Below are 46100 nucleotides of genomic sequence, written 5' to 3'. Positions count from 1 at the left end.
TCCATCCCCAACCGAAAAAACTTTCCACCACCATCGGATGCCCGAAGTAGTCATATCCGGTATTAGACCCAGTTTCCCAGGCTTATCCCAGAGTCAGGGGCAGGTTACTCACGTGTTACTCACCCGTTCGCCGCTCGAGTACCCCGAAGGGCCTTTCCGCTCGACTTGCATGTGTTAAGCACGCCGCCAGCGTTCGTCCTGAGCCAGGATCAAACTCTCCAAACAATGTCTTCGAGTTTTTCCTGGCCAACATTCAACATGAATGTCAACCAAAGGAATCCATCCCCCCACACCCAAAGATGCAGGTAAGGACGGGGTTGTGCATCATGCACTGGCTTTTAGCACACTGTTGAGTTCTCAAGAAACGGACGCGACCACCATCACCTCAGACTCGAAACCGAGCCATCCGCTCTGGGGCGTTATTCGCTTCGTTCTTTCTGTTTACTATTCTTCCGTGTCGCCCGGTCCGTGTCAAACCGCCCCATTTCGGAGCACTTGACCCGAACCGCGCAATCCCAGAGGAATCGCAGCCGCCCCGTTTCCGGGGCAACCCCTCTAACTTACCAGGCCCGAGATGTTCTCGCAAACACTTTTTCAGGACCAGCGTGTTTTAAGGGGTTGTCGGCGTGTCCTGCACGCGCCCATGCCTGACCACCGAAGTGATCGGAAGGGGTTGTGCCGGGCGTTGCCGACAGCAAAAGATTAGCAGTCCTCCGGAGTGACCGAGTACGGATCACCGACGCCCGCGGCTCCGGCGAGGCCCATGCCGGACGAATCGGAGGGCCTCGACAGCGCGGGGGCCGACCATAGACTCGGCCCGTGAGCAGCGATATGCCGCCTGTGGCGAAGAAGGTCCCCACCACCCGCACGCATCACGGAGACACCGTGATCGACGAGTACGCGTGGCTGTTCAAGAAGGACGACGCGGACACGATCTCCTACCTGGAGGCGGAGAACGCCTATACGCAGGAGGCGACCGGCCACCTGAAGGATCTGCAGGAGAAGGTCTTCCAGGAGATCAAGGCCCGCACTCAGGAGACCGATCTGTCGGTCCCGACCCGCAAGGGCGCCTGGTGGTACTACTCGCGCACCGAAGAGGGCAAGCAGTACGGCATCCAGTGCCGGGTCGCCGCGGACGGGGACGTTCCGCCCGCGGTGACGGCCGGCGAGCCTCTCCCCGGGGAGCAGGTCCTCCTGGACGGGAACGAGCTGGCCGGTGACAGCCCGTTCTTCGCGCTCGGCACCAGCGCCATCAGCCCGGACGGCACGATGCTCGCATACTCCACCGACTTCTCCGGGGACGAGCGCTTCACGCTGCGGTTCAAGGACCTGCGCACCGGCGAGCTCCTCCCCGACGAGATCCCCGGCATCTTCTACGGCGGAGCCTGGTCGGCGGACGGTTCGACGTTCTTCTACACGACCATCGACGAGGCGTGGCGTCCGTACCGCGTCCACCGGCACACGCTGGGGTCGGATGAGGACGTCCTCGTCTACCAGGAGGACGACGAGCGGTTCTGGATCGGCATCGGGCTGACCCGCAGCCGGCGGTACCTCGTCCTCAGCGCGGGCAGCAAGATCACCAGTGAGGTCCGCGTGCTGGACGCGGCCGACCCGACCGGCGAGTTCACCGTCGTGCGGCCCCGCCGCACCGGCGTCGAGTACGACCTCGACCACGCGGGTGACCGCTTCCTGGTCCTGCACAACGACGGCGCCCGGAACTTCGAACTGGCCACCGCGCCGCTCGACGACCCGGGCACGTGGACGCCGCTCATCGAGCACCGCGAGGACACCCGGCTGCTCGACGTGGACGCCTTCAAGAGCCACATCGTCGTGCACTTCCGGCGGGAGGGGCTGACCGGCATCAGGATCCTGCCGGGCGACGGGGGCGAGCCGTACGAGATCGCGTTCCCTGAGCCGCTCTACGACGTCGCGCCGTCGGGGAACCCCGAGTTCGAGACCTCCCGGCTGCGGCTCGGCTACACCTCGATGATCACGCCGCCCTCGGTCTACGACTACGACCTCGCCTCGCGCGAGCTGATCCTCCTGAAGAGGAGGCCCGTGCTCGGCGGGTACGAGCCCGGGGACTACGAGCAGTTCCGCGAGTGGGCGACGGCCGAGGACGGCACGCGCGTGCCCATCTCGATCGTGATGAGGAAGGGCGCCGAGCGGCCCGCCCCCACCCTCCTGTACGGCTACGGCAGCTACGAGACCTCGATCGACCCGTACTTCTCGGTGGCCCGGCTCTCGCTGCTCGACCGGGGGTTCGTCTTCGCCGTGGCCCACGTCAGGGGCGGCGGCGAGATGGGCCGCGGCTGGTATGAGGACGGCAAGCTGACCAGGAAGAAGAATACGTTCACCGACTTCGTGGCCTGCGCCGGGCACCTCAAGGCCGCGGGCTGGTCCAGCCGGATCATCGCGCGGGGCGGTTCCGCGGGCGGGCTGCTCATGGGCGCGGTCGCCAACGTCGCGCCGGAGGAGTTCGCCGGGATCGTCGCCGAGGTGCCGTTCGTGGACGCGCTGAACACGATTCTGGACCCGTCGCTGCCGCTGACCGTCATCGAATGGGACGAGTGGGGCGATCCACTGCACAATCCGGACGTGTACGCCTATATGAAGTCGTACTCCCCGTACGAGAACATCGACGGCAGGCCGTACCCGCCGATCCTGGCGATCACCAGTCTGAACGACACCCGCGTGCTCTATCACGAGCCGGCCAAGTGGATCGCCAGGCTGCGTGCCACCGCACAGGGCGGGCCGTTCCTGCTCAAGACCGAGATGGGCGCGGGCCACGGCGGCAGGAGCGGCCGGTACGACGCCTGGCGTGAAGAGGCCTTCGCGCTGTCCTGGATCCTCGACCGAGCTGGAGTGACCGAATGACGTACACCGCGGCCGCCGACCGCTATGGCCCCATGCCGTACAACCGGACCGGACGGAGCGGGCTGAAGCTGCCCGCGATCTCGCTGGGGTTGTGGCACAACTTCGGCGACGACAAGCCGATCGACACCCAGCGCGCCATCCTGCGCCGGGCGTTCGACCGCGGCGTCACCCACTTCGACCTGGCCAACAACTACGGCCCGCCGTACGGTTCCGCCGAGATCAACTTCGGCCGCCTCTTTCACGACGATTTCGCGAAATATCGCGACGAGCTGGTGATCTCGACGAAGGCGGGCTACGACATGTGGCCCGGGCCGTACGGCGAGTGGGGGTCGCGCAAGTACCTGCTGTCCAGCCTGGACCAGTCGCTCTCGCGGATGGGCCTGGACTACGTGGACATCTTCTACAGCCACAGGTTCGACCCGGAGACGCCCCTTGAGGAGACGATGGGGGCGCTCGACCACGCGGTGCGTTCGGGCAAGGCCCTCTACGCCGGAATCTCGTCGTACTCGCCGGAGCGGACGAAGGAGGCGGCGGAGATCCTGCGCTCGATGGGGACGCCGCTGCTCATCCACCAGCCGTCGTACTCCATGCTCAACCGGTGGGTCGAGGGCGGCCTCCTCGACACCCTGGAGCAGGAGGGCGTGGGCTGCATCGCGTTCTCTCCGCTGGCGCAGGGCATGCTGACCGACCGCTACCTGAACGGCATCCCGCGGGACTCGCGCGCCGCGCAGGGCAAGTCGCTCGACCCGAGCCTGCTCACGGACGAGTCGCTGCGGCACATCCGCACGCTCAACGAGATCGCCAAGGAGCGCGGCCAGACGCTCGCCCAGATGGCCCTCGCCTGGGCGCTGCGGGACCGCCGGATGACCTCCGTGCTGATCGGCGCGAGCAGCGTCGCCCAGCTCGACGACAGTCTCGACGCGGTGCGGCGGCTCGGCTTCTCGTCGGACGAGCTGGACGCCATCGACAAGAACGCCGTCGAGGCCGGCATCAACCTCTGGGCCGCCTCCAGCGCCAGCTGATCGCGCCCGCCCCTGCCTGTACGGCCCGCGCTCCGGTACACCGGAGGCGGGCCGTACGCGCTACAGGGCGTTGTGCCGCTGGAGCCAGGCGAAGGACGCCCAGCCGGGCAGCACGGGCAGCCAGAACGTCATCAGCCGGTACAGCAGCACGGCCGACAGGGACACCGATCCGGGCAGGCCCGCGACGGTGAGGCCGAAGGAGAGCGCGCCCTCGACGGCTCCCAAGCCGCCCGGCGTGGGCGCGGCCGAACCGATCGCGTTGGCGGTGAGGAAGACCACGGCGATCGCGGCGAAGCTCAGATCGCCGCCGAACGCCCGCACGCACGCGTCGAGGCAGAGCACGAAGGCGATCGTCAGCAGCAGCGTCCCGCCGAGCGCCTCGACGATCTTGGACGGCGACTGCAGCACGTCGAGGAGCCGGGGCACCACGCCGGAGAACATCGCCCGCAGCCGTACGGTCACGAACCGGCGCAGCGGCCGTACGGCCAGCACGATCAGGCTGAGCACGGCGACCGCGAGCAGCGCGATCAGCAGGCCCCGGGACGGGGTGAGGGACGGCGCGGCCTGGGTGCCGGTGATATATCCGAAGAACAGCAGCAGAAGGATGTGGCACATCAGGCCGACGAGCTGGGACGCGCCCACGCTCGCCACCGCCGGCCCGGGCGGGATGCCGCGTTTCTGCAGGTATCGGGTGTTAATCGCGACGCCGCCGACCGCGGCGGGCGCGACCAGCTTGACGAACGACGCGGCGAACTGCACCAGCATGGTCCGCCCGAGCGGCAGCTGCTCCGGAACGAACCCACGCAACATGATCGCGGCGGCCAGGTAGCTGAGCGCGGCGCCGACGAGCGCCACGCCGCCCCAGGCCCAGTTCGCGGTGAGCACCACCGACACCAGGTTGACCTTGCTGAGCTGGGACAGCAGGAAGTACGCGGCGAGCGCGCTCGCGATGATCGTCACCAGCGTCCGGGGCTGGAAGCGTTCGAGCCGGACCTCGTCCACCGCCACCTGGGGCTTCAACGCCGCGATCTGCTCGCGCAGCGCGGGCAGCAGGTTCTTCTCCTTGCGGGAGGCGGCGCGGGTGCCGCGGGTGAGCGCGATCCGCTGCAGCAGCGGCAGCGCCCCGGCCAGCGTGTCCGCGCCGAACACGGCGGCGGCCGAGGCGACCGAGCGCTCGGGCCCCACGCGCAGACCGAGATAGGCGAGGAGCTGGGCCAGGTCGAGGCGGAGCAGCAGGTCGCCGGCCGCGATCTCGCCGCTTCTGGCGTCGACGAGCAGCACCCGGCCGTCCTTGTCCACGTGGATGCTCTCGCCGGTGAGGTGGCGGTGGGCGAGCCGGTGCGCCTGGAGCAGCCGCACCTGTTCCCAGATCTGGGCGAGCAGCGCGTCGTCGATCTCGTCGTCGCGGAGCTCCTCCAGCGGGCGGCTGCCGACATGCTCGTACGCGAGGAGCGCCGCCTCGGTGCCCACCTCGCTGGTGCCGAGGAGGCGCGGCAGGTTCGCCCCCGCCGCCTGCGCGGCGTACGCCATCAGGGCCTCGCGCTCCAGCTCCGCGCGCAGCGAGCGGATCGCCCGCCGCCGCGTGTCCGGGTGCAGCCACACCCGACGCCACAGCCGGTACGCGATGCCGGCCACCTGCCGGTCCCGGTCGAGGACCGTCACGTCGAGCTGGGCGCCGCCGGCGAGGCCGACGAGGTAGCGGCGACTGCCGGCGCCGTCGTCCTCGACGCGCCGCCCGCTCACGGGGGCGAAGCCGAGCCGTCTGAGCGCGTGGATCACCGCGCTGCCCGGGGGCCGGGTGTTCGCACTGCCGATGCCGTACAGCGTGCCGTAGCCGACGGCGAGGCCGACGACATAGGTGACGATCACGCCGAGGGCGGTCACCTTGGTCGCGGTGAACAGGGCGAACACGTCGAGCACGATCGCCCCGGCCATCAGCGTGCGCCAGCGTGGCCGGCGCGTCATCCGCACCGCCGTGGCGTACGCGATGGCGGGGGTGAGCACGGTGTTGAGCGGCTCGACCTCCCTGCCCCCGGTGAGGAGCTGTTTGAGGTCCGCAGCTCCGGAGCCGATCAGCCACTCGTCCAGCGTGTACGAGATCAGCAGGGCGAGGATGGCGGCGATGAGCCCCTGGGTGACGCGCATGCCGTCACGGTGGAAGACCCGTTCGACGGCGAAGGCCATCGGGACGATCAGCACGGAGATGCCGCCGAGCAGCCCGGCGGCGGACGACAGCACGTCGGGCGCGCGGCCGGTCCCCGCCTGGACGTCGGTCTCCAGGCCGTTGAGGGTGCGCTGCAGAGCGAGGGCGAGCAGCACCACGGCGGCGAGCGTGACCAGGCTGAGCAGGAAGCGCAGGGCGTCGGATGGGCGGCGGATGCGCTGGGGAAGTAGAGGCTCGACGACGAGGACGGCTCCGGAATCAGGAGTCTCCGCCGTCGTGTTCTTCTCCTTTATGCCCCTCACCACCAGCGATTCTGTGCGATCTTCGCACTCCGTGTCCACAATCGATGCATGCGACTTTCACTCGCCTCGGACAGCCTTGACGGCATAGCGTCACAGATCGTGACCGAAGCGGAGCGGCGCGGTCATTCAGTCACACTCTATGGAGCATTGGCCCCCGGTGGCCGGACAGATTGGGCCTGGTGCTGCGCGCAGGCGGCCCGCGACGTCGCGGCCGGCCGATCCGACCAGGCCATCGTGTGCTGCTGGACCGGAACCGGCGCCTCGATCGCCGCGAACAAGGTACCGGGCGTACGCGCCGCCTTGTGCGTGGACGCCGCGACCGCCGCGGGTGCCCGTACCTGGAACGACGCGAACGCGCTCGCCCTGAGCCTCCGCCTGACCTCGCGGCAGCTGCTGACCGAGATCCTCGACGCCTGGTTCTCCACCGGGCCGAGCACCGCCGAGGACGACCGGGCGAACATCGGCCTGCTGAAAGAGCTGGAAGGCGCCTCGTAAAGTTACCACCATGGACTTGCGCGTTCTCGGTGCCTGCCCGCTCGACTGCCCCGACACCTGCTCGTGGGAGGTGACGGTCAGGGACGGCCAGGCGGTCGCCCTGCGCGGCAACCGCGACCACCCCTTCACCCGCGGTGCGCTCTGCGTGAAGGTCAACCGCTACCTGGAGCACACCCGGGCCACCGACCGGATCCTCCACCCGCTGAAGCGGGTCGGGCCGAAGGGTTCCGGGCGGTTCGAGCGGATCAGCTGGGACGAGGCGCTCACCACGATCGCCGACCGGCTGACCGCCATCGTCGCGGAGCACGGCGGGGAGGCCATCTGGCCGTACCAGGGCACCGGGACGCTGGGGTTCATCCAGGGCGAGGGCGGCCTGGCCGGGCGGCGCTTCTGGAACGTGCTCGGCGCGTCCTACCACGATCTCAACATCTGCTCGCGCGCGGGCAACCTCGGCACGTCCTACGTCAACGGCACCGCCGGAGGCATGGACCCCGAGACGTTCGCGCTGTCCCGCCTGATCCTGCTGTGGGGGACGAACACCCTGACCAGCGGTCACCACATGTGGAAGTTCGTGCAGGACGCCCGCGCGAACGGCGCCCACGTCGTGGCGATCGACCCGATCAGGACCCGTACCGCGGAGCAGGCCGACGAGCACCTGCCGATCCGGCCGGGCACGGACGGCGCGCTCGCGCTCGGCCTGCTCAACGTGGTGCTGGAGGAGGGCGCGGAGGACCGCGACTACCTGGAGAACCACACGGTCGGCTGGGACGAGTTCCGCGCCGAGATCCTGAAATATCCCCCGAGCAGGGTGGCCGAGATCACCGGGCTGCCCGAGGCCGACATCCGCGCCCTCGGCCTACGGCTCGCGCGCACCCGGCCCACCGCCATCCGCGCGACCATGGGCGTCCAGCGGCACGAGGGCGGCGGCGCGGCGATGCGGGTGATCTCCTGCATCCCGGGTGTGACCGGCGACTGGCGGCACCCGGGCGGCGGCGTCTCCTACTCGACGTCCGCGCACTTCCCGCTGCACGTGGACCCGCGCGACGACCTGCTGGAGAAGCCGGTTCGCACCCTGACGATGACCCGGCTGGCCGACAGCCTGGACGAGTCGGTCAAGTGCTTGTGGGTCTACGCCGCCAACCCGCTCGGCTCGACCTCCGACCAGAACCGCATCCGCGAGGCGATGCGGCGCGAGGACCTGTTCACGGTCGTGATGGAGCAGTTCCCGACCGACACCGTCGACTACGCCGACATCGTGCTGCCCGCGACCATGCAGACCGAGCATGTCGACCTGCACGCCGGCTACGGCCACATGTACGTGGTGTGGAACGAGCCCGCCGTCGAGCCCCAGGGCGAATGCGTGTCCACGACGGAGACATTCCGCCGGCTCGCCCGGCACATGGGGCTGACCGAGCCCTCGCTGTACGTCTCCGATCTCGAACTGGCCGAGCAGCTCCTCGGCGGGACGCCCGGCATCACGCTGGAGCGGCTGCGCAAGGAGGGGTGGGCGCGGCTGCCGGTCCCCGACCCGTTCGTCCCCTTCTCCGACGGCTTCCCGACGCCGTCCGGGAAGCTGGAGTTCGTCTCGGAGCGGGCCGAGGCCGCCGGCCTGCCCCGGGTGGCGGGCTACGTGCCCTCACGCACCGCCCGTACGGCCGCGCCGGGGAAGCTGACGCTGATCACCCCGGCGCAGCACACCTTCCTCAACACGATCTTCAGCAACAACCCCGAGCTGCTCAGGCGGTCCAAGGGGCCGCGGGTCATGGTCAACCCCGTGGACGCCGAGGCGCGCGGGCTCACGGACGGGCAGCTCGCCAGGGTGTTCAACGACAACGGCGAGTTCTCGGCGTACGTGGAGATCAGCGAGCGGGTCCGGCCGGGCGTGGTGGCGGCGCCGAAGGGACATTGGCCCAAGCTCAGCCCGGGAGGCGCCAACCCGAACGCCGTGGTGGACGAGCGCGACGCCGACATGGGCCGCGGCGCCGTCTATCACGACAACCTCGTGGACATCTCCCCCGCCCCGTGAAATCAAACACTTAGGGGGCAACAGCGGAACTGGCCGATCAGATCCGAGCGGCTGGAGCGTCACAGGGATGACTGACGCTTACCGAGAGTGACTGTCAGAGGCGGAGCTTGAAGCCCTCGTGGGTGGCGGTGAAGCCGAGCGAGGCGTAGAAGCGGTGGGCGTCGTGGCGCACCTTGTCCGTCGTGAGCTGGACGAGGCGACAGCCGCGTTCGCGGGCCCGTTCGACGGCCCACTCCATCATCCGGCGCCCGACCCCCCGGTTCCGGTGCGGCGTGGCCACCCGCACCGCCTCGATCTGGGCGCGCTCCGCCCCACGCCGGGACAGGCCGGGGATGAAGGTGAGCTGGAACGTCCCGACCACTTGGCCGTCTTCCTCGGCCACGATCAGCTCGTTTCGGGGGTCGGCGTCGATGGCCTCGAACGCGGCCATGACGTCGGTCCCCTCGACGGACTCGCGGGCCGCGGCGACAGGGTCGTCGTCGAGCATCGCCAGGATGGCCGGCACGTCCTCGCGCCGGGCGGTACGGAATGAAACAGACACGCGACGAGCCTAGCGGCGGGACGTACTGGGCAAAGGGGCGGCTCAGGGTGCGCTCAGGGGTCTCCCCGATGCCGTACGCGCGTGCTGAGTTGCAGCCTTGAGCTATGAACGAACTGACTCGACGTGACGAGATGTCCCTAGCCGGAGCGGCTCTGCGCGGCGCGCCGTGGAAGACCGCCGCCATCTCGGGCGGAGCGGTCGCCGGGGTCGGCTTCCTGATGGGCGTTATCCTCCCCGGCCCCGCCGACCTGGCCTGGGCGCTGTGCCTTGGCATCCGTGTCTTCACGCTGGTCGCGGCCATCGGCGCGATCGCGAAGCCGGATCACGGCGATCGAGTCACCCAGCAGGCGCGGCGCTGGTCGCTGCGCCACCCCTGGCGGTTCGCGCTCTATCCCGGGATCGGCTCCGCGGTGCTGATGTACCCGGTGCAGTTGGTCATCGGCCGGGAGGGCGTCTTCGGCGCGGCGTGGGACGCACTGTGGGGTGGCGCACTCGTCTACCTGATCACCGCCGTGCTCGCCCTGTCGATGCGCCGCCGGGCGCAGGACAGGGGCTGACGGCGCTCCTGGGCGTCGCCCGCGGGGGCGGCGACGCCCATCAGGAGCTGCGCTCGGCCTCGCTGCGGCAGACGCAGAACTCGTTGCCCTCGGGGTCGAGCAGCGTGACCCATCCGGTGCCGTCCGCGTTGCGGTGGTCCTCGTACTGTGTGGCGCCCAGGCCGACGAGACGCTCGACCTCCTGGTCCCGGGTGGCCCCGGCTACGCCGTTGACGTCGAGATGGAGCCGGTTCTTGGTCGCCTTCCCCTCGGGGACCCTGATGAAGAGCAGGTGGGGCGGCCCGTCGGGCCGGTCGAGCATGACCTCGTCATCGCCGGGCTCGGAGTCGACCAGCGGCCAGCCGAGGGCGGTGCTCCACCACTCGGCCAGCTCGTACGGACGGGCGCAGTCGACGGTCATCGTGTGAATCTCAATCATGCACCCACCCAAGCGACACACCACCAAAGCTGTCAAGCCGGTTATCAACCAATGGTGCGGGTATCGACAGCCTCAATCGACTTCGGGCACCCGGGACGAGCGTCTGCCGTGTGTATCCACGAAGGCGGGACCACCAAAGGTGCGAAGAGGTGCCCGGCCGCCTGCCGCGGGTCGACCCCATCGGGGCCGCGCCCGCGTACAGGCGACAGCGGCTCAGTGGGCGGCGCCGCCGGCGAGGTTGAGGCCGATCACGCCCAGGATGATGAACACGATCGAGATGATCTTCAGTAGGGACGCGTTGTCCCCCAGCAGGGCGATGCCGAGAAGTGCGGTGCCGACCGCGCCGATGCCGGTCCACACGGCGTATGCCGTACCGACCTCAAGGCTCTTGAGCGCGAGCGACAGCAGGCCGAAGCTGAGCACCGAGAAGACGAAGAAACCGACCGACCACCACAGGTGCGAAAAACCGGCGCTCATCTTGAGCGAGTAGGCCATCGCGACCTCGAACAGACCGGCGACGACGAGCAGGCCCCAGGCCATGGCTCCCCCTTGGTACGAGACTGAACTTCCTGGTCACAGGGAGTGCGTCGTCTTCGCTTACCGGGTACGGCGCGTCTCGTCCGGGATGGCCGTACGGTCGATCGCCGCAGGGCCCATCAGTGGAGAAAGTAACACACCTCCACTTATTTGCTGCTATCCCACCAAATTGTGACGAAATGCCGTGGCGGGAGCGGCCACACCCCCAGCTCCTCGGCGGCCCGCGCCACCTCCGGGGCCCGCCCCGGGTCGAGGCAGAGCCGCAGGCACGCGGCGGACGCCATCTCCTCGATCGACTCGAAGGGCGCGTCGAGCGCGGTGTGCGCCTCACTCTCCGCCGCGAACCCCATCTCCCGGGCGACCGCCAGCACGTCCTCGGAGGTCGGGCGATCCGGCCTGGTCAGGCCGTGGAAGCGGACCCAGAGCGGGTTCAACCAGGTCATCGGGTGGACCCGCGGGAGTTCGAGCACCACCCTGCGCCGCGCATGCGCGTCGAGCCCGGCCAGGAACGGCACGAGGTCAGGCACGTTGAAGACGACGTGCGCGCAGACGGCCACGTCGGCGACGGGCGTACGCTCGGCCACGTCCGGCCAGCGCCCCTCGACCAACCGGATGGTGCCGCACCCGCTCTCGCGTCCGCGCGCGGCCAGCGCCTCCAGCATGGCGCGGTTCTCGTCCACGGCGACCAGCGCCGCCGGGCGCAGCGGGAGGCTCGCCGCGCCGGTGCCCGCCCCGACGTCCAGCACCGACCCCTCGTCGGGCAGCGCCTCCCGCGCCCGCTCGTACGTCGGCCCCTGCGGCGCCGCGAGAAGAGTGTCGGTCCTCCTCGCGAAGCGGGCGACCCGATGTGTCCACGGACTGACCGGCGCCTTCGCCAGGATCTCCCCGGGGATGGCCCAGGACTCAAGGTCCGCCTGCCAGCGCGCTGCTCGCTCATCAAGGCTCACAGTCGCACAGTATCTATTTGCGCTCGCTCCGCTCGCGCGGGCTCGGAGCGCCCTCAGGCGATGTCTTCCCTCGTCACTGCGTCTATTTGCGCTCGCTCCGCTCGCGCGGGCTCGGGTCGCCCTCAGGCGATGTCTTCCCTCGTCACTCGGGGCCTCGTCCCTCAGCCCACTCGTTCCTCAGTCCAGACACCGCCGCGCCCCTCGCGGGGCGGTTCGGCAGCGTGATGGTTGCCGGCGCTCGCGCGGGCCCACTGGCTCCTCAGTCCCGACACCGCCGCGCCCCTCGCGGGGTCGCTCGCCCCTCGCTCCCCACTGGCTCCTCGGCTGCATTCCCGCCACGCCCCTCCCGGGTTGTGGGACATACCACCACATTGCTTGCATATTGCCGGTTACCGACGGGTAGCATTCCTTTAGAGTTACTGACTAGTACGTAACCCCCGACTGTCGTGGTTTCGAGGAGCGCACGAGATGGGCCACTACAAGAGCAACATCCGCGACCTGGAGTTCAACCTGTTCGAGGTGTTCGGGCGCGGGGAGATCCTCGGCGGCGGCCCGTTCCAGGACATCGACGAGGACACCGCCCGCAGCATCCTGGACGAGGTGAACCGGCTGGCCACCGGCCCGCTCGCCGAGTCCTTCGAGGACGCCGACCGGCACCCGCCGGTGTTCGACCCGGCCACGCACACCGTCACGATGCCCGAGAGCTTCAAGAAGTCGTACCAGGCGTGGGTCGACGCCGAGTGGTGGCGGATGGAGCTGCAGCCCGAGCTCGGCGGCACGCCCGCCCCGCGCAGCCTCGTGTGGTCAGTGGCCGAGCTGGTGCTCGGCGCCAACCCCGCCGTCTGGATGTTCGGCAGCGGCCCGGCGTTCGCCCGGCTGGTGTTCGAGCTGGGCACCGAGGACCAGAAGCGGTTCGCCGAGCTGGCCGTTGAGCGCAACTGGGGCTCGACGATGGTGCTGACCGAGCCGGACGCCGGCTCCGACGTGGGCGCCGGCCGGACCAAGGCCGTACGGCAGGAGGACGGCACCTGGCACATCGAGGGCGTCAAGCGCTTCATCACCAGCGCCGAGCACGACATGGCGGAGAACATCTTCCACCTCGTGCTGGCCCGCCCCGAGGGCCACGGCCCCGGCACCAAGGGCCTGTCGATGTTCCTCGTGCCGAAGTACCTGGTCGATCTCGAGACCGGCGAGCTGCGCGAGCGCAACGGCGCGTACGTCACCAACGTCGAGAAGAAGATGGGCCTCAAGGTGTCCACCACCTGCGAGCTCACCTTCGGCGAGAAGCACCCGGCCGTCGGCTACCTCGTCGGCGACGTCCACGACGGCATCCGCCAGATGTTCATGGTGATCGAGCACGCCCGGATGATGGTCGGCACCAAGGCCATCGCGACGCTGTCCACCGGCTACCTGAACGCGCTCGACTACGCGAAGAACCGCGTTCAGGGCTCCGACCTGAGCCGGTCCGCCGACAAGACCGCCCCGCGCGTCACCATCACCCACCACCCGGACGTCCGCCGCGAGCTGATGCTGCAGAAGTCGTACGCCGAGGCCATGCGGGCGCTGGTGATCTACACGGCGACCTTCCAGGACGCCGTCCAGATCGCCGAGGCCGAGGGGCGCAGGGACGAGGTCGCCGAGGCGATGAACGACCTGCTGCTGCCCATCGTCAAGGGCGTCGGCTCCGAGCGGTCGTACGAGCTGCTCGCCCGCTCGCTCCAGACGCTCGGCGGCTCCGGCTTCCTGCAGGACTACCCGATCGAGCAGTACATCCGCGACGCGAAGATCGACTCGCTGTACGAGGGCACGACGGCGATCCAGGGCCAGGACCTGTTCTTCCGGAAGGTGCTCAAGAACCAGGGTGTCGCCCTCGGCTCGCTGCTCGGCGAGGTCGTCACGTTCGTGGGATCCGAGGCGGGCAACGGCCGGCTGAAGGCCGAGCGGGCGCTGCTCGGCGAGGCCGCGGGCGAGGTCAAGGCCATGGCCGACACGATGGCGGGCTGGGCGATCGCGTCGCTCGAGTCGCCGAAGGAGGTCTACAAGGTCGGCCTCAACACCACCCGGTTCCTGATGTCGCTGGGCGACGTGGTCCTGGCCTGGCTGCTGCTGCGCCAGGCGGAGATCGCGCTCGCGGCCCTCGGCGCCGAGGCGCCGGACGCGGCCGACACCGCCTTCTACACCGGCAAGGTGGCCGCCGCGACGTTCTTCGCGCAGACCGTCCTGCCCCGGGTCGCCGCCGAGCGCCGGGTGCTCGACGCCACGCCCCAGGACGTCATGGAGCTGCCGGAGGAGGCCTTCTAGCCGTACCGGCTCCGAACCCGGCGATCGCGCGGCTCCCTTGAGAGGGGGGCGCGCGATCGCCGCGTTTCCGGGTCGCGCGGCTACCCACCGAGTCAGCTTCTCGGCCGTAATAACAGACCAGAGAGCCGTTCCCCGGCATACCGGGTGCGTTCAGTCCCGCCACCGCAACACGAACCGCAACAACGAAACCACGAAGAGTGAAGCCATTCCTCTCGGGCGTGAACGCCCGAGGTTCCTGGCTGGATGGCGCTGAAGCCGGGCCGCGCTCAAGAATTTTCGATCAGCCGAAGCCGGGTATGACCGTGACATACGCGTTGTTTACTGTCCGGAGGTTCGGCGATGGGTATCGGGGTCAGCCTCTTCTTTCTCACGATCGGGGCGATCCTCAAGTTCGCCATCGACCCCGATGTGCTCGGAAAAGCCGTGCACATCGATGTGATCGGCGTGATCTTCATGATCGTCGGGGGCGTGGGGCTGCTTCTCAGCGTCATCCTCGGCTCCCGCCGAGGCACCACCTCGGACAGCCACCTGATGGAACACGAGAATCACCCGCCCAGGCCCTGAGCCGGGCCCGCGCCGTCCAGGGTCAGACGGTGTACTGCACGGCGGCGCGGGACGCGAGGATCGGCTTGATGTGCTCGGCGATGATCGACAGGTGCGTCGGGTGGTCCCGGTAGGCCAGGTAGTCCTCGACGGTGTCGAAGTCCGCGACCACGGCGAACTCGTGGTTGCCCGGGTTGATGCCCGCGTCGGCGCCGACGGCGTAGCTCCTGATCTGCGGGATGATCCCCGGCAGGGTGTTCAGCCGCGCGGCCACCTCCGCCTTCTGCTCGGCGGTGGCGTCCTCGGTCCAGGTGAACAGCACGACGTGCCGGATCATGGTCGTTCCCTTCGCGGTGTGACTGCGAGAGGAAGCCTAGACCGCGGCCGCCGAATGGGTCTGTCCTCGGATGAGCCGGTGCCGCGCGACGGGGCCGACCAGGGGGCTGGGTGACAAGCGGCCCCGCCGCGCAGGTTCGCGATGGCGCCCGGGACGGCATCCGATCCGCGCCGATCCCGTCCTCCCGGGCGCCTGTGGCAAACGCTAGGCCGCCCTGCTTGGGGCCGACTGGTCTCGATCTTGGAGACGACTTGGGGGCGGCCCCGCCGACGCGGGACCGCCCCCTCACACGTTCCGTGACCCCTCACGGGATCGCGGCGATCACCCCCAGGCCAGCATGCGCAGCGGGTCCTCCAGCATGGCGCCCACGTCCCGGAGGACGTAGGAGCCCTGCTCACCGTCGATCACACGGTGGTCGAACGACAGCGCAAGCGTGGCGACCTTGCGGACCGCGAGCTGGCCGTCCACCACCCACGGCATGTCGCGGATCTGGCCGATCGCCAGGATCGCCACCTCGCCGGGGTTGATGATCGGCGTGCCCGCGTCCACCCCGAACACGCCCACGTTGGTGATCGTGATCGTTCCGCCGGTCAGCTCGGCGGGCGTGCACTTCCCGGCCCGCGCCCGCTCGGTCAGCTCGGTCAGCGCCCGGGCCAGCTCGGGCAGGGACATCGCGTGCGCGTCCTTGATCTTGGGCACGATCAGCCCGCGTTCGGTGGCCGCGGCGATGCCGAGGTTCACGTACCGCTTGACGATGATCTCCTCATCGGTCCACGCGGCGTTCGCGATCGGGTACCGCTTCACGGCCGTGAGCAGCGCCTTGGCCACCAGGAGCAGGGGCGAGACCTTCACCCCGGCGAAGTCCGGCAGCTCGCGCATCCGGCGGACGGCCTCCATCGTCCCGGTGACGTCCACCTGGAGCCACTCCGTGACGTGCGGCGCGGAGAACGCGCTGGCCACCATGGCCTGCGCGGTCGCCTTGCGCACACCCTTCACCGGGATGCGCTCCTCCCCGCCCGCCGGTACGGCTGCCGCCGGGTACGGCACCGCCACGGGCGCGGCGACGGCGGCCTGGACGTCGTCGCGGGTGATCGACCCCTGCGGGCCGGTGCCCACCACCGTGGACAGGTCGACCCCGAGGTCCTTGGCGAGCTTGCGCACCGGCGGCTTGGCCAGCACCGAGACCCGGCCACCCTGCCGGGGGACGGCAGGGGCCGGTGTCTGAGGCTGCGCCGGCACGGGGGCGGGCGCCGGCGCGGACACCGGCGGCGTCGGCGCGACGGGGGCGGCGGCCGGCTGCTTGCGGGGGCGGCGCGTCGTCGTGCTGGGCATGACGCCGTACCCGACCAGCACCGGCTCGCGCTCCGGCTTGGGCGTCGGTCCGCCGACCATCCCCGGCTCCACCGCGCCCTCAACCGGCGGGATCGACTCCCCCGGCTCCTCGGCGCCGTCCTCCACCGAGATGATCGGCGTGCCGACCTCGACGGTCTGCCCCTCGGACACCATCAGCGCGGACACGGTGCCCTCGTACGGGCACGGCAGCTCCACCACGGCCTTGGCCGTCTCGATCTCGACGATCGTCTGGTTGATCTTGACGGTGTCCCCGGCGGCCACGTGCCACTTGACGATCTCGGCCTCGGTCAGCCCCTCGCCCACGTCGGGAAGCTTGAACTCACGCAACATGAGGATCCTCCCTTTCCTAGTAGGCGAAGACGCGGTCCACCGCGTCGAGCACGCGGTCGAGGTCGGGCAGGTAGTGGTCCTCAAGGCGGGACGGCGGGTAGGGCGTGGAGAAGCCGCCGACACGCAGCACCGGGGCCTCCAGGTTGTAGAAGCAGTGCTCGGTGATCCGCGCCGCCAGCTCCGCGCCGAAGCCGCTGAAGACCGGCGCCTCGTGAACAACCACGCAACGGCCGGTCCGCGTCACGGACTCGACGAGCACGTCCAGGTCGAGCGGGTTGAGCGAGCGCAGGTCGATCACCTCGACGTTGCGGCCCTCCTCCTCCGCCGCGGCCGCGGCGGAGAGACAGGTCTTCACCATCGGCCCGTACGCGAGCAGCGTCACATCCGAGCCCTGCCGTACGGTCCTGGCCCGGTCGAGGGGCAGGCCGGGAGCGGCGAGGTCCACCTCGGCCTTGTCCCAGTAACGGCGCTTGGGCTCGAAGAAGATGATCGGGTCGTCGCAGCGGACCGCGTCCTGGATCATCGTGTAGGCGTCGGCCGGGTTGGAGCAGGCCATCACGCGCAGGCCGGCGGTGTGCGTGAAGTACGCCTCGGGCGACTCGGAGTGGTGCTCCACCGCGCCGATGCCGCCACCGCAGGGGATGCGGACGACGACGGGCAGCTTGATCGCGCCGAGCGAGCGGAGCGGCATCTTGGCGAGCTGCGTGATGATCTGGTCGGCGGCGGGGAACACGAAGCCGTCGAACTGGATCTCGCACACCGGGCGGTAGCCGCGCAGCGCCAGCCCGATGGCGGTGCCGATGATGCCCGACTCGGCGAGCGGGGTGTCGATGACACGGTCCTCGCCGAACTCCTTCTGCAGCCCGTCGGTGACGCGGAAGACGCCGCCGAGCTTGCCGACGTCCTCACCCATCACGAGGACCTTGGAGTCCTCCTCCATGGCGCGGCGCAGGCCCTCGTTGACCGCCTTGGCCAGGGTCAGTGTGGTCATCGGCCGGTCCCCGTCTCAGTGCCGTTCTCGAAGCTCGCCAGGTATGCCAGGTACTGCTCCCGCTCCTTGTCCACCATGGCGTGCGGGCCGCTGTACACGTGGTCGAACATCGCCTCGGGTCCGGGGTCGGGCAGTTCGAGGCAGCGCCGGCGCACGTCCTTGCCGAGCGCGTCGGCCTCGGCGTCGACCTTCTCGAAGAACTCCTGGTCGGCGAGCTGGTTCTTGAACAGGTACGCCTTGACCCGCTCGATCGGGTCCTTCAGCTTCCACGCCTCCAGCTCGCCCGCGACCCGGTAGCGGGTGGGGTCGTCGGAGGTGGTGTGCGCGCCCATCCGGTACGTGAACGCCTCGATCAGGGTCGGCCCCAGGCCGTTGCGGGCGTCCGCGAGCGCCTTGCGGGTCACCGCGAGGCAGGCGAACACGTCGTTGCCGTCCACGCGGATGCCGGGGAACCCGAAGCCGGAGGCGCGCTTGTACAACGGGATGCGCGTCTGCTTCTCCAACGGCTCGGAGATCGCCCACTGGTTGTTCTGACAGAAGAACACCACCGGGGCGTTGAACACCGACGCCCAGATGAACGACTCGTTCACGTCGCCCTGGGAGGTGGCGCCGTCGCCGAAGTAGACGATCGTGGCGGACTCGGCGCCGTCGCGCTGGGCGCCCATGGCGTATCCCACCCCGTGCAGCGTCTGGGAGCCGATGACGATCGTGTAGAGGTGGAAGTTGTGCTCGTACGGGTCCCAGCCGCCGTGGTTGACGCCGCGGAACATGCCGAGCAGCTTCACCGGGTCGACGTCGCGGCACCAGGCCACAGCGTGCTCGCGATAGGTGGGGAACGCCATGTCGGCGTCGGTCAGGGCCCGGCCGGAGCCGATCTGCGCGGCCTCCTGGCCGAGCAGCGAGGCCCAGAGTCCGAGCTCGCCCTGCCGCTGGAGGGCGACGGCCTCCAGGTCGATGCGCCGCACCAGGACCAGGTCCCGGTAGAGCGAGCGCACCTCCTCGGCGGTCAGCTCGATGTCGTAGTCGGGGTGCTCGACTCGTTCGCCTTCCGGCGTGAGCAGTTGGATGAGCTCCGGGGGTGCGTCGGCACCGCGAGGGGCTTCGGCTGTCACGTGCCACTCCTGTGCGTTCTAGGGCCGCGCGCGTGTGGGGTCGCCACCCGAGTACGGCCGGGTCCTCACGCGGTCGGCGTCCATGGTGTGAATACCGGCCGCGTATGCGGACATCGTGGCAGAGGCCACTGCCCGCCGCGCAAGCCCCTTCTCGACGCCCACCCTTCCACGTTCCCCGAACCCCTTGGGCGAACCATGGTCATCAGCTGGGCCCGAGAGGAACTCAGCCTCAGTCGGCGCGGTACACAACCAGGCCGTCGATCATAGTCAGCCAGGCTTCGGCCCCGGCCGGCTCGTCCGGCATGCGCGAGAGCGGCATGCGGATCGCGTCGCGGAGGCCCGCCGCGCGTCTCACCGGCACCTGCCGGAGCTGTGGCTCGCGCTTTCCCTGGAGGAGATGATCCCTCCGGGCCGCCGGGAACGATCCCCGCTCCTGCGGATACCCTTGACCGCGACATCGGACATCAGCCCAGGAGGACACCAGTGGCGCGCGTCATCGTCGACGTCATGCTCAAGCCGGAGATTCTCGACCCCCAGGGCCAGGCGATCGCCCGCGCGCTGCCCCGGCTGGGCTTCTCGGGCGTCCACGACGTACGGCAGGGCAAGCGGTTCGAGGTGGAGATCGAGGGCGAGGCCGACGAGGCCGCGCTCGCCGAGGTCCGGAAGATGGCCGAAACCCTTTTGGCCAACACGGTGATCGAGGATTTCACCGTGCGTGTGGAGCGGTAAAACCGCACATTCCACACCTCAAAAAGCCGACAAAGCACCTAAGACGTAACATTGGCGCGACCACTGAATAACAGGCGCGTCATTTTGCGGTTAGCCCGGATTCCTCGGGGAAGCCTCTCACGGTGACCTTCAACACCGGGAGGGGTCCGGTGGACATCGAGTTCTCACTGGCTTTACCACGGGATGCGATCGGCATTCCCCTGGTCCGCCGGGTGCTCGGCGACGCGCTGCGTTCGCTGGGTGTGACCGAGAGCTGCGTGTCCGACATTCTCCTGGCGACCTCGGAGGCCTGCGCCAACGCCGTACGGCACGGCGGTCCCGCCGATCGTTACCGGGTGACCGCGGCCATCGGCGCGGGCCGCTGCGAGGTGCGGATCATCGACTGCGGCCACGGGCTCAACGCCATCCCCCGGCAATACCCGCCGGGAGACGCCGAGCACGGCCGGGGCATCCTGATCATGCAGTCGGTCGTGGACGAGATCTCCTTCGACATCACGCCGGGCCGCGGCACCACGGTCCGGCTGACCAAGGAGCTCGCCTGGGACGAGGACGCCGTCTCCCGCTTCCTCACCCTGGACCGCCAGCTCGCCACCGTCTGACCCCCGCACACTCCTCCGCGTGGAGATCGACCGCCCTCAGATAGGGCGGTTTTGGGTTCACCCGATAACCTGAGGCGTACCGCCACAGACCGCCGCCCATGAATGAGGCGGTGGCGTGGCGCGCCCATGCCTTGGAGGGTAACCGTGGGGGACCTGTCATGAACGCTGCCCGAGTGGGCGTCGTCACCTTTCCCGGAACACTCGACGACCAGGACGCGGCCCGCGCCGTTCGGCTCACGGGAGCCGACCCGGTGCCGCTCTGGCACGCCGACCACGACCTCAAGGGGGTGGACGCGGTCTTCCTCCCCGGCGGGTTCTCCTACGGCGACTACCTGCGCTGCGGGGCGATCTCCCGGTTCTCGCCGCTGATGGACGAGCTGATCCCGGCCGCCCGCGCGGGCCTGCCGGTCCTCGGCACCTGCAACGGCTTCCAGATCCTCTGCGAGGCGCACCTGCTGCCCGGCGCGCTGACTCGCAACGAGGGCCTCCACTACATCTGCCGCGACCAGGGCATCCGGGTGGAGAACGCGGACACCGCCTGGACGTCCGACTTCGCGACCGGCCAGGAGATCGTGCTACCGATCAAGCACGGCGAGGGCCGCTACGTCGCGGACGCGGAGACCCTCGCCGCCCTGGAGCGCGACGGCCGGGTCGTGTTCCGCTACGTCGGGGGCAACCCCAACGGCTCGCTCAACGACATCGCGGGCATCACGAACGAGGCCGGGAACGTCGTCGGCCTCATGCCCCACCCCGAGCACGCCGTCGAGGAGCTGACCGGCGCCCCCAGCGTGGACGGCCGGAGCTTCTTCACGTCCATCCTCAAGAGGCTGGTGAACGCATGAGGAGTGGTGAGCGACCGATGAGTCTTGACTCCGTGAAGCGGGCCGCCGACACGCCCGACGAGCCGATGCCGTACGCCGAGCTGGGCATGAAGGACGACGAGTACCGGCGGGTGTGCGACATCCTCGGCCGTCGGCCGACCGGCTCCGAGCTCGCGATCTACTCGGTGATGTGGAGCGAGCACTGCTCGTACAAGTCGTCCAAGGTGCACCTGCGCCAGTTCGCCACCAAGGCGCCGAAGTCGGACGCCCTGCTGGTCGGCATGGGGGAGAACGCCGGCGTCGTGGACATCGGCGACGGCTGGGCCGCGACCTTCAAGATCGAGTCGCACAACCACCCGTCGTACGTGGAGCCGCACCAGGGCGCGGCCACCGGCGTCGGCGGCATCGTCCGCGACATCATGTCGATGGGCGCCCGGCCGATCGCGGTCATGGACGCGCTGCGCTTCGGCGGCGCCGACCAGCAGGACACGCGGCGGGTGCTTCCGGGCGTCGTCGAGGGCATCAGCCACTACGGCAACTGCCTCGGCCTGCCCAACATCGGCGGCGAGGTCGTCTTCGACCCCTGCTATATCGGCAACCCCCTCGTGAACGCGCTCTGCGTGGGCCTGCTGCGCAAGGACCAGATCAAGCTCGCCACCGCCCCCGGCCCGGGGAACAAGGTCGTGCTGTTCGGCGCGCGCACCGGGGCCGACGGCATCGGCGGGGCGTCCGTGCTGGCGTCCGCGACCTTCGAGGACGAGTCGCAGGCCAAGCGGCCCGCCGTCCAGGTCGGCGACCCGTTCATGGAGAAGCTGCTCATCGAGTGCTGCCTGGAGCTCTACCAGGCCGACGTGGTCGTGGGCATCCAGGACCTCGGCGCGGCCGGCGTCTCGTGCGCGACGACCGAGCTGGCCGCCAAGGGCACCGGCGGCATGACCGTGGACCTCAACCTCGTCCCGCTGCGTGACCCGACGCTGCGGCCCGAGGAGATCCTGATGAGCGAGTCGCAGGAACGCATGATGGCCGTCGTCACGCCGGAGGACATCCCGGCGTTCATGGCCGTCTGCGAGAAGTGGGACGTGCCCGCGACCGTCATCGGCGAGGTCACCGACACCGGCAGGCTCGTCATGACCTGGGACGGCGAGGTGATCGTCGACATCCCGCCGGGCACCGCCGCCGACGAGGGCCCCGTCTACGAGCGCCCCTTCCACGAGCCGGCCGGCCAGTCCGCGCTCAACGCCGACGGCCCGGAACGGCTGCCGCGCCCCGAGGACCTGCGCGAGACGCTGCTGCGGCTGCTCGGCTCGCCGAACCTCGGGTCCAAGGAGTGGGTGACCTCCCAGTACGACCGGTACGTCCGGGGCAACACCGTCCTCGCGCAGCCCGCCGACTCCGGCATGCTGCGCATCTCCGAGGTCATGCCCGGCGCCGAGGAGACCACCCGCGGCGTCGCGCTGGCGACGGACGGGAACGGCCGCTACGCCCGGCTCGACCCGTACGCCGGGGCGCAGCTCGCGCTCGCCGAGGCGTACCGGAACGTGGCGGTGACGGGCGCGGCCCCGCTGGCCGTGACGAACTGCCTCAACTTCGGCTCGCCGGAGGACCCCGAGGTGATGTGGCAGTTCGCCGAGGCCGTGCGCGGCCTCGCGGACGCCTGCAAGACGCTCGGCGTGCCGGTGACCGGCGGGAACGTGTCGTTCTACAACCAGACCGGTTCGACGGCGATCCACCCGACTCCGGTCGTGGGCGTCCTCGGCGTGATCGAGGACGTGGCCACGCGGGTCAGGTCCGGGTTCACCGCCGAAGGGCTGCGCGTGGTGCTGCTCGGCGACACGCGCGACGAGTTCGGCGGGTCGGAGTGGGCGCACGTGGCGCACGGCCACCTGGGCGGGCTGCCGCCGGCCGTCGATCTGGAGGCCGAGCGCGCCCTCGCGTCCGTGCTCGTCGAGGCGGCCCGTGACGGCCTGCTTGAGGGCTCGCACGACCTGTCCGACGGCGGCCTCGCCATCGCCCTCACCGAGGCGTGCCTCGCCCAGGGCGTCGGCGCGACCGTGTCGCTGCCCGGCGACGACGCGTTCGTCGACCTGTTCAGCGAGTCGGCGTCCCGCGCCCTGGTCTGCGTACGGCCGGAGGCGTTCGAGGCGCTGGCCGAGCTGTGCGGCCGGTACGAGGTCCCCTGCTACGGCCTCGGCACGACCGGCGGCGCGTCGCTCGCCGTCGAGGGCGTCTTCGAGATCCCGGTCGCGGAGCTGCGGGAGACGCACGCCGCGCCGCTGCCCGCGATCTTCGGCTGATCTGTGTCATCCGCCGGGGCCCGGGTGGCCCCGGCGGAGGCCGCACTCCTCCGCGAGACGGCCCAGCAGGGCGACGAACCCGAGCAGCCACGCCGCGAACGCGATCCACACCTGGACGTTCCCGATCCCGACGAGGATGGGGATCTCGGCGACCGTGCCGAGGCTGTGGCACGCCGCGGCGTACATGCCGAGGGGGAAGACGATGCTCCACAATCCCGGCTCGTAGCTGAGCGGGACCCGGTGCCGCACGTGCCGCCACCAGCCGACGAGGATGAGCGCGGGATAGAGCCACGTGCCGAAGGCCCAGAAGATCAACGAGACGTGCGGCGTGAAGAAGCGGGTCCCGAGGCCCCCGGGCGCCGACGTCATGATCGCGATCTGGGCTCCGGCGACCGTGCTGATCGCGGTGGCGCCCATCGCCACCCAGTACGGCGGGGTGAGATCGCCCGGCCGGACCGCGTAAACCGTCAACCGCAGCGCGACACAGATCGCGACCAGGCCGTAGATGCAGACGGAGACGGCCCAGAAGACGAGCGCGAGCAGCGCGAGCACGTCCCGCCCGGGGCCCGCCGTCCGTTCCAGCGTCGCCGCCAGCACGGCCACGGACTGGCCGCCGACCACCCAGATGAACCAGCTTCCCTCCGCCCCGCCGAGCGGCTCCTGACCCCTGCGGCTGAGCACCACCGCCCACGGCACGGCATAGCCGAGGAGGATCCAGGACAGCATGCCCACGGCGAGGAGCGCCGTCGCCGTGGAGCCGTGGCCGTCCAGGGCGAGCCGGGTGCCGAGCACGTTCGTCCCGGCGGTGAACGTGAAGAATCCGAACCCCCGGTGCAGGTCGTGCAGGTCGTGCCGGATCTTGCGGGGGAACGCCGCGACCCGCCACACGGTGAGGGCGAGGAGGACGACGTAGCCGGCGGCCGCCACCCACATCAGCGCCGCGGACAACGCGGGCATCCCTATGGTGCGCAGGTCGATCGAGATGATGCCGGTCGCCATGACCAGGGCGAAATAGGCCGGATGGAGATCGTGTGCGGCACGGCGCAGCGTTTCCCCGGCTTCCGACGGACGCGTCACGTACCCTGCCCCCCTCCGCTCCCCGCCGGATCACGACGCGGCGCGGACCGGCACGCGGGTCATTTCGGGCATACCCCCCGCCGCCCCGTCCTCCTCCCGGCGACGACCAACCCGTACCGGCCGCCGCCGCAAACATTCCCCACCCTTGAGAGCCCGTCTTCGGCGGGTGCGGAAAGGCGCTCCGGACAGGGTCCGGGAGCGCCTTCCCGTGCGTGTGTCAGAGGCCGACGACGTTGCAGGTGGCGGTCATGGTCTTGGAGGGGTCGCTCTCGGAGGTGGCCGTGAGCTTGACGATGGCGTGCTTGCTGCCGCCGCCCGCGCGCTGGGCGTGGACGGTGACGAACTCGTGCTTGCCGAACTCGACGGCCGCCAGCGCGTTCGGCGTGATGGTGGTCCAGCCGGCGCCCTCGACCTCCGCCTTCAGTCGGTAGACGTCACTGCCGAGGTACGCGTTGACGTCCTGCGAGTTCCCACCCTGAGCCGCCTTGCCGGTGTTGAACAGGGGGAACCGGCAGGTGGACACGCCCTTCTGGGCCGCGGGGACGCCGGCGCCCGGCACGAGCTTGACGCCGCGCTTCTGCGGGCCCGCGCCGTCCAGCGAGCGGATCGCGACCGTGTAGGACAGGGTCCCCTTGGCGTCGCGGCGCACGTCGACGACGTAGAAGTGCAGCCGGTTGGCCTGGTCGACGAATTCGTACTGGCTGCCGGAGTCGGTGCCCGCGTGGAAGAGGGCGTCGGAGAGCTGGCGGTAGTCGCCGATCGTGATCGGGACCTTGGTGCCGTCCGGCAGGACGTAGTCGGTCATCCCGATGTCCTGCGGGTTGGCGTCGATCACCCACTCGAACGGCGCGCTGTCCTGGTTCTTCGTCTTGGCCAGGAGCACCCCGGAGTCGGGGGTGAAGGAGTCGGTGCCCATCCGGTCCACGACTTCGATCGTGTAGTTGTCGTAGTTGCCGCCGTCACACAGCGGGTTGGTCCGCGTGTCACATGATCCGGTGGACTTGTCGCCGGTGTCGAAGGAGACGTTGACGCCCGCCAGGCCGTTCTTGCCCGGCTCTACGGCACGGGCCGTGACGTCGGCGACGACGAGACCGGAGTCGCGCAGCGTCTCCCGCGACAGGCGCAGGACGTTCCGCTCGTCCACCATCTGCAGCTTGATCTTGTTGCGCAGCATGTGCTGGGCGCCCATGGACGCGCCCGCCGTGGGCGGGATCAGCCAGCGGCTGTGCGGGCCGCCGGGGCCGTTGAAGCTGCCGCGGCTGAGCATCTCCCAGATGCCGGTGTACGCCCGGCGCATCGGCGTGCCGTACGGGTTGTTGTAGTTGTCGGCGATGCCCATGATGTGGCTCAGTTCGTGGGCGTAGACGCCCATGCCGGAGCTCTCGGTCTGGACCGAGTCGACGCCGAAGCGCGCGTTCGGCCAGAACGTGGATCCCGCGGCCCAGGAGGTCCACTCCACGTACCGGGTCGCGGACCAGTTCGGCAGGTTCGGGTCCGGCGGGCCGAACTCGTCGGTGACGTCCTCCTTGGTGGGGAACTTCATCATGCCGAACTCCTGCCAGGTCGACGACTCGTCCTGGCCGGCGCTGACGTAGAAGACGAAGTCGAACTCGTCGGCCACCTCCTGGCCGACGTCGGCGAGCCAGGCGGCGTTGCCGTCGGTGCGCAGGTTCTTGTTGCAGGTGTCGCCCGCCGGGCACGCGTCGCGCTGGTACTCCATCCCGTACTCGTGCGACTTGCCGGGCATGGTGTACGGGCCGAAGCCCTTCAGCTCGACCCCGTAGCGTCCGCCGGAATCCTCCATCCAGTACTCGTGGATGGTGTGCCCCTTGTTGAGCGCGTTGGGGGTGTTGAGGAAGTCCTGGTAGAACTGGGCGACCTGGTCGCGCGGGACGTCGTGGGCCTCGGCGCTGGGGTTGCCGAAGACCGTGGACCCCTTGGGCTGGGTGACGACGAACGGCTGGTTCGGGTAGTCGAGCAGGACCAGCGCTCCCTTGAAGGTGCGCGCCGACCCCTTCTTGCCGGGATCGGCCCAGTCGGAGCCGGGGATCTTCTTGTAGTCCGCCCACGTCATGTGGTCGGGGTTCGTCCAGTTCTGGGGGTCGATCGGCGCGACCACGCGCGAGGCGCGGCCGCGCAGGACCTGCGCCTCGTCGGGCTGGTCACGCTGCCAGGGCTGGGTCTGGGGCCAGTGGTCACGCCGCCAGGGATGCTCAGGATCTTGGGAAGGATCTGCGGACGCGGGCGTCGCCGCAAGTGCCGCCGGAACCACAACAATGGCCGCGAACAGGCACTGAAGCAGCTTTCTGGGGGCTTTCACGATTCAAGACGCTATATACGACCTTGACGCAGATCATCGGTCACATGTAGGGAAGACCAACGGGCACCCGTCCGACAGATGTTGGAATGCCCAGATGGAGGTCGGGTGGCGGATCTGCAGCGCATCGTGGACGAACTCTCCCTGCGCCTCAATCGCCCGCTGCTGCTGGAAGACGGCCGCCAACGCGTGGTCGCGTACAGCGAGCAGGACGGGCCGATGGACGATGTCCGGCGGGATTCGATCCTGCGCCGCCACACCACACCGGAGGTGCGCGCGTTCCTCCGTACGGCCGGCATCCACGATGCCAACGGCCCCCTGCGCACGCCCGGCGCCCCCGAGCTCGGGCTGCTGCCGCGGATCTGCGTCCCCGTACGGCACGAGGGCCGGCCGCTCGGCTTCCTCTGGTTCATCGACATCGATCCCTCCATGGCGGAGCCGGAGATCGCGGTCGCGGCGGCGGCCGCGCCGGTGCTGGCCCTCGTCCTCTTCCACGAGAGCCTGGCCGCCGGCCTGGCCTCGCGCCGGGAGCTCGATGCGATCAGAGGGCTGCTGCGCGGGGAGGCCGACGCCGCCAGGACGCTGATCGAGGCGGGCGCCTTCCCGCACGCCTCCCCCGTCACGGTGGCGGTCGCCAAGCCCGTCACCGCCGACACCGGCGAGACGCTGCGGCTGACGCTGGAGCGCGGGCTGCTGGCCGTACGGCGGCGGCTGGCCGGGCACCACCCCCTCCACCTGGTGCGCTACGACCACGCCGTGCTGCTCACCGCGGGCACCGCCTCCTTCCCCGACGAGATGCGGGCGGCGCTGGGCACGCCGGTCCTGGTCGGGATCGGGGCTCCCCGCCCCTCGCTCGCGCACGCCGTCGAGTCGTACGAGGAGGCGCTGCACGCCGCGGAGGTCGCGGCGAAGGTGCCGGAGCTCGGGCGCTCGGCGGAGTGGGACCGGCTCGGCGTCTACCGGCTGCTCACCCGGGTCCCCCACGACAACCTCCACCCGGGACTGGAGCGGCTGCTCGACGACGTCCAGCACCGGCCGCTCCTGGAGACGCTGGAGACCTACCTCGACCTGGCCGGCAACGCCCAGGCCACCTCACGCCGCCTGCGCCTGCACCGGACGTCCCTGTACTACCGGCTGCAGCGGGTCGAGGAGCTGGCGGAGACCGATCTCAGAGACGGCGTGGAGCGGCTGAGCCTGCACCTCAGCCTCAAGCTGGCCCGGCTGTCCGGGCGCTACCACCCCTCGTCCGTGCCGTCCCCCGGAGGTACCGGCTGATCCGCGGCGAAAGATCCTTCCCGAACCCTGCCTGGAAGGATCTTTCGCGTTCTTCACACGGCGGCGGAGCCACGACTCCGCCACCGCTCCTCAGTCACGCTAGACGCAGACGGCGTATGCGATGCCCTCGGCGTTCTTACCGGAGATCTTCCAGCCGCTCAGCGTGCTGCCGGAGGGAGCGCTCTCGTAGATCTGGCCGGAGGCGCTGCCACTCGCGATCGTGAAGCCGCCGCCCGTGGCGACCTTCCCCGTGGGGCAGGAAACGCTCTTGGAGCCACCCTGTCCGCCGAACTCGAAGCTCCCGGTCACGACCGTGGGCTTGACCGAGCCGCCGGTGCCGGGGTCGCCCTTCGGGCCCTGCGGACCCTGCTTGCCCTGCTCGCCCTGAGGGCCGGCCGGGCCGCGGTCGCCCTTCTCGCCCTTCGCGCCGGGCGCGCCGTCCTTGCCGTCCTGACCCTTCGGACCCTGCGCACCGGTGGCGCCGGCGTCACCCTTGGGACCCTGCTGGCCGGCGGGGCCGCGCTCGCCCTTGGCGCCGGGCGCGCCGTCCTTGCCGTTGCTGCCGTCCTTGCCGTCCTGGCCCTTCGGGCCCTGCGGACCGGTGGCGCCGGTGTCACCCTTGGGGCCCTGCGGGCCGACGGGGCCGCGCTCGCCCTGAAGGCCGCGCGGGCCCTGCGGACCCTGTGGGCCGGTCGCGCCGGTGCCGCCGATGCCGGTCGCTCCGGCCGCTCCGGGGGTCCCGGCCTGGTTCCAGTAGATCTTGTATTCGGTGGGCTTGCAGGTGGTCGTCGCGTTGACGATGCGCACGTAGCCCGACTTCTTGTTCACGCAGCCGTAGATGACCTTGGCGGCGGTGGAGGCGGAGGAGGCGGTCGCCATGCCGCCCACCGCAAACAGAGACCCGGCGAGAACGCCGACCGACAGAACACCGATCGTGCGCCCGCCCGGCAACTTGATAGCCACGGAGACGTCCCTTTCTCAAGCAAGAGCGAGTGCTGAACACTCTGGGTGCTCAAGGGACGTTTCGAACGTTCCACAGGATTACCGATCAAAGATCACAAGTCCATCTCTTGCATCATTGATCAGCCTTTTTCCGCCTAGACGCATGTCGGGCGCGCTCGGCCGCCGGGCCGGCCCGTACGCGCTGACGCCCGGCGGGCAGGCAGCGCTCGCCGCGGTGTTCTCCGCGCCGGCCCGTGCGCCGCGCGCCCCACGCGACGTCAGCCTGCCGGGCCGACCGCCGTTCCCGCCTCGCCCCGGCGGGCGGCCATCGCCTCGACGCCGCCGATCAGCAGGTCGAGCCCGAACGTGTAGTAGCGCTCGACGTCGACCTCGTCCAGCGTCTTGGCGTACTCGACGATGCACGGGTACCGGTCGGCGGGCAGGGATTCGAGGGCCAGCCGCTTCTGCCGCTGCCACTCGGCGGCTTCCTCCGGCGGCACGGAGGGCGGCACGCCCGGCTCCTGGTCGACCAGGGTCATCGCGCCGTGCAGCAGGTACGTCGAGATCAGGTGCCCCTCCTGGAGGGTGAACCCCGCCTGGCGGAGCAGATCGAGGACCGTGTCCGTCGCCCGGGAGAAGCTCTCCACCGCGCCCTTCGTGACCACGCCGAACAGGCCGGGCAGGAACCGGTGCCGCCGCATCAGCCGGACCAGCGCCTCGACCATCACGTGCACCCGGACGTTCCACGACGCGCCGGGGTCGAACTCCGGCGTGACCTCCCTCAGCAGGTGATCGGCCAGGCAGTTCAGGAGCTGTTCCTTGTTCTTGACATGCCAGTACAGAGCCATCGGCGTGACGCCGAGCTCCTGTGCCAGACGCCGGATGGTGACCGCTTCCAGCCCCTCGGCGTCGGCGAGCAAAACGGCCCGCTCGACCAGGGACTCTCTGCTCAGCTTCTCGGATCCCACTTGACAACTATACGACGTACAAGGTCTCCTATGCACCGTACATGTACGCCGTACAGGTACTTCGTATAGGAAGGTCATTAAGTGCAGCGGAAGTGGTGGGCTCTGGTCGCGGTCGCACTCGCGACGTTCATGAGCTATCTCGACAACAACGTGGTGAACGTCGCGCTCCCGACGATCCAGCGCGACCTGGGGCTCACGATCTCCGGCCTGGAATGGATCGTCAGCGCGTACATCCTGGTGTTCGCCGGACTGCTGCTGGTCGGCGGACGGCTCGCGGACGTCTTCGGCGCCAGGACCGTCTTCTTCGCCGGGCTCGGCGTCTTCACCGTGGCCTCGGTCGCGGCCGGCCTGGCGGGCGGCCAGGAGACGCTGATTGCGGCCCGCGCGCTCCAGGGGGTCGGGGCGGCGCTGCTCACCCCGACCGCGCTCGCCCTGCTTTCCGCGATCTTTCCCGACCCGCGTGAGCGCGCCACCGCCGTGGGCGTCTGGAGCGCCGTGGGCGCCCTCGCGCTGGCCGTCGGCCCGCTCACCGGCGGCCTGCTCAGCGAGAACACCCACTGGGGGTGGATCTTCCTGATCAACCTGCCGATCGGCGCGGTGACCGCGGTCCTCGGCTTCCTGACGATCCGCGTGCCGAGGAAGGAACGGCGCCCCGGCGGGCTCGACCTGCCCGGTCTGACGTTCTCGGCGATCGCGCTGTCCGCCCTGACCTACGCGCTCATCGAGGGCGAGTCGCGTGGGTGGGGCTCGGCGCCGATCCTCGGCGCGTTCGGTGTGGCGGCGGCCGCCGCGGCCGCCTTCGCGATCACGGAGCTGCGCACCGCCCAGCCCATGATCGACCTCTCGCTCTTCCGCGAGCGGGTCTTCAGCGGCGGCCTGCTGTCGCAGGGCCTCTGGTCGTTCGGCGTGTTCGGCATCTACTTCTTCACCGCGATCTACCTGCAGAACGCCCTCGGGTTCACCCCGATGGAGGCGGGCGCGGCCTTTGTGCCGATGGCCCTGTTCATGGCGGTCATCGCGGCCACCTCGCCCCGGATCGCCGCGCGATTCGGCACCGCCCCCACGGTCGCCACCGGACTCGGCCTGATGGCCGTCTCCTTCGCCGGGCTGTCCGGCGGGAGCGAGAGCAGCGGCTATCTCGACCTGCTGCCCTGGTTCATGCTCTACGGCGCGGGCGCCGGACTGCTCGTGCCGCTGACCAACGTCATCCTGGGCGTCATGCCCGCCACCCGGGTCGGCGTGGCGTCCGGGGTCCTGAACGTCTCCCGTGAGGTGTTCGGACTGCTCGGCATCACGATCCTCGGGGCGGTCATGAGCAACCGGCAGAGCGCCCTCACGGGGCCGCCCATGCACACCTTCCTGGAGGCGTACCAGTTCACGCTGCTCATCGCCGCGGCGATCGTCCTGGTCGGCGTCCCGGTGAGCCTGTACGCGCTGCGCGCCCGCCGCGCCGAGCCCGCACCAGTCGAGACCCGCGTCGCCGAGCCCGTCGGTTGAACACCGTGACACCGCGAAAGCCCGTACGGCACGGTGCGGAGAGAATGGGCGGATGCCGCCACGCAGACCGGACCCGGTGAAGGTCCGCACCGCCCTCGACGCCCAGCTCGCCGCCCTTGGGGAGCCCCCGTTCACCGGGCCGGACACGGCGCTGCCCGCCGCCTGCGTCGCCGCCGTCCTTCGCGCGTACGACGGCGGCGGCGAGCCCCTGCGGGACGCCGCCCGTTTCGCCGTACGGCACCTGCTGGACGAGCTGGCCGCGCGGGCCCCGGGGCGGACCGTGGAGGTGCGGGTGCCGCCGTACGCGGCCGTGCAGTGCGTGGAGGGGCCGCGCCACACGCGCGGCACCCCTCCGAACGTCATCGAGACCGACCCGCGCACCTGGCTGGACCTGGCCACCGGCCGCGTCTCCTGGGAGTCCGCCCTGACGATGGGCCGCATCGCCGCGAGCGGATCACGCGCCGACCTGTCGGCCTACCTTCCGCTCCGCTGACGGAGACCGCGATAGCGCGCCACCTCACGACGATCCTCACGAGGCGGCGCGCTACCGGGACGGGACCGGCGGATCAGCGGGTGAGGCCCGACCCGCTCAGCTTCTCCTCGATGCAGCGCTGCGTGGACGCCTGCGTGGGATGCGTCCTGACGTCGAAGCACTCGCCGAGCTTGTTGGTCTGGAACCAGTTGTAGAACATGACACCGATCACGGCCGCGAGGACGAGCGTCAGGACGCTCAGGACGATGCCCGTGATCGCGCGGCCCTTGTGGGAGCCGACCGTGAGCGCGACGACGCCGAGGACGATGCCCGCGACCGCCGTGAGCGTGCCGACCCCGCAGAAGAACAGCAGGACGATGCTGACGATGCCGAGCACCATCGCGGCGGTGCCCAGGCCCTCGCCCCGCCGCCGCGGCTGCTGGTGATACGCCGCCTCACCCTGCCGCCCCGGCTCGCCCGGGTGGACGGGCCGGTCGCCGAACGGTGGCTGCCCGCCGCCGGCGGGTGGGGTCCGGCCGCCGAAACCCTCCGACGGCTCGCGCTCCTCAGGGTGCCGCGGAGGGGTGGGGAAGCGTTCGCCGTACTCGCCGGGACGGCCCCGGGGCTCCTCCGGCCCCTCCGTTCCCGAGTCCCTGCCGACGATGCGGATGTAGCCGTCGTCCTGTCCCCAGATGGGCGGCTCGGCCGGGTTCTCCGTCCTGAGTGCCGGAACGTGCCCGGTGGCCGGGACTCCTCCGGTCGCGGCCCCCTCACTCGCGTACGGCTCTCTCGGTGCGGGCCGTGCGCTCCAGACAGACCGGTCCTGGGCGCTCTGCCCGCCGGGGACGCCCAGGCGCTCCATCGGCCCCGTCGTCACGTCCGCGACCCCGAAGATTCCCGTCCCGGCGTCGCCGGATCCTTGTGCGGCGAACGCTCCCGAGCCGGGCCTGGACGAACCCGTGCCCCCTTGCGGCATCCCGCAGTGCTCACAGACGGCGCGCTCCACCGGGGCCGCCGCGGACGGCGGCACGGGCGTCGCGGCCGGGTCCGGGTTCTGGGGCGGGTACGGCGAAGCGGGCGGGAGCCCCCATCCGGTCGAAGGCGCCGACATGTCGGCCGGGTACGCGGTCGAGGGTTCGGCCGAGCCGTCGGCCCCGGCGCGCGGCAGGCCGGACACGTCCGCGCCCATGCCGTACCGGCCGTCGATGTACGGGTCGCCGGCGGGGCCGATCCGGAGATCGGGCCGCCCTTCCATCGGGGCGTCGGGCTGCCGGTCGGGGTGCGGGTCCGTCTGCCGGCCGCTCGCGGGCCCCGCGTACGGATCGTTCCATCCCCCCTGCGCCCCCGGCGGCTGCTCGTCGTACGGCCCGCCCGGCCGGCCCGGTGGCCCGCTCTGCGACGGGATCTGCGGCGGCATCTGGGCGGATCCGGCCGGCGAAGGAGATGCCTGCGGCGTCCCCTGCCCCGCGTACGGCGGGGCCTGCGGCGGCTGCGCGACATGGGCGGGCGGAACCTGCGACGGAACGGCCGTGGGCGGCAGGCTCGGCTGCTCCGGGGCCTCCGGCCCGCCGAACGCGCCGTACGCGGCGGCCTCGTGGCCGTTGTCCGGGCTGTAGCCCGCCGCTTCCGGGACTCCGTGCGTGCCGTACGGGGCGGCCTCGTGTCTGCCGTGCGCGCCGTACCCGTGAGCCTCCGGCCCGGCGCCGTACCGAGTCTCCGGCGCGCCGTACGCGGCCTCCGGCCCCGCGTGAGCGCCCTGACCTGCCGCCGCCTCGCCGTACGCGCCCGCGTCGCCCCGCGACCCGCCGTTCCCGGCGTGATCGCGCCGCCCCGTCGCGTCACTCGTGTCCGGACCGGCGACCCCCGGGTGCTGGGGCGCCGCAGGCGCGTACGGAGGCTCGTTCGCCAAGGGATCCTGGGCCGCCCATGCCTTGAGGCTCTCCCAGGTGGTCTCCGGCTCCGCCCAGGAGCGGTAGCCCGGGTCGGTGACGGCGAGATCGTCGGAGAACCCGCAGTCGGTCCAGTCGCTGAAGTCCGGCTCGCCCGCCTCGGTTCCCCGGCGGCTCAGGTCACCCCGCTCACGGCGGTCACTCGTGTCCCTTCCGAGAGGGTCGGCCGGCGGCCGGTGCTCCGCACGCGCCGGATCGCCGGCGGTTTCGCGGAAAGCTGAGCGGTTTTCTCCGGGGCGGACCGGGTCGGGCTCCCGGTATCCGGAGGGCTCCCACCAGGACCCCTCCAGATCGGGCTCGTCCCAGGAGTTCACCGGAAGGACCAGCCGCTGCTCGTCCGGACGGGTCTCGTTGTCGGGCCGCTGGTCACGCTGGGGCTCCCACGCGGGCTTGTCAGGTGTCGTCACGGTCGCTCTCCCGGACCAGAGTTGGGCATGCCGGAGACCCAAGGCTCTCCCGGAGGGTGTGGACGGAACCCGGACGACACGGCAAAGCCACGTCGATCGTTTCGCCGAGACTTTCCGTACCCGGGTGCGCGAGCAGGGAGAAGGCCGAAATAGACTCAAGCATGTGCGGAAAGGCGACGGCCGACTGAGCCATGACCTCGACTCCCTCGACCGCGCACCCAAGGACGCCTGCGGCGTCTTCGGTGTGTGGGCTCCCGGGGAGGATGTCTCCAAACTCACCTACTACGGGCTGTACGCGCTACAGCACCGCGGCCAGGAGTCCGCGGGCATCGCGGTCAGCGAAGGCAGCCGCATCCTCATCTACAAGGACATGGGCCTGGTCTCCCAGGTCTTCGACGAGTCGATCCTCGGGACGCTCCGCGGCCACATCGCGATCGGACACTGTCGCTACTCGACCACCGGGTCGAGCGTCTGGGAGAACGCGCAGCCCACGCTCAGCTCCACCGAACACGGCGGCCTCGCGCTCGCCCACAACGGCAACCTGATCAACACCGGTGAGCTCGCGCTCCGCCTCCCGCCGGACGCCATCCGCGCGACGACGGACACCGAGGTCCTGACGACGCTGCTCGCGCAGGACCGCTCGCAGTCCATCGAGGACGCGGCGGCCGAGCTGCTTCCCCAGGTCAAGGGCGCCTACTCCCTGGTCTGGATGAACGAGACGACCCTGTTCGCCGCCCGCGACCCGCAGGGCATCCGGCCGCTGGTTCTCGGCCGGCTCGAACGCGGCTGGGTGGTCGCCTCCGAGACCGCCGCGCTCGACATCGTCGGCGCGTCGTTCATCCGCGAGATCGAGCCCGGCGAGCTGCTGGTGATCGACGAGCGCGGAGTCCGGTCCCGCCGGTTCGCCGCCGCCCAGCCCAAGGGCTGTCTGTTCGAGTACGTCTACCTCGCCCGGCCGGACACGACCATCGCGGGACGCGGCGTGCAGGCGACCCGGGTCGAGGTGGGCCGCCAGCTCGCCCGGGAGCACCCGGTCGACGCCGACCTCGTCATCCCCACGCCCGAGTCCGGCACCCCCGCCGCCATCGGCTACGCCGAGCAGAGCGGCATCCCGTACGGCCAGGGCCTGGTGAAGAACTCCTACGTCGGCCGCACGTTCATCCAGCCGTCGCAGACGATCCGCCAGCTCGGCATCCGCCTCAAGCTCAACCCGCTGCGCGAGGTCATCCAGGGCAAGCGGCTGATCGTGGTGGACGACTCGATCGTGCGCGGCAACACCCAGCGGGCCATCGTCAAGATGCTGCGCGAGGCGGGCGCCACGGAGGTCCACGTGCGGATCTCCTCGCCGCCGGTCGCGTGGCCGTGCTTCTACGGCATCGACTTCGCCACCCGGGCCGAGCTGATCGCCGGGTCGCTGTCCGTCGAAGAGATCCGCGCCTCCCTTGGGGCCGACTCACTCGGATACATCTCCCTCGAAGGGCTGACCCGGGCGACCACGATCCCGGCCGATCGGCTCTGCCGTGCCTGCTTCACCGGCGAGTACCCCATCCCTGTCGACCAGGACCAGGTCGGCAAGTACGTCCTGGAAGGGCAGCTGTGACGGGTCGCACGGGCGACCGCGCACGACCGACGAAGGGGAGCACATGACCAGCTACGCCGCCGCGGGTGTGGACATCGAGGCCGGTGACCGGGCCGTCGAGCTGATGAAGTCCCGGGTGGCGCGCTCACGGCGGCCCGAGGTGGTGGACGACGCCAGCGGGTTCGCCGGGCTGTTCGACGCCTCGGCCTTCCTGCGCTACCGCCGCCCCCTGCTGGCGACCTCGACCGACGGCGTCGGCACCAAGGTGATGCTGGCGCAGCGGCTCGGCAAGCACGACACGATCGGCATCGACCTCGTGGGCATGGTCGTCGACGACCTCGTGGTGTGCGGGGCGGAGCCGCTGTTCATGACCGACTACATCGCCTGCGGCAAGGTGGTGCCCGAGCGCATCGCCGACATCGTCGGCGGTGTCGCGGAGGGGTGCCGGCTCGCGGGCTGCGCGCTCATCGGCGGCGAGACGGCCGAGCACCCGGGCGCCATGGGCCCCGACGAGTACGACCTGGCCGGTGCCGGCACGGGCGTCGTCGAGGCCGACGAACTGCTCGGGCCTGATCGGGTACGGCCCGGCGACGTGGTGCTGGCCCTGGCCTCCAGCGGGATCCACTCCAACGGATACTCCCTGGTCAGGCATGTAATCAAGACCGCCGGCCTGGACCTTGAGCGGGAGCTCCCCGAGCTGTCCCGCACGCTCGGCGAGGAGCTGCTCGAACCCACCCGCATCTACTCGCTCGACTGCCTCGCGCTGATCCGCGAGGTCGAGGTGCACGCCTTCGCGCACATCACCGGCGGCGGCCTCACCGCCAACCTGGCCCGCTCCCTGCCCGGCACGGTCGACGCCCTGCTGGACCGGGGGTCCTGGACCCCGCCCGCGATCTTCGAGGTGCTCGCCGGGCACGGCGGCGTCCCGCAGTCCGAGATGGACCGGACGTTCAACCTCGGCGTGGGGATGTGCGCCGTCGTCCCCGCGGACCAGGCCGACCGCGCGCTGGCCCTGCTCGACGGGCGCGGTGTGCCCGCCTGGGTGCTCGGCGAGGTCGTCCCCGGCACGGGCGTGGCGCGCTACCGCTGATCCCGGCGATCACGGGCCGGCCGACGGCCGGCCCGGACGCCAAAAGGCGCCCCGGCTGGGCCGGGGCGCTCGATCGAACCTGGACAACGTGAAGTCACCCGGCGTGGGAAGGGTCCCTCGCCGGGTGATTCACCTCAAACGCTGTCAGGAACGGCTAACGGCGTCGGGACGAGTCTTTGCTCTCGCCCTCGTCATCGTCGATGGCGTAATCGGCGTACCGATCAGCCAGCTCGTCGTAAGGGTCATGCTCGTCACTGTGGCCGGAATCGCCCTCGTCCACGACTCCGAGCTCCGCGCGCAGACGCTCAAGATCAGTGCCGCCGCTGTTGTACTTCAGCTGGCGGGCGACCTTGACCTGCTTGGCCTTGGCTCGGCCGCGCCCCATTGGCTCGACCCCCTCATGCGGGGTCGCACCGGACCCCTCGTCGCTAACGCACCGCGCACTGGCGCCACCTGACTTTAGGCGCCAGTCTCTCGTTCGCCTATAACCGTACCTGTTTTGCGCGCCGCTCGGTACGCCGTATGGGCGTCAGCGGTCAGCGGCCGAGCCAGATACCCCTAAGCCGCCCTACTTCCGACATTCTGCGCTCAGCCAGCCTATCCGCGGCGGTCGCGGGCGGGACACCGTCGTCGGCCGCCAGGGCGAAGATTTTGGCTGTCGTGTCGAAGATCTGGGCGGCCCTCGCCCGGGCTCGCTCCATGTTGAAACCCTCGATCTCGTCGGCCACCTGGATGACTCCGCCGGAGTTCACCACGTAGTCGGGGGCGTACAGAATGCCGCGTTCCACCAGCAGCTTTCCGACTCCCGGGTCGGCGAGCTGGTTGTTGGCGCAGCCGCAGACGACCCGCGCGCGCAGGAGCGGGACGGTGGCCTCGTTCAGCGCGCCGCCGAGCGCGCACGGAGCGTAGACGTCGATGTCGGACGCGATCAGCGCGGCGGTGTCGGCGACCACCTCCACCGAGGGCCGGCTACGCCGTACGAGATCGACGGCCTCCTCGTTGACGTCGCAGATCACGACCTCGGCGCCGTCCTCCAGCAGGAGGTCGACGAGCCTGCGGCCGACCTTGCCGACTCCCTCGACACCGACCCGCCTGCCGCGCAGCGTGGGGCTGCCGAAGGCGTGCTCCGCGGCCGCCCGCATGCCCTGGAAGACGCCGAACGAGGTGAGGATCGAGGAGTCGCCGGCGCCGCCGTGCGCCAGGGTCCGCCCGGTCACATAGGACGACTCCCGGGCGACGACGTCCATGTCCTCGCTGTACGTGCCGACGTCGCAGGCGGTGTAGTAGCGCCCGCCGAGCGACTCGACGAACCGTCCGTACGCCCGCAGAAGCGCCTCGCTCTTGTCCCTGGACGGGTCACCGATGATCACGGCCTTGCCGCCGCCGAGGTCGAGCCCCGCGAGGGCGTTCTTGTACGCCATGGAGCGGGAGAGGTTGAGCACGTCGGCCAGCGCCGCCTGCTCGCTCTCGTACGGGTAGAACCGGGTGCCGCCGAGCGCGGGACCGAGCGCCGTGCTGTAGACGGCGATGATGGCGTAGAGGCCGCTGCGCTCGTCCGAGCAGAAGACGACCTGCTCGTGCCCGGGGCCTCGCCTGCCGGGTGAGCTGGGGGATGCCGTCGCGGACTCGTTCCGGTCCGCTCCGGTCGTGACGCTGAGGGGCCCGCTGTCCTTGTGGGAGAGCCCGAAGACGTCGATCACGGTGGTGCTCCTGACACTTCTGTCCGCCGCTCCGTTACGGCGGATCCTTCTGCCCGCCCGACCGATCCGCCGTCGCGAAGGGTGGGGCGACGCCGAGGTCGGGAGCGGGCCGTCCACAGCCTAACCGTGCCGCAGCCGTCGGATCATGAAAAGCTGAGACGGCCCTCCCCAGGGTCCCCGGCCTCATGGCACGATTCAGGTGTGCTGCCCTATGCCGCCTACCTCCGCGTCTATGAGCCGCTGGCCGCCTTCTCCCCACAGGACCAGAAAATCTGGGCCGCATACGCCGAGTCCCGCGACCGGCCGCGCCGGGCCGGCGCGCTGGGGGTGGAGCACGGCGAGGCCGTCCGCAGGATCCTCGGCGTCCCGCCGGCGCCCGCTCCCGAGCAGGAGAGCCGCAACGCCTACCTGCGCCGGGTCGAGGACGTGCTCTACGTCTGCCCGTGGCAGAGCCGGCTGCGGTCCTGGCTGTCGTTCGCCACGTTCCGCGGCAGCACCCCGGTGAAGCTGGCCCACCGGTTCGTGCCGCAGACGATCGCCGAGCAGACGGCCGACGACTTCGACCGGTACAAGCGTGCGGGCACGTCGTTGCGCACGCACATCAGGAGCAGCACCTGGCACGTGCCGACGTCGTGGTTCGCCCCCTTCGACTCGACGGAGCGGTGGCTCGTGCTGGGCGGGGAGCCGGCGGAGGGCGCCGAGCAGCCGGCGCAGGCCGTGGCCGCCCCCGCGCGCACCATGCTGTACGTCACCTCGATGGCCCAGTCGCGCCGGAGGGTGGCCAAGGCGCTCGGGGTGATCAGGAGGCACGCGCCCGACACCGCCGCGTACACCGAGTTCGAGGACATCGGCAGGTGGCTGGAGGAGTTCCACCCCCACTCGCTGGTGGAGCTCGACTACGGCGGACTGGTCCACCTCATGGACGACAAGACGCTGGAGGCCGACCAGTCAGTCGCGGAGCTTGCCGCCGCGCTCACTGGTTTGGACAACGGTCAGGAAGAACTTGCCTTCGCCATGTACCAGCGTGTCGTACTTCGCTGGAGGTCGATCCAGGGCCTCCAGTCTGCCAACTAAAGCCCATATCGCACCCCCAGACCTGCACTATTGGGTCATGGGATGTTCGATCTCAACATCTGCGAACTGAGTAGTTTGCCGTTTTCACTGCGATACCACGAAGCGTGTCGCTAGAATCACCGAGCGTGACATCACCACGTGGTCGCGGCGTTGCTCCCAGAGGGCTCGCCAATCGCGTTACGTGGCTGTATGGTCACATCGGGTGATACCGAAAATGATCCATGAAACCGCACATATGGATCATTGGGGGACATCCGTGACAAGCGCCAGGACAAGTCGCAGGATCGCTGTCGCCGGTCCAACGGAGGAGAGGCCGCACACATGTCAGCTCGTACACCCGAGGCCGAGCCACTGCTCACACCGGCGGAGGTCGCCACCATGTTCCGCGTCGACCCCAAGACCGTCACTCGGTGGGCGAAGGCGGGCAAGTTGACGTCCATCCGCACTCTGGGTGGGCATCGCCGCTACCGGGAGACCGAGGTCCGGGCGCTGCTGGCGGGGATTCCGCAGCAGCGCTCCGAGTAGGTCCGGGCGTCGTTCACCGGTCTGGGGGAAAGTCGTCCGCCGGTCAAGGGGAGACGGCGCGCTCGCGTCAAGGACACCAGCGATGTGAGCGCGTCCATCACACGGCACCGCACGCCCGTGGCCGCTACGGGCCACGGGAGGTGCCGTAGGCGCCGCCCTCCCGGCGCCACCGTCCCCCCGAGGTGGTTTCCATCCCGATCAGGACGCCTACTCGACCGTGACGATCTCCCGTACGCGGTGGTCGCGCCGCCCGGCGACCTCCAGTAGCGCGATCATGTGGTCGACCAGCATGCGTTCCAGCTCCGACCGCTCCATGTCGCGATGCTCCAGCCAGTCGAGGGCCGCGGTCTCCACCGAGGCGATCCACGATCTGAGCGTGATCCGCAGCACCGGGCCGGGATCGGCGACCCGCATCTCGTCGATGATCATCCGGAGCAGGCGCCGCCGTACGTGCTCGACGATCTCGCCCACCTCGCCCGCCCGGTTGGCCGGGCCTCCCTTGAGCAGCGCCGCGAACCCGGCGGCGTGCTCCTCGACGAAGTCGAAATATCGGCCGAGCGCCTGGGAGAGCCGCTCCACCGGCCGCCCGGCGCCCTCGGGGCGAAGCCGGGCCTCGAGCTCCTCCGCCGCACTGCGCAGCGAGGCGAGGTAGAGCTCCTGTTTGCCGCCGAAGTAGTGATAGACGAGCGCTCGCGAGGCCCCAGCGGCGGTGGCCACGTCGTCGATCGAGACGTCCTCGGCCTCACGCCTGCTGAACAGCTCCAGCGCCGCGGTGATCAGCTCCTCGCGACGCCGATCGACGCTGAGCCGGCGGCGCACCGGTCGCACGGCCACCCTGTCCAGGGTCTTCCTGTCGCTTTCCGCCCGGGATATCGCGCCCACACACCGCAGACTAGCGGAGCACGATCGGAACCCTCGCAGGATTTGATCATGCTCGGCGTATCCCCGCCGGGGAGCGGCTCGCACCCGCGCCTTCGAGGCGGATAACCCGGCAAATACGGGCGTTGCCGAGAGAAACCCGTACCCTTACGGCTTCTCGATCGTTTGGTCAGACAGGTGCACGTCCGCGCATCGTGTGGGGAGAACCATGTCAGGACCGTCCATACAGACCACCGTCCGGCACGCCGTCGTGTCCGCGCCCGCCGCGGGTCTGCCCGATGGCTTCGGCCCGCGGCCACGGCCGACGATCCGAAACGTGGCCGAGCGTGCCGGCGTCTCGAAGTCGCTGGTGTCGCTCGTGCTCCGGGGATCGCCGCACGTGAGCGAACACCGGAGGGAGGCGGTGTTACAGGCCGCCAGAGAGCTGGGATACCGGCCGAACGCGGTGGCGCGCAGCCTGGTCGAGGGCCGTACCCACCTCGTCGGCGCGCTCGTCGCCGACCTGCACAACCCGTTCTACGCGGAGTGCCTCGACGGCCTGCAGGAGAGCCTGCACGGCGACGGCCTGCGGCTGTTGATCGGCAGCGGCCGCTGGGACCCGGCGTTCGAGGACGAGGCCGTGGAGGCGTTCCTCGAACTCCGCGTGGACGGCCTGGTCCTGCTGGGGGTCGCCCCGTCCAGCCACACACTCGCCGAGGCCGCCGCCTACACACCGACCGTAGTGGTGGGCGAGCGCGACGTCGATCTCGACGGCGTCGACATCGTGGTGGACGACGACCAGCTCGGCGCCCGGCTCGCGGTCGACCATCTGGTCGAGCTGGGCCACCGCCGCATCGCGCACATCGAGGGGGCGCCGTCGTCGGCGGCCAGGTGCCGCTGCGAGGGCTACCTGGTGGCCATGCGCCGCCACGCGCTCGCGCCGTACATCATGGTGGAGCACGGCGACTTCACCGAGGAGGGCGGACGGCGGGCCGCCAGGGCGCTGCTGGAGCGGCGACCGAGGCCGACCGCGATCTTCGCCGCCAACGACATCGTCGCGATGGGCGTGCTCACCGCCGCGAATGAGTTGGGCCTGCGGGTGCCCGAGGACCTGTCCGTCATCGGTTACGACAACACCCATCTGGCCGCGGTCAACCACGTGTCGCTGACCAGCGTCGACCAGCCGCGCCGGGCGATGGGCCGGTCGGCGGCCGCCCTGCTCAGCCAGCGCATCACCGAGCCGGGGAAGTCCGGCCGGTTGCGCGAGGTCACGCCGCAGATCGTCGTACGGCACAGCACCGGGCCCGCTCCAAGCGATGCCCAAAGCTAGGTCAACCGGCGCGGCGTCCGCTCGTCGAGGGTGTTGACTCGGGGCAAGACGCCGACCCCCGGCGGGTCGCTCGGTGGGCGGCCACAGCGACAACGGGGGGATTCATGCGTGACCCGGAACTGGTCTCCTGCGCGCAGCGGGCCGCCGCCGAACTGGAGCGGGCCTGGGCGCACTGGCTGGAGACGCGAGGGCGGAGCGGCGGGGTCGGCGGGGAGTCGGTCGCCAGTTACGTCGCCCACTCGATCGACCATCCGTGGGGGCGGCCCCGGGTGGTCCTCGGTCTGGACGCCGAGGACGCCCGCGATCTGGCCGCCCTTCTCGAGAAGCAGGAGATCACCGAACCTGCTTGGTGACCTCATTTACCGCACATCGCCGACATAACGGTCTGATCACGCGGGCAGCTCGCGTAGGTTGGTGAGCTGACTTCTGCGAAGGGATCTCAGCGTGATCAGACGACCACTCATCGCCACGATTCTTGCCTGCTCCGGGCTGGGAGTCGCCGCGTGCGGTGGCACGGCGGGTCAGGCCGTCGCAGGCGGAGCGACCACTGGTCAGGTCGCCGCCTCGGCACCCGCCGCGCCGCAGAGCCGCACGGCCGCGGCCGGCACGGGGAAGGTCTCCGAGCGGGCGACCACGGCGCCGACCGGCCCCGTCGGGAAGCCGCTCGCAGGCAAGGTCATCGTCGTCGATCCCGGGCACAACGGCGGCAACTTCAAGCGTCCCGAGGTCATCAACAAGCCGGTGAACGTCCTCACCAAGCGCAAGCCGTGTGACACGACCGGCACCGAGACCAACAGCGGGTACACCGAGGCCGCCTTCACCTGGGACGTCTCGACCCGGCTGGCCAAGCTGCTGCGGGCGGAGGGCGCGACGGTCAAGCTCACCCGCGACAGCAACAGCGGCGTCGGCCCGTGCATCACAGAGCGGGCGGCGATCGGCAACAAGGCCAAGGCGGACGCCGTGATCTCGATCCACGGCGACGGGGCCCCGGCGAGCGGGCACGGCTTCCACATCATCATGCCGAAGAAGATCAACGGCCCGGTGGACCCGGTGGTGAACGACTCGCGGAGGCTGGGCATCGCGGTCCGGAACGCGTTCCGCTCGGGGACCGGCCAGTCGTACTCGACCTACATCGGGAAGAACGCGCTGGACTTCAGGAACGACCTCGGCGGGTTGAACCTCTCCAGCGTCCCGAAGGTCTTCATCGAGGTCGGGAACATGCGCAACGCGGGTGACGCGGCCAAGATGAAGAACCCGCAGTTCCGCCAGAAGGCGGCGGCGGCACTGGCGAAGGGCATCACGACCTACGTGTCCTGATCCAGCCAGCTCTGGCCCGTAGGCGCGGAGTGAGCGATTTGACATGATTCAGCCATGGATCACCTCATTCCTCGCCCACGGCTGGCCGAGAGTGCGCCGGGATCGTTCGCCTTCACGCCCGGCACCGCCGTGTCGGGCCCCGCCGACCTGGTCGATCCCGTACGGCTCGCGCTCGCCGTCCTCGACCTCGGGCGCGGGGACGACGCGTCCGCGAGGGTGCGGGTGACCCGGGACCCGGCCCTGGGACCCGAGGCGTACACGCTCACGATCGGCGAGGACGAGGTGCTGATCGCGGCCGGGGACGCGGCGGGGGCGTTCTACGCGGGGCAGACGCTCCGGCAACTACTCCCGGTGGAGGCGTTCCGGTCGGTCGCGCTCCCGGGGACCGAGTGGCGGGTGTCCTGCGGGCGGGTCGAGGACTCCCCCGCGTTCTCCTGGCGCGGCGCGCATCTCGACGTGTCCCGGAACTTCCTGCCGAAGCGGGAGGTGCTGCGGATGATCGACCTGCTCGCGCTGCACAAGCTGAACCGGCTCCACCTGCACCTGGCCGACGACCAGGGATGGCGGCTGGAGAGCAGGGCGTACCCGCTGCTGCACGAGGTCGGCTCGCACCGGACCCAGACGATCACCAGTTTCTACCACGAGGAACCGACCTACGACGGGGTGCCGCACGGCGGCTACTACACGCTCCGCGACCTCGCCGAGATCGGCGCGTACGCGCGGGCGAGGGCGGTGACCGTCGTCCCCGAGATCGACGTGCCGGGTCACGCCTCGGCGATCCTCGCGGCGTACCCGTCGCTGGGGGCGACCCCGGGCGAGCGGCACCACGTGCTGGACCGCTGGGGCATCTCCCCCGCGATCCTCGCGCCGCTGCCGGGCACCGTGGACTTCCTGGCCGCCGTCTTCGACGAGATCATCGAGGCGCTGGGCGAGGTGCCGTACCTGCACATCGGCGGGGACGAGTGCGTGCTGGACGCGTGGGAGGCGTCCGCCGAGATCAGGGCGTACCGGGCGGAGCTGGGTCTGGACTCGCCCGGGGACCTGCACGCCTGGTTCCTGCGCCGGCTGGCCGACCTGCTCGCCGAGCGCGGCACACGGGCGGTCGTCTGGGACGAGGCGTTCGTCAGCGGGATGCTGCGCGAGGACACGATCGTCATGCCGTGGCGCGGTGCCGCGGTGGGCCGCCGCGCGGCCGCCGCCGGGCACGAGGTGGTGGCGACCCCGGTCTTCCCGCTCTACTTCGACTACGGCGAGGCCGCCTCGGCCGAGGAGCCGCTGGCGATCGGCGAGACCATCACGGTCGCGGACGTGGCGGCGTTCGAGCCCGCCCCCGCGACGTGGGAGGACGCGGAGCGCGCCCGGGTCTCCGGCCTGCAGTTCCAGCTCTGGAGCGAGCGCATCCCCGACGGCCGGACGCTGGACTACCGCGCCTGGCCGCGCGGCTGCGCCGCCGCCGAGGTGAGCTGGACGGGAGGCCCGGCCCGGCCGGAGTTCACCGAGCGGCTCATCCGCCATCTCGAACGGCTGGACGCCTTCGGAGTGGAGTACCGCCCGCTTGCCGGGCCGCGGCCGTGGCAGCGGGGCGGCGGGGCCAGGCGGCACCGTCCGGGTGTCATCGACATCCAGGAGGTCATGCGGCGCGTGGACGAGATGACCCTCACGGCGGATTCCACCCGGCCCAGCATGTGACCGCGGCCGCCGGGGTCGTCACGTGTGATCGGCCCCGGCCGCCCCTTTGCGCGGTGACTTCTCCGCGACGAACGGCCCGCGTCCCGTCGCTTCGGGACGCGGGTCGTCGTCGCGCGTATGGAGCGCCCGTCAGGCGAGGCGGTCGGCCGCTCCGACGACCTCGGAGATCGAGCGGTAGCCGTGCCGCCGGAGCCGCCGGGAGAGCCCGCGGTGGATGCGCGAGGCCCACAGCGGACCGGCGTAGATCATGCCGGTGTATCCCTGGACGAGGGTCGCGCCGGCCAGGATGCGCTCCCATACGTCGTCGAGATCCTCGACGCCGCCGACGGAGACCAGGGTCAGCCGGTCGCCCACCCGGGCGTGCAGCCGGCGCAGCACCTCAAGCGACCGGGCCTTGAGCGGGCGGCCGGACAGCCCGCCCGCCTCGTCGCTCACGACGCCGGGCCGTCCGATCGTGGTGTTGGTGGCGATGATGCCGGACAGACCCAGCTCGACGGCCAGGTCGGCGACCGCGTCCACGTCATCGTCCGCGAGGTCGGGCGCGATCTTGACCAGCAACGGTGTGCGGCCCGCCACGCTCTGGACGCTGGCAAGGAGGGGGCGGAGCAGCTCGACGGCCTGCAGGTTGCGCAACCCGGGAGTGTTGGGCGAGCTGACGTTGACGACCAGGTAGTCCGCGAGAGGCGCGAGCTCCCTGGCGCTGGCCATGTAGTCCTCGGCGGCCCGCTCCTCGGGCAC

Annotated in this window: 40 protein-coding genes, 1 rRNA gene and 1 riboswitch (1 of these 42 cut by a window edge); of the genes, 22 read left to right on the top strand and 19 right to left on the bottom strand. The window is 70.4% G+C overall.

Features of this window, described 5'->3' with window-relative positions:
* Positions 1-225, bottom strand: a 16S ribosomal RNA gene (locus tag AWQ71_RS26980); the annotation flags it as partial.
* Between the two features lie 594 nt (positions 226-819).
* Here AWQ71_RS26980 and AWQ71_RS26975 point away from each other — a divergent pair.
* Both AWQ71_RS26975 and mgrA read left to right on the top strand, forming a co-directional pair.
* Positions 820-2877, top strand: a complete 2058-nt coding sequence (locus AWQ71_RS26975; protein ID WP_067137953.1) for a S9 family peptidase — start codon at positions 820-822, stop codon at positions 2875-2877.
* Positions 2874-3899, top strand: coding sequence for an L-glyceraldehyde 3-phosphate reductase (gene mgrA / locus AWQ71_RS26970; RefSeq protein WP_067137951.1), 1026 nt, complete (start codon positions 2874-2876; stop codon positions 3897-3899). Before AWQ71_RS26975 ends, mgrA begins: the two co-directional genes overlap by 4 nt.
* Before the next feature lie 60 nt (positions 3900-3959).
* Here mgrA and AWQ71_RS26965 read toward each other — a convergent pair whose 3' ends face one another.
* The gene (locus AWQ71_RS26965; protein WP_245658484.1) at positions 3960-6365 is read right to left on the bottom strand and encodes a flippase-like domain-containing protein; all 2406 of its coding nucleotides are present in this window, start codon (positions 6363-6365) and stop codon (positions 3960-3962) included.
* Between the two features lie 48 nt (positions 6366-6413).
* Here AWQ71_RS26965 and AWQ71_RS26960 point away from each other — a divergent pair, with 48 nt between their 5' ends.
* On the top strand, positions 6414-6860 hold the full coding sequence (locus tag AWQ71_RS26960; protein WP_067137949.1) for an RpiB/LacA/LacB family sugar-phosphate isomerase: 447 nt from the start codon (positions 6414-6416) through the stop codon (positions 6858-6860).
* A 10-nt stretch (positions 6861-6870) separates the two neighbouring features.
* Positions 6871-8886, top strand: a complete 2016-nt coding sequence (locus AWQ71_RS26955) for a molybdopterin-containing oxidoreductase family protein (RefSeq protein ID WP_067137947.1) — start codon at positions 6871-6873, stop codon at positions 8884-8886.
* Between the two features lie 94 nt (positions 8887-8980).
* Here the strand turns inward: AWQ71_RS26955 and AWQ71_RS26950 are convergent, their stop codons facing one another.
* Positions 8981-9427, bottom strand: coding sequence for a GNAT family N-acetyltransferase (locus AWQ71_RS26950; RefSeq protein ID WP_084259330.1), 447 nt, complete (start codon positions 9425-9427; stop codon positions 8981-8983).
* A gap of 104 nt (positions 9428-9531) precedes the next feature.
* On the opposite strand from AWQ71_RS26950, the gene AWQ71_RS26945 reads away from it, so the two are divergent.
* Complete coding sequence (locus tag AWQ71_RS26945; protein WP_067137946.1) at positions 9532-9984, top strand: hypothetical protein; 453 nt, start codon at positions 9532-9534, stop codon at positions 9982-9984.
* Between the two features lie 40 nt (positions 9985-10024).
* On the opposite strand, the gene AWQ71_RS26940 is transcribed toward AWQ71_RS26945, so the two are convergent.
* The 3 genes from AWQ71_RS26940 to AWQ71_RS26930 all read right to left on the bottom strand — a co-directional run bounded on the left by AWQ71_RS26940 (position 10025) and on the right by AWQ71_RS26930 (position 11886).
* Positions 10025-10402 carry a VOC family protein gene (locus AWQ71_RS26940; RefSeq protein ID WP_067137941.1) on the bottom strand — a complete coding sequence of 126 codons (378 nt, stop codon included), beginning with the start codon at positions 10400-10402 and terminating at the stop codon, positions 10025-10027.
* Between the two features lie 213 nt (positions 10403-10615).
* Positions 10616-10942: a DMT family transporter gene (locus AWQ71_RS26935; RefSeq protein ID WP_067137939.1), complete on the bottom strand. Its 327-nt coding sequence runs from the start codon at positions 10940-10942 to the stop codon at positions 10616-10618.
* 41 nt (positions 10943-10983) lie between these two features.
* Positions 10984-11046: riboswitch (guanidine-III (ykkC-III) riboswitch) on the bottom strand.
* Positions 11047-11085: 39 nt separating this feature from the next.
* Positions 11086-11886 (bottom strand): class I SAM-dependent methyltransferase, encoded by an 801-nt coding sequence (locus AWQ71_RS26930; protein WP_067137936.1) that lies wholly within the window; start codon positions 11884-11886, stop codon positions 11086-11088.
* 468 nt (positions 11887-12354) lie between these two features.
* Between AWQ71_RS26930 and AWQ71_RS26925 the strand changes: the two genes are divergently transcribed.
* The gene (locus AWQ71_RS26925; protein ID WP_067137934.1) at positions 12355-14187 is read left to right on the top strand and encodes an acyl-CoA dehydrogenase; all 1833 of its coding nucleotides are present in this window, start codon (positions 12355-12357) and stop codon (positions 14185-14187) included.
* A 339-nt stretch (positions 14188-14526) separates the two neighbouring features.
* Positions 14527-14751: a hypothetical protein gene (locus AWQ71_RS26920; protein WP_067137932.1), complete on the top strand. Its 225-nt coding sequence runs from the start codon at positions 14527-14529 to the stop codon at positions 14749-14751.
* Between the two features lie 22 nt (positions 14752-14773).
* Here the strand turns inward: AWQ71_RS26920 and AWQ71_RS26915 are convergent, their stop codons facing one another.
* The 4 genes from AWQ71_RS26915 to pdhA all read right to left on the bottom strand — a co-directional run bounded on the left by AWQ71_RS26915 (position 14774) and on the right by pdhA (position 18853).
* Positions 14774-15067, bottom strand: a complete 294-nt coding sequence (locus AWQ71_RS26915; RefSeq protein WP_067137930.1) for a Dabb family protein — start codon at positions 15065-15067, stop codon at positions 14774-14776.
* 321 nt (positions 15068-15388) lie between these two features.
* On the bottom strand, positions 15389-16750 hold the full coding sequence (locus AWQ71_RS26910) for a dihydrolipoamide acetyltransferase family protein (protein ID WP_067137928.1): 1362 nt from the start codon (positions 16748-16750) through the stop codon (positions 15389-15391).
* 16 nt (positions 16751-16766) lie between these two features.
* Positions 16767-17741, bottom strand: a complete 975-nt coding sequence (locus AWQ71_RS26905; RefSeq protein ID WP_067137924.1) for an alpha-ketoacid dehydrogenase subunit beta — start codon at positions 17739-17741, stop codon at positions 16767-16769.
* Complete coding sequence (pdhA, locus tag AWQ71_RS26900; RefSeq protein ID WP_067137922.1) at positions 17738-18853, bottom strand: pyruvate dehydrogenase (acetyl-transferring) E1 component subunit alpha; 1116 nt, start codon at positions 18851-18853, stop codon at positions 17738-17740. Before pdhA ends, AWQ71_RS26905 begins: the two co-directional genes overlap by 4 nt.
* Before the next feature lie 483 nt (positions 18854-19336).
* Here pdhA and purS point away from each other — a divergent pair, with 483 nt between their 5' ends.
* The 4 genes from purS (at position 19337) to purL (ending at position 23296) form a co-directional block, all read left to right on the top strand.
* Positions 19337-19582 carry a phosphoribosylformylglycinamidine synthase subunit PurS gene (purS, locus tag AWQ71_RS26895; protein ID WP_067137920.1) on the top strand — a complete coding sequence of 82 codons (246 nt, stop codon included), beginning with the start codon at positions 19337-19339 and terminating at the stop codon, positions 19580-19582.
* 122 nt (positions 19583-19704) lie between these two features.
* Entirely contained in the window at positions 19705-20181 is a 477-nt protein-coding gene (locus AWQ71_RS26890; protein ID WP_245658482.1) for an ATP-binding protein, read from the top strand.
* A 158-nt stretch (positions 20182-20339) separates the two neighbouring features.
* Positions 20340-21023: a phosphoribosylformylglycinamidine synthase subunit PurQ gene (gene purQ, locus AWQ71_RS26885; RefSeq protein ID WP_067137918.1), complete on the top strand. Its 684-nt coding sequence runs from the start codon at positions 20340-20342 to the stop codon at positions 21021-21023.
* Positions 21020-23296, top strand: a complete 2277-nt coding sequence (purL, locus tag AWQ71_RS26880; RefSeq protein WP_067137916.1) for a phosphoribosylformylglycinamidine synthase subunit PurL — start codon at positions 21020-21022, stop codon at positions 23294-23296. Before purQ ends, purL begins: the two co-directional genes overlap by 4 nt.
* Positions 23297-23302: 6 nt before the next feature.
* On the opposite strand, the gene AWQ71_RS26875 is transcribed toward purL, so the two are convergent.
* Entirely contained in the window at positions 23303-24373 is a 1071-nt protein-coding gene (locus tag AWQ71_RS26875; RefSeq protein WP_067137914.1) for a tellurite resistance/C4-dicarboxylate transporter family protein, read from the bottom strand.
* Between the two features lie 217 nt (positions 24374-24590).
* Positions 24591-26693, bottom strand: a complete 2103-nt coding sequence (locus AWQ71_RS26870) for a M6 family metalloprotease domain-containing protein (RefSeq protein ID WP_245658481.1) — start codon at positions 26691-26693, stop codon at positions 24591-24593.
* 105 nt (positions 26694-26798) lie between these two features.
* Here AWQ71_RS26870 and AWQ71_RS26865 point away from each other — a divergent pair, with 105 nt between their 5' ends.
* A complete protein-coding gene (locus tag AWQ71_RS26865; RefSeq protein WP_067137912.1) occupies positions 26799-27965 on the top strand; it encodes a PucR family transcriptional regulator in 1167 nt (388 codons plus the stop codon).
* 99 nt (positions 27966-28064) lie between these two features.
* Here AWQ71_RS26865 and AWQ71_RS44475 read toward each other — a convergent pair whose 3' ends face one another.
* A complete protein-coding gene (locus tag AWQ71_RS44475; protein WP_218001974.1) occupies positions 28065-28928 on the bottom strand; it encodes a collagen-like domain-containing protein in 864 nt (287 codons plus the stop codon).
* Between the two features lie 257 nt (positions 28929-29185).
* Positions 29186-29875: a TetR family transcriptional regulator gene (locus AWQ71_RS26855; RefSeq protein ID WP_067137909.1), complete on the bottom strand. Its 690-nt coding sequence runs from the start codon at positions 29873-29875 to the stop codon at positions 29186-29188.
* A gap of 81 nt (positions 29876-29956) precedes the next feature.
* On the opposite strand from AWQ71_RS26855, the gene AWQ71_RS26850 reads away from it, so the two are divergent.
* Together AWQ71_RS26850 and AWQ71_RS26845 are read left to right on the top strand one after the other, a co-directional pair.
* Positions 29957-31372 (top strand): MFS transporter, encoded by a 1416-nt coding sequence (locus AWQ71_RS26850; protein ID WP_084259325.1) that lies wholly within the window; start codon positions 29957-29959, stop codon positions 31370-31372.
* A 52-nt stretch (positions 31373-31424) separates the two neighbouring features.
* Positions 31425-31865 (top strand): sterol carrier family protein, encoded by a 441-nt coding sequence (locus AWQ71_RS26845; RefSeq protein ID WP_067137908.1) that lies wholly within the window; start codon positions 31425-31427, stop codon positions 31863-31865.
* A 73-nt stretch (positions 31866-31938) separates the two neighbouring features.
* Here AWQ71_RS26845 and AWQ71_RS26840 read toward each other — a convergent pair whose 3' ends face one another.
* Positions 31939-34200 carry a DUF4190 domain-containing protein gene (locus tag AWQ71_RS26840; protein WP_067137907.1) on the bottom strand — a complete coding sequence of 754 codons (2262 nt, stop codon included), beginning with the start codon at positions 34198-34200 and terminating at the stop codon, positions 31939-31941.
* A 163-nt stretch (positions 34201-34363) separates the two neighbouring features.
* Here AWQ71_RS26840 and purF point away from each other — a divergent pair, with 163 nt between their 5' ends.
* Positions 34364-35800, top strand: coding sequence for an amidophosphoribosyltransferase (gene purF / locus AWQ71_RS26835; RefSeq protein ID WP_067137905.1), 1437 nt, complete (start codon positions 34364-34366; stop codon positions 35798-35800).
* 43 nt (positions 35801-35843) lie between these two features.
* Positions 35844-36869, top strand: coding sequence for a phosphoribosylformylglycinamidine cyclo-ligase (gene purM, locus AWQ71_RS26830; RefSeq protein ID WP_067137903.1), 1026 nt, complete (start codon positions 35844-35846; stop codon positions 36867-36869).
* A gap of 154 nt (positions 36870-37023) precedes the next feature.
* On the opposite strand, the gene AWQ71_RS26825 is transcribed toward purM, so the two are convergent.
* Together AWQ71_RS26825 and AWQ71_RS26820 are read right to left on the bottom strand one after the other, a co-directional pair.
* On the bottom strand, positions 37024-37254 hold the full coding sequence (locus AWQ71_RS26825; RefSeq protein WP_067137901.1) for a DUF3073 domain-containing protein: 231 nt from the start codon (positions 37252-37254) through the stop codon (positions 37024-37026).
* Positions 37255-37405: 151 nt separating this feature from the next.
* Complete coding sequence (locus AWQ71_RS26820) at positions 37406-38569, bottom strand: Leu/Phe/Val dehydrogenase (RefSeq protein WP_084259324.1); 1164 nt, start codon at positions 38567-38569, stop codon at positions 37406-37408.
* 201 nt (positions 38570-38770) lie between these two features.
* On the opposite strand from AWQ71_RS26820, the gene AWQ71_RS26815 reads away from it, so the two are divergent.
* Both AWQ71_RS26815 and bldC read left to right on the top strand, forming a co-directional pair.
* Complete coding sequence (locus AWQ71_RS26815) at positions 38771-39643, top strand: DUF8083 family protein (protein ID WP_067137898.1); 873 nt, start codon at positions 38771-38773, stop codon at positions 39641-39643.
* Between the two features lie 321 nt (positions 39644-39964).
* On the top strand, positions 39965-40168 hold the full coding sequence (bldC, locus tag AWQ71_RS26810) for a developmental transcriptional regulator BldC (RefSeq protein WP_013133571.1): 204 nt from the start codon (positions 39965-39967) through the stop codon (positions 40166-40168).
* A 207-nt stretch (positions 40169-40375) separates the two neighbouring features.
* On the opposite strand, the gene AWQ71_RS26805 is transcribed toward bldC, so the two are convergent.
* A complete protein-coding gene (locus tag AWQ71_RS26805; RefSeq protein WP_245658480.1) occupies positions 40376-41002 on the bottom strand; it encodes a TetR/AcrR family transcriptional regulator in 627 nt (208 codons plus the stop codon).
* 253 nt (positions 41003-41255) lie between these two features.
* Here AWQ71_RS26805 and AWQ71_RS26800 point away from each other — a divergent pair, with 253 nt between their 5' ends.
* The 4 genes from AWQ71_RS26800 to AWQ71_RS26785 all read left to right on the top strand — a co-directional run bounded on the left by AWQ71_RS26800 (position 41256) and on the right by AWQ71_RS26785 (position 45362).
* Positions 41256-42356, top strand: coding sequence for a LacI family DNA-binding transcriptional regulator (locus AWQ71_RS26800; protein ID WP_084259323.1), 1101 nt, complete (start codon positions 41256-41258; stop codon positions 42354-42356).
* Between the two features lie 104 nt (positions 42357-42460).
* Positions 42461-42709, top strand: coding sequence for a hypothetical protein (locus tag AWQ71_RS26795; protein ID WP_067137893.1), 249 nt, complete (start codon positions 42461-42463; stop codon positions 42707-42709).
* Between the two features lie 91 nt (positions 42710-42800).
* Positions 42801-43673 (top strand): N-acetylmuramoyl-L-alanine amidase, encoded by an 873-nt coding sequence (locus AWQ71_RS26790; protein ID WP_067137892.1) that lies wholly within the window; start codon positions 42801-42803, stop codon positions 43671-43673.
* A gap of 54 nt (positions 43674-43727) precedes the next feature.
* Entirely contained in the window at positions 43728-45362 is a 1635-nt protein-coding gene (locus tag AWQ71_RS26785; protein ID WP_067137891.1) for a beta-N-acetylhexosaminidase, read from the top strand.
* Positions 45363-45491: 129 nt separating this feature from the next.
* Here the strand turns inward: AWQ71_RS26785 and AWQ71_RS26780 are convergent, their stop codons facing one another.
* On the bottom strand, positions 45492-46100 hold the 3' portion of the coding sequence (locus AWQ71_RS26780; protein ID WP_067137890.1) for a quinone-dependent dihydroorotate dehydrogenase. The gene runs 453 nt beyond the window's last position; 609 of the gene's 1062 nt are visible here — the last part of the coding sequence; its start codon lies beyond the right edge, outside the window — the gene reads right to left on this strand; it ends in the stop codon at positions 45492-45494.

This window comes from Microtetraspora malaysiensis (assembly GCF_001528665.1).
GTDB lineage: Bacteria > Actinomycetota > Actinomycetes > Streptosporangiales > Streptosporangiaceae > Microtetraspora_A > Microtetraspora_A malaysiensis.
Note: the sequence above shows the minus strand (reverse complement) of the source record. Positions and strands in the feature narration are given on the sequence as shown.

Excerpts from the sequence above, each read along its gene's own strand:
- purL (WP_067137916.1), top strand. The coding sequence starts at position 21,020 with ATGAGGAGTGGTGAGCGACCGATGAGTCTTGACTCCGTGAAGCGGGCC.
- AWQ71_RS26920 (WP_067137932.1), top strand. The coding sequence starts at position 14,527 with ATGGGTATCGGGGTCAGCCTCTTCTTTCTCACGATCGGGGCGATCCTC.
- AWQ71_RS26795 (WP_067137893.1), top strand. The coding sequence starts at position 42,461 with ATGCGTGACCCGGAACTGGTCTCCTGCGCGCAGCGGGCCGCCGCCGAA.
- AWQ71_RS26915 (WP_067137930.1), bottom strand. The coding sequence starts at position 15,067 with ATGATCCGGCACGTCGTGCTGTTCACCTGGACCGAGGACGCCACCGCC.
- AWQ71_RS26955 (WP_067137947.1), top strand. The coding sequence starts at position 6,871 with ATGGACTTGCGCGTTCTCGGTGCCTGCCCGCTCGACTGCCCCGACACC.
- AWQ71_RS26845 (WP_067137908.1), top strand. The coding sequence starts at position 31,425 with ATGCCGCCACGCAGACCGGACCCGGTGAAGGTCCGCACCGCCCTCGAC.
- purM (WP_067137903.1), top strand. The coding sequence starts at position 35,844 with ATGACCAGCTACGCCGCCGCGGGTGTGGACATCGAGGCCGGTGACCGG.
- AWQ71_RS26800 (WP_084259323.1), top strand. The coding sequence starts at position 41,256 with ATGTCAGGACCGTCCATACAGACCACCGTCCGGCACGCCGTCGTGTCC.
- AWQ71_RS26945 (WP_067137946.1), top strand. The coding sequence starts at position 9,532 with ATGAACGAACTGACTCGACGTGACGAGATGTCCCTAGCCGGAGCGGCT.
- AWQ71_RS26940 (WP_067137941.1), bottom strand. The coding sequence starts at position 10,402 with ATGATTGAGATTCACACGATGACCGTCGACTGCGCCCGTCCGTACGAG.
- AWQ71_RS26905 (WP_067137924.1), bottom strand. The coding sequence starts at position 17,741 with ATGACCACACTGACCCTGGCCAAGGCGGTCAACGAGGGCCTGCGCCGC.
- purQ (WP_067137918.1), top strand. The coding sequence starts at position 20,340 with ATGAACGCTGCCCGAGTGGGCGTCGTCACCTTTCCCGGAACACTCGAC.
- AWQ71_RS26825 (WP_067137901.1), bottom strand. The coding sequence starts at position 37,254 with ATGGGGCGCGGCCGAGCCAAGGCCAAGCAGGTCAAGGTCGCCCGCCAG.
- bldC (WP_013133571.1), top strand. The coding sequence starts at position 39,965 with ATGTCAGCTCGTACACCCGAGGCCGAGCCACTGCTCACACCGGCGGAG.
- AWQ71_RS26785 (WP_067137891.1), top strand. The coding sequence starts at position 43,728 with ATGGATCACCTCATTCCTCGCCCACGGCTGGCCGAGAGTGCGCCGGGA.
- AWQ71_RS26925 (WP_067137934.1), top strand. The coding sequence starts at position 12,355 with ATGGGCCACTACAAGAGCAACATCCGCGACCTGGAGTTCAACCTGTTC.
- AWQ71_RS26935 (WP_067137939.1), bottom strand. The coding sequence starts at position 10,942 with ATGGCCTGGGGCCTGCTCGTCGTCGCCGGTCTGTTCGAGGTCGCGATG.
- mgrA (WP_067137951.1), top strand. The coding sequence starts at position 2,874 with ATGACGTACACCGCGGCCGCCGACCGCTATGGCCCCATGCCGTACAAC.
- AWQ71_RS26960 (WP_067137949.1), top strand. The coding sequence starts at position 6,414 with ATGCGACTTTCACTCGCCTCGGACAGCCTTGACGGCATAGCGTCACAG.
- AWQ71_RS26910 (WP_067137928.1), bottom strand. The coding sequence starts at position 16,750 with ATGTTGCGTGAGTTCAAGCTTCCCGACGTGGGCGAGGGGCTGACCGAG.